General features: G+C 61.0%; 47 protein-coding genes and 1 tRNA gene. 23 read left to right on the top strand and 25 right to left on the bottom strand.

All coding sequences use genetic code 11. From position 1 onward, the window contains the following. The 5 genes from ACTIEN_RS17570 to fabI form a co-directional block, all read right to left on the bottom strand. Positions 1 to 1,544 (bottom strand): SurA N-terminal domain-containing protein (locus tag ACTIEN_RS17570; protein WP_439524452.1); only part of this gene is annotated, 1,544 nt, incomplete at its 3' end. Positions 1,545 to 1,586: 42 nt separating this feature from the next. After that, positions 1,587 to 2,783, bottom strand: a complete 1,197-nt coding sequence (locus ACTIEN_RS17565; protein WP_439524451.1) for an aminotransferase — start codon at positions 2,781 to 2,783, stop codon at positions 1,587 to 1,589. Positions 2,784 to 2,894: 111 nt separating this feature from the next. Then, a complete protein-coding gene (gpt, locus tag ACTIEN_RS17560) occupies positions 2,895 to 3,398 on the bottom strand; it encodes a xanthine phosphoribosyltransferase (protein WP_439524450.1) in 504 nt (167 codons plus the stop codon). Between the two features lie 19 nt (positions 3,399 to 3,417). After that, complete coding sequence (locus ACTIEN_RS17555) at positions 3,418 to 4,020, bottom strand: LysE family translocator (RefSeq protein ID WP_439524449.1); 603 nt, start codon at positions 4,018 to 4,020, stop codon at positions 3,418 to 3,420. Between the two features lie 4 nt (positions 4,021 to 4,024). After that, positions 4,025 to 4,831: an enoyl-ACP reductase FabI gene (gene fabI / locus ACTIEN_RS17550; RefSeq protein ID WP_439524448.1), complete on the bottom strand. Its 807-nt coding sequence runs from the start codon at positions 4,829 to 4,831 to the stop codon at positions 4,025 to 4,027. 167 nt (positions 4,832 to 4,998) lie between these two features. On the opposite strand from fabI, the gene pdxH reads away from it, so the two are divergent. The 5 genes from pdxH to ACTIEN_RS17525 all read left to right on the top strand — a co-directional run bounded on the left by pdxH (position 4,999) and on the right by ACTIEN_RS17525 (position 11,052). Next, positions 4,999 to 5,604: a pyridoxamine 5'-phosphate oxidase gene (pdxH, locus tag ACTIEN_RS17545; RefSeq protein ID WP_439524447.1), complete on the top strand. Its 606-nt coding sequence runs from the start codon at positions 4,999 to 5,001 to the stop codon at positions 5,602 to 5,604. A gap of 118 nt (positions 5,605 to 5,722) precedes the next feature. Further along, a complete protein-coding gene (locus ACTIEN_RS17540; protein ID WP_439524446.1) occupies positions 5,723 to 6,247 on the top strand; it encodes a cold-shock protein in 525 nt (174 codons plus the stop codon). Further along, on the top strand, positions 6,226 to 6,702 hold the full coding sequence (locus ACTIEN_RS17535; protein ID WP_439524445.1) for a DUF192 domain-containing protein: 477 nt from the start codon (positions 6,226 to 6,228) through the stop codon (positions 6,700 to 6,702). The genes ACTIEN_RS17540 and ACTIEN_RS17535 overlap by 22 nt, the downstream gene beginning before the upstream one ends. A gap of 60 nt (positions 6,703 to 6,762) precedes the next feature. After that, positions 6,763 to 6,839 (top strand) — tRNA-Pro (locus ACTIEN_RS17530). Between the two features lie 544 nt (positions 6,840 to 7,383). After that, positions 7,384 to 11,052: a vitamin B12-dependent ribonucleotide reductase gene (locus tag ACTIEN_RS17525; RefSeq protein WP_439524444.1), complete on the top strand. Its 3,669-nt coding sequence runs from the start codon at positions 7,384 to 7,386 to the stop codon at positions 11,050 to 11,052. A gap of 196 nt (positions 11,053 to 11,248) precedes the next feature. Here ACTIEN_RS17525 and ACTIEN_RS17520 read toward each other — a convergent pair whose 3' ends face one another. Further along, the gene (locus ACTIEN_RS17520; RefSeq protein ID WP_439524443.1) at positions 11,249 to 11,944 is read right to left on the bottom strand and encodes an RNA polymerase sigma factor; all 696 of its coding nucleotides are present in this window, start codon (positions 11,942 to 11,944) and stop codon (positions 11,249 to 11,251) included. On the opposite strand from ACTIEN_RS17520, the gene ACTIEN_RS17515 reads away from it, so the two are divergent. Continuing rightward, entirely contained in the window at positions 11,932 to 12,183 is a 252-nt protein-coding gene (locus ACTIEN_RS17515) for a hypothetical protein (protein ID WP_439524442.1), read from the top strand. The genes ACTIEN_RS17520 and ACTIEN_RS17515 overlap by 13 nt on opposite strands. Positions 12,184 to 12,269: 86 nt before the next feature. Here ACTIEN_RS17515 and ACTIEN_RS17510 read toward each other — a convergent pair whose 3' ends face one another. Then, positions 12,270 to 15,470: a reductive dehalogenase gene (locus ACTIEN_RS17510; RefSeq protein WP_439524441.1), complete on the bottom strand. Its 3,201-nt coding sequence runs from the start codon at positions 15,468 to 15,470 to the stop codon at positions 12,270 to 12,272. A gap of 56 nt (positions 15,471 to 15,526) precedes the next feature. Next, a complete protein-coding gene (locus tag ACTIEN_RS17505; RefSeq protein ID WP_439524440.1) occupies positions 15,527 to 16,192 on the bottom strand; it encodes a helix-turn-helix transcriptional regulator in 666 nt (221 codons plus the stop codon). Between the two features lie 186 nt (positions 16,193 to 16,378). On the opposite strand from ACTIEN_RS17505, the gene ACTIEN_RS17500 reads away from it, so the two are divergent. Genes ACTIEN_RS17500 through ACTIEN_RS17485 form a run of 4 tightly spaced genes read left to right on the top strand, consistent with a single transcriptional unit; the run spans position 16,379 to position 18,806 of the window. Next, the gene (locus tag ACTIEN_RS17500; protein WP_439524439.1) at positions 16,379 to 16,606 is read left to right on the top strand and encodes a twin-arginine translocase TatA/TatE family subunit; all 228 of its coding nucleotides are present in this window, start codon (positions 16,379 to 16,381) and stop codon (positions 16,604 to 16,606) included. Positions 16,607 to 16,612: 6 nt separating this feature from the next. Continuing rightward, positions 16,613 to 17,080 carry a Sec-independent protein translocase protein TatB gene (gene tatB, locus ACTIEN_RS17495; RefSeq protein WP_439524438.1) on the top strand — a complete coding sequence of 156 codons (468 nt, stop codon included), beginning with the start codon at positions 16,613 to 16,615 and terminating at the stop codon, positions 17,078 to 17,080. After that, complete coding sequence (gene tatC / locus ACTIEN_RS17490; RefSeq protein WP_439524437.1) at positions 17,077 to 17,973, top strand: twin-arginine translocase subunit TatC; 897 nt, start codon at positions 17,077 to 17,079, stop codon at positions 17,971 to 17,973. The genes tatB and tatC overlap by 4 nt, the downstream gene beginning before the upstream one ends. Before the next feature lie 8 nt (positions 17,974 to 17,981). Next, positions 17,982 to 18,806 carry an ATP-binding protein gene (locus tag ACTIEN_RS17485; protein ID WP_439524453.1) on the top strand — a complete coding sequence of 275 codons (825 nt, stop codon included), beginning with the start codon at positions 17,982 to 17,984 and terminating at the stop codon, positions 18,804 to 18,806. An 84-nt stretch (positions 18,807 to 18,890) separates the two neighbouring features. Here ACTIEN_RS17485 and ACTIEN_RS17480 read toward each other — a convergent pair whose 3' ends face one another. The 4 genes from ACTIEN_RS17480 to ACTIEN_RS17465 are packed head-to-tail and all read right to left on the bottom strand — an operon-like array spanning position 18,891 to position 21,893. Beyond that, on the bottom strand, positions 18,891 to 19,973 hold the full coding sequence (locus tag ACTIEN_RS17480) for a methyltetrahydrofolate cobalamin methyltransferase (RefSeq protein WP_439524436.1): 1,083 nt from the start codon (positions 19,971 to 19,973) through the stop codon (positions 18,891 to 18,893). Further along, complete coding sequence (locus ACTIEN_RS17475) at positions 19,970 to 20,629, bottom strand: HAD family hydrolase (protein ID WP_439524435.1); 660 nt, start codon at positions 20,627 to 20,629, stop codon at positions 19,970 to 19,972. Before ACTIEN_RS17475 ends, ACTIEN_RS17480 begins: the two co-directional genes overlap by 4 nt. Before the next feature lie 10 nt (positions 20,630 to 20,639). Beyond that, positions 20,640 to 21,569: a methylenetetrahydrofolate reductase gene (locus ACTIEN_RS17470; RefSeq protein ID WP_439524434.1), complete on the bottom strand. Its 930-nt coding sequence runs from the start codon at positions 21,567 to 21,569 to the stop codon at positions 20,640 to 20,642. A gap of 27 nt (positions 21,570 to 21,596) precedes the next feature. Beyond that, positions 21,597 to 21,893 carry a virulence factor gene (locus tag ACTIEN_RS17465; RefSeq protein WP_439524433.1) on the bottom strand — a complete coding sequence of 99 codons (297 nt, stop codon included), beginning with the start codon at positions 21,891 to 21,893 and terminating at the stop codon, positions 21,597 to 21,599. A 266-nt stretch (positions 21,894 to 22,159) separates the two neighbouring features. On the opposite strand from ACTIEN_RS17465, the gene ACTIEN_RS17460 reads away from it, so the two are divergent. Continuing rightward, the gene (locus ACTIEN_RS17460; protein WP_439524432.1) at positions 22,160 to 23,272 is read left to right on the top strand and encodes a Ppx/GppA phosphatase family protein; all 1,113 of its coding nucleotides are present in this window, start codon (positions 22,160 to 22,162) and stop codon (positions 23,270 to 23,272) included. A gap of 3 nt (positions 23,273 to 23,275) precedes the next feature. Here ACTIEN_RS17460 and aroQ read toward each other — a convergent pair whose 3' ends face one another. The 11 genes from aroQ to ACTIEN_RS17405 all read right to left on the bottom strand — a co-directional run bounded on the left by aroQ (position 23,276) and on the right by ACTIEN_RS17405 (position 33,856). Further along, positions 23,276 to 23,713, bottom strand: coding sequence for a type II 3-dehydroquinate dehydratase (gene aroQ, locus ACTIEN_RS17455; protein WP_439524431.1), 438 nt, complete (start codon positions 23,711 to 23,713; stop codon positions 23,276 to 23,278). A gap of 66 nt (positions 23,714 to 23,779) precedes the next feature. Beyond that, the gene (locus tag ACTIEN_RS17450; protein ID WP_439524430.1) at positions 23,780 to 25,888 is read right to left on the bottom strand and encodes a molybdopterin cofactor-binding domain-containing protein; all 2,109 of its coding nucleotides are present in this window, start codon (positions 25,886 to 25,888) and stop codon (positions 23,780 to 23,782) included. Next, positions 25,885 to 26,340: a (2Fe-2S)-binding protein gene (locus ACTIEN_RS17445; RefSeq protein WP_439524429.1), complete on the bottom strand. Its 456-nt coding sequence runs from the start codon at positions 26,338 to 26,340 to the stop codon at positions 25,885 to 25,887. The genes ACTIEN_RS17450 and ACTIEN_RS17445 overlap by 4 nt, the downstream gene beginning before the upstream one ends. Beyond that, positions 26,337 to 26,816: an OsmC family protein gene (locus tag ACTIEN_RS17440; RefSeq protein ID WP_439524428.1), complete on the bottom strand. Its 480-nt coding sequence runs from the start codon at positions 26,814 to 26,816 to the stop codon at positions 26,337 to 26,339. The genes ACTIEN_RS17445 and ACTIEN_RS17440 overlap by 4 nt, the downstream gene beginning before the upstream one ends. After that, the gene (locus ACTIEN_RS17435; protein ID WP_439524427.1) at positions 26,813 to 28,072 is read right to left on the bottom strand and encodes an LVIVD repeat-containing protein; all 1,260 of its coding nucleotides are present in this window, start codon (positions 28,070 to 28,072) and stop codon (positions 26,813 to 26,815) included. The genes ACTIEN_RS17440 and ACTIEN_RS17435 overlap by 4 nt, the downstream gene beginning before the upstream one ends. Then, positions 28,069 to 29,583, bottom strand: a complete 1,515-nt coding sequence (locus tag ACTIEN_RS17430; RefSeq protein ID WP_439524426.1) for a tripartite tricarboxylate transporter permease — start codon at positions 29,581 to 29,583, stop codon at positions 28,069 to 28,071. The genes ACTIEN_RS17435 and ACTIEN_RS17430 overlap by 4 nt, the downstream gene beginning before the upstream one ends. Next, positions 29,576 to 30,085, bottom strand: a complete 510-nt coding sequence (locus ACTIEN_RS17425) for a tripartite tricarboxylate transporter TctB family protein (protein WP_439524425.1) — start codon at positions 30,083 to 30,085, stop codon at positions 29,576 to 29,578. Before ACTIEN_RS17425 ends, ACTIEN_RS17430 begins: the two co-directional genes overlap by 8 nt. A 75-nt stretch (positions 30,086 to 30,160) precedes the next feature. Continuing rightward, a complete protein-coding gene (locus ACTIEN_RS17420) occupies positions 30,161 to 31,162 on the bottom strand; it encodes a tripartite tricarboxylate transporter substrate-binding protein (RefSeq protein WP_439524424.1) in 1,002 nt (333 codons plus the stop codon). Between the two features lie 77 nt (positions 31,163 to 31,239). Beyond that, positions 31,240 to 32,025, bottom strand: a complete 786-nt coding sequence (locus ACTIEN_RS17415; RefSeq protein WP_439524423.1) for a sulfite exporter TauE/SafE family protein — start codon at positions 32,023 to 32,025, stop codon at positions 31,240 to 31,242. A gap of 1 nt (position 32,026) precedes the next feature. Continuing rightward, a complete protein-coding gene (locus ACTIEN_RS17410) occupies positions 32,027 to 33,019 on the bottom strand; it encodes a 4,5-dihydroxyphthalate decarboxylase (RefSeq protein WP_439524422.1) in 993 nt (330 codons plus the stop codon). A gap of 147 nt (positions 33,020 to 33,166) precedes the next feature. Next, positions 33,167 to 33,856: a FadR/GntR family transcriptional regulator gene (locus ACTIEN_RS17405; protein ID WP_439524421.1), complete on the bottom strand. Its 690-nt coding sequence runs from the start codon at positions 33,854 to 33,856 to the stop codon at positions 33,167 to 33,169. A gap of 180 nt (positions 33,857 to 34,036) precedes the next feature. Here ACTIEN_RS17405 and ACTIEN_RS17400 point away from each other — a divergent pair, with 180 nt between their 5' ends. The 12 genes from ACTIEN_RS17400 (at position 34,037) to ACTIEN_RS17345 (ending at position 43,993) form a co-directional block, all read left to right on the top strand. Then, entirely contained in the window at positions 34,037 to 34,723 is a 687-nt protein-coding gene (locus ACTIEN_RS17400; protein ID WP_439524420.1) for a fumarylacetoacetate hydrolase family protein, read from the top strand. A gap of 246 nt (positions 34,724 to 34,969) precedes the next feature. Then, entirely contained in the window at positions 34,970 to 35,803 is an 834-nt protein-coding gene (locus ACTIEN_RS17395) for a transporter substrate-binding domain-containing protein (RefSeq protein WP_439524419.1), read from the top strand. 80 nt (positions 35,804 to 35,883) lie between these two features. Continuing rightward, positions 35,884 to 36,630, top strand: a complete 747-nt coding sequence (locus ACTIEN_RS17390; RefSeq protein ID WP_439524418.1) for an amino acid ABC transporter ATP-binding protein — start codon at positions 35,884 to 35,886, stop codon at positions 36,628 to 36,630. A gap of 1 nt (position 36,631) precedes the next feature. Beyond that, positions 36,632 to 37,315, top strand: a complete 684-nt coding sequence (locus tag ACTIEN_RS17385; RefSeq protein WP_439524417.1) for an amino acid ABC transporter permease — start codon at positions 36,632 to 36,634, stop codon at positions 37,313 to 37,315. Positions 37,316 to 37,318: 3 nt separating this feature from the next. Further along, complete coding sequence (locus ACTIEN_RS17380; RefSeq protein ID WP_439524416.1) at positions 37,319 to 37,984, top strand: amino acid ABC transporter permease; 666 nt, start codon at positions 37,319 to 37,321, stop codon at positions 37,982 to 37,984. 19 nt (positions 37,985 to 38,003) lie between these two features. Beyond that, positions 38,004 to 38,933, top strand: a complete 930-nt coding sequence (locus ACTIEN_RS17375) for an N-carbamoyl-D-amino-acid hydrolase (RefSeq protein WP_439524415.1) — start codon at positions 38,004 to 38,006, stop codon at positions 38,931 to 38,933. Next, on the top strand, positions 38,930 to 39,574 hold the full coding sequence (locus tag ACTIEN_RS17370) for a flavin reductase family protein (protein WP_439524414.1): 645 nt from the start codon (positions 38,930 to 38,932) through the stop codon (positions 39,572 to 39,574). The genes ACTIEN_RS17375 and ACTIEN_RS17370 overlap by 4 nt, the downstream gene beginning before the upstream one ends. Continuing rightward, entirely contained in the window at positions 39,571 to 40,506 is a 936-nt protein-coding gene (locus ACTIEN_RS17365; protein ID WP_439524413.1) for a dihydrodipicolinate synthase family protein, read from the top strand. The genes ACTIEN_RS17370 and ACTIEN_RS17365 overlap by 4 nt, the downstream gene beginning before the upstream one ends. Before the next feature lie 22 nt (positions 40,507 to 40,528). Then, entirely contained in the window at positions 40,529 to 41,977 is a 1,449-nt protein-coding gene (gene hydA / locus ACTIEN_RS17360) for a dihydropyrimidinase (RefSeq protein WP_439524412.1), read from the top strand. Continuing rightward, entirely contained in the window at positions 41,974 to 42,624 is a 651-nt protein-coding gene (locus ACTIEN_RS17355) for an aspartate/glutamate racemase family protein (RefSeq protein ID WP_439524411.1), read from the top strand. Before hydA ends, ACTIEN_RS17355 begins: the two co-directional genes overlap by 4 nt. Positions 42,625 to 42,628: 4 nt before the next feature. Then, on the top strand, positions 42,629 to 43,570 hold the full coding sequence (locus ACTIEN_RS17350; RefSeq protein WP_439524410.1) for a LysR substrate-binding domain-containing protein: 942 nt from the start codon (positions 42,629 to 42,631) through the stop codon (positions 43,568 to 43,570). An 81-nt stretch (positions 43,571 to 43,651) separates the two neighbouring features. Next, complete coding sequence (locus ACTIEN_RS17345) at positions 43,652 to 43,993, top strand: zinc ribbon domain-containing protein YjdM (RefSeq protein WP_439524409.1); 342 nt, start codon at positions 43,652 to 43,654, stop codon at positions 43,991 to 43,993. Between the two features lie 486 nt (positions 43,994 to 44,479). Here the strand turns inward: ACTIEN_RS17345 and ACTIEN_RS17340 are convergent, their stop codons facing one another. Together ACTIEN_RS17340 and ACTIEN_RS17335 are read right to left on the bottom strand one after the other, a co-directional pair. Next, positions 44,480 to 44,752 (bottom strand): hypothetical protein, encoded by a 273-nt coding sequence (locus ACTIEN_RS17340; protein ID WP_439524408.1) that lies wholly within the window; start codon positions 44,750 to 44,752, stop codon positions 44,480 to 44,482. Between the two features lie 75 nt (positions 44,753 to 44,827). Further along, a partial coding sequence (locus ACTIEN_RS17335) for a hypothetical protein (RefSeq protein WP_439524407.1) occupies positions 44,828 to 45,766 on the bottom strand: 939 nt, incomplete at its 5' end.

The raw sequence follows: 45,766 nt of genomic DNA, 5'->3' as shown, positions 1-45,766 counted from the left end.
CCAAGATCGGTTTCGGTTTGCGGTGCCAGTCCGAGGTCTTCGAAAGACGCGCCATTGGCAAGGGACGCCGCGATATCTTCGGCCTGCACCATCAATTGTGCGGTTTGTTCGCGGGTGTCCCAGCCCTGACGGACCTGGTCGATCACATCTTCGATCGGCTGTGGCGCGGGCGGTTGGATGCGGTTGAGGCGCATGGCAAAGACGCCGCCATCCCCCAATTGCAGGACTTCGGGAAAATCACCTTCGTTGAGGTTGCCTGCCGCTTCGCGGAAGGCGTCATAGGCGGCGATTGCGCCATCGGCACCAGAGAACCAGTCGATCTGACCAAGCTGTGCTTCGGTGGTGTCGGCGATTTCTTCAAGTGTTGCACCGGCGGCGAGTTCATCGTCGATGGATTGTGCCAGCGTGTCGATCACGCGCCGCGCGCGGTCGAGTGCCAGTTCGCTGCGCAGATCGGGGCGGGCGTCCTCGAACGTGGTGCTTTGCGCATCGAGCACCGCGTTGATGCGAAAAAGCGCCGGGCCGAGATTGGTTGGCAACGGACCGACCACGTCACCGGTTTCGGCGGCAAACACCCCTTCTGCGGCGTCGCCCAGCGTGTCGCGGGTGACATCGCCCATGTCGACATCCGCCATTGCCAGGCCGCGTTCCTCGACCAAAGACTCGAAGGTCAGGTCATCGTCCAAGCGGCTCAGCGCCTCGGTTGCGGCGTCTTGCGTGCTGAAGATGAGGCGCTCGACAAGGCGGCGTTCGGGCAGGTTGAACTGGTCGAAGCGTTCGTCATACGAGGCGCGCAGGGCGTCTTCATCGACCTCGACGGTGTCGACGATCATTTCCGGCGTGATCCACGCATAGGTGATGTCGCGCAGTTCGGGCAGGGTGTAATTGTCGATATTGTCGTCGTAATAGGCTTGCAGATCGGCCTCTGACGGTTCCGGCAGGCCGGTCTGTAGGTCTGATCCGCTGAGCCGGGCCCAGGTAAAATCGCGGGTTTCGCCGGTATAGGACAGCAGCGTGTCGATATAGGTGTCGGGCAATGTGTTGCCTGCGATCAGGGCGCTTTGCAGGATGCTGCGGGACGTGTCATCGCGCAGCTGTTCTTCGAACTGCGCTTCGGAGAGACCCTGATTGCGCAGGGCGAAGCTGTAGGCTTCGCGGTTGAAGCCGCCATCTGCCCCCTGGAAGGACGGCACTTGCAAAAGCTGGTCCGCCACCACCGCGTCACCGACCGACAGGCTGATGCGGGACGCTTCGTTGTCAAGGCCGCGGGCGGTGATCAACTGGGCGAGCACCTGGCGATCAAGGCCAATGGACTGGGCTTCGGACATCGGGACGGCGCGCCCGGCCTGTGCGGCGAACGCGTTTATCTCGGTGCGCAGGTTGCGCAGGTAGGCGTCGGTTGTGACCTCTTTCTCACCCACGGTCGCGACGCTGCGCGCATTGCCCGTCAGGCTGGTCGCGCCAAAGCCTGCAAGGCCGATGATAAGAAGCCCCATCAGGATCCAGATGAAGGTCTTTGACAGCTTGCCTTTGCCCATGGCCATGTGGGTGTGCCCCTTGCTTCGTTGCGTTTTCGTGCGATGTGTCTACGCGGCAGGGACAGGGGTCGCAAGGGGCCAGTCGAGACTGGCCAGCCGGGTGAACAAAGTGGTGATCCCGTCGCGATCCACGTTGGCAAAGGCGACGCGGAACTGGCGCGCGCCGGACGGGTCTGTGGCGGGGGTGAACATGGTGCCGGGCAGGGCCAGCACGCCGATCTCCTGAACCAGTTTCGGGGCCAGTGTGGCGCTGCTTTCGGCAAAGGGATGTTCGAGATAGGCGAAATAGGCGCCGCACCCCATGAGCCGCCATCCCTTGGCTGCGATCAGGGGTATGTTGTCGTGGATCGCCGCACGCCGGTCGAGGATCTCGTCGCGCTCTCCGGCCAGCCAGTCGCCGAGATGTTGCAAGCCCCAAAGGGCCGCGTGCTGGCCCAGTTGCGACGGGCAGATGGCGACGGTGTCGAGGAATTTCTCGATCTCGGCCAAGAGCGCCGGGTTGGCGATGATCGCGCCGACGCGGTGGCCGGTCAGGCGGTAGGCCTTGGAAAAGGAATAGAGCTGGATCAGCGTGTCGTCCCAGGTTGGGTCCGACAGCAGGCTATGTGGCGGGTTGGGGCGACTGTCGAAATCGCGGTAGGTCTCATCGACGATCAGCTTGATCCCGGTCTCGCGGGCAAGGGTGAAGAACGCCTCGAGGGTCTCGGCAGGGTATTCGACACCGCCGGGATTGTTCGGCGTGACCAGGGCGATGGCGCGGGTCCTGGGTGTGATGAGCGCGCGGGCCGCATTGGCGTCTGGGATCAGATCGGGGCCGGTGGGCAGGGCGACCGCCGTCACACCCGACATGTCGAGCCACATCTTGTGATTGAAATACCACGGCGTCGGGAGGATGACGTCATCACCTTCGGTACACAGCGCGGTGATGGTGGCGGCAAAGGCCTGGTTGCAGCCCGAGGTGATGGCGACCTGATCCGGTGTGGTGGTCCCGGCGTAATGCGCCGACCATTGCGCGGCGAGCTCCTGTCGCAGGGTGGGCAGACCCAGAACCGGGCCGTAAAGATGGGTCTCGGGCCGTTCGAGCGCGTCGGCCATGGCAGCGCGCAGGGGCGGGGGTGGTGGATCGACCGGGGCGGCCTGGCTGACATTGATCAGCGGCAAGTTGTCCGGAAAGGTCACACCGTCGAGCCAGCGACGGGCCTCCATCACCGGGGGTGCAAAGGTGGTCTGGGTCCGTGAGGTCATGGCGGTCTATCCACATTGTGCGCCTTCGGCGCGCTTTTTGTTTGGTTTCAGGGGCTCTGCCCCTCGGCCTTTGGCCTCACCCCGAGGTATTTGAGGCCCAAAGAAACCGGGTCAGTCCGTCCCGCGATAAGGTTCGACATATTGAAGGGCCATGTCCCATGGGAAGAAGATCCATGTATCCTGGCTGACTTCGGTGATGAAGGTGTTGACCTGCGGGCGGCCCATCGGTTTGGCGTAGACTGTGGCGATATGGGCATTTGGCATGTGTTTGCGCACCACTTCCAGCGTGCGGCCCGTGTCCACGAGATCGTCGACCACCAGCACTCCGGTGCCGTCTCCGACCACCTCCATGTCGGGCGATTTGATCACCTTGGGTTCGGCCTGGGTCTGGTGGTTGTAGCTTTTGACGCTGATGGTATCGACCATGCGGATATCGAGTTCGCGCGCGACGATCATCGCGGGGGCCATGCCGCCGCGGGTGATGGCGACCACGGCGCGCCAGCCGCCGTTGTCGGGGCCTTCACCCTGAAGCCGCCACGCAAGGGCGCGGGCGTCGCGGTGCAGTTGATCCCAGCTGACGTGGAATCCTTTTTCGTGGGGCAGGCGGTCGGTCATGGCAGGCTCCTTTGGGGTGTCAGCGTCCGAACAGCAGGCGCAGGCCAAGTGCGCCAAGGATGACCGATGCGGTGCGGTCGATGATCGGTTTCAGGCGCAGGTATCCGGCGCGGGCTGGGGCGCTGGACAGGCAGGCGGCGAAGAGGGTGTAGACGATGAGTTCGACAGTCAGGTGATTGAAAACGATCAGGCTTTTCTGAGAGAGGTTCAGGTCGGGTGGAAAGATCACCACCAGCACGGCGCCTGCAAACAGCACGGATTTCGGATTGGCGGCGTTCACCAGCACCCCGCCGAGAAACGCGCGTGCGCCGGGATGTGCGCTGTCCGAGACGGGTGCGTTTGCGTGACGCCAGAGCTGTACCGCGATCCAGATGAGGTAGGCCGCCCCAGCGGTCTTGAGCACAACATAGGCCCAGGGCACCAGCGCGAAGACCGCGTTGAGGCCAAGCAAGGCGGCCCCGGTCCAGGTGGCGGCCATCACCGCAAGTCCCGCTCCGGTCGCGACACCTGCGCTGAACCCGCCGGCAACTGATTGGCGCAGCGCATAGAGCAGGGCAGGGCCGGGCGCGGCCATTGCTGCCAGCAGGGTCAGGTTGAACGCGATGAACTGTGCCGTTGTCACGGGGTTATTCCTTGGACATGTCCGGGGCGTCGACCGCTTTCATGCCGACGACATGGTATCCTGCGTCCACATGATGGGTTTCGCCAGTCACACCCGAGCCGAGATCGGACAGCAGGTACAGCGCGGATTTTCCGACATCGTCGATTGTCACGTTGCGGCGCAGTGGCGAATTGTATTCGTTCCACTTCATGATGTAGCGGAAATCGCCGATGCCCGAGGCGGCGAGTGTCTTGATCGGGCCTGCGGAGATGGCGTTGACGCGGATGCCGTCCTTGCCAAGGTCTTCGGCCAGGTAGCGCACGGAGGATTCCAGCGCGGCCTTGGCAACGCCCATGACATTATAATGGGGCATGATCCGTTCGGCCCCGTAGTAGGTCATGGTGAGGGCGGCGCCGCCATTGGTCATCATCTTTTCGGCACGCTGCATGATGGAGGTGAAGGAATAGACCGAGATGTCCATTGTCATCATGAAATTGTCGCGCGAGGTGTCGACATATCGGCCCCGCAGTTCCGACTTGTCGGAAAAGCCGATGGCGTGGACGATGAAATCGAGACTGTCCCAGCGGGTTCTCAGGCTGTCGAAAAGAGAATCAATTGACGCTTCGTCACCCACGTCACAGGGCAGAACGATGTCCGATCCAAGCTGTGCGGCAAGCGGATCGACGCGTTTTTTCAGGGCGTCACCCTGGTAGGAAAAGGCAAGCTGCGCACCGGCCTCGCCAAGTGCGCGCGCGATCCCCCATGCGATGGATTTGTCATTGGCCAGGCCCATGATAAGCCCGCGCTTTCCGGCCATTATTTCGCTTTTCATGGTGTCTTGCCTTTTTCTTGTATGGGTTCCCTTCGTTTAGGCGATGGACGCCTGCCCGGCAAGGCTGTCAATTGGACGGCCTGCGGGCATTCCCCAACTGACACGATCTAGGTGTAGACAACCCCTGGGATTGTCCGCTAGGGCGCACGTTTCTGCAGGAGGGTCACATGAGCGATCGCACAGGAATATTTTCGGGTGAGAACCCGTTCGGGATTGCCCGCGCCTGGCTGAGTGAAGCCGAGGTGTCAGAGATCAATGATCCCAATGCCATTGCGTTGTCGACGGTGGATGGCGACGGTATGCCGAATGCCCGCATGGTTCTGCTGAAAGAGATCGAAGACGATGCCTTTGTCTTTTATACCAATTACGACAGCCGCAAGGGTCAGGAGATCCAATCGGCTGGCAAGGCGGCTTTTGTGATGCACTGGAAGTCTTTGCGTCGCCAAATCCGCGTCCGGGGCACAGTCACGCGCGAAGATGGAGAAAAGGCGGACGAGTACTATGCATCCCGATCCTTGAAGAGCCGTTTGGGTGCGTGGGCCTCAAAGCAGTCGCAGCCTTTGGGATCAAGAACGGAATTGATGGCCGAGGTTGCAAAACTCACACCCAAGCTGGGCACCAACCCTGCAAGACCGCCATTCTGGGGAGGATTTCGCATCCATCCGACAGAAATCGAGTTCTGGGCCGATGGGGCCTTTAGGTTACATGATCGGTTCCGGTGGGAAAGAAATGGTAACGAAAAAACGTGGAATATCAAGAGATTGAATCCCTGACGCTCACGTTACATGAAATGTGGGGTTAGATTTCTGCTTGTTTTTCATATAGTTTGACCTTGCAAACCTCGTTTGGGACGCCAAAATTGGTGACGGGAATTTGATGTTGGATAAAAACTTGGAACAGTCACAAAAACCTGACGCACGCGTCTCAGGTCATGTGAAGTGGTTTGACCCGGCCAAAGGGTTTGGCTTTCTGGTCTCGGATGAAGGTGGGCCTGACATCCTGCTTCATGCAAACGTGCTTCGAAACTATGGTCAGGGCTCAGTTGCGGATGGCGCAAAGATCGAGGTGATCGTGCAGACCACTGGCCGTGGTTTGCAGGCGGTTGAAGTTGTCGATATTGCGCCGCCGGACCTTCGGGATGTTGCGCCGCTTGAGGATTTCGGCGGGGTGTCGCCCGAAGAGATCGCGGCAGCCCCACTTGAGCCTGCCCGCGTGAAATGGTTCGACAAGGCCAAGGGTTTTGGATTTGCGAATGTCTATGGCCGATCCGAAGACGTGTTTATTCATGTCGAGGTCTTGCGTCGGTCGGGCCTTTCGGATTTGTTTCCTGGCGAAGCGCTGGCGCTGAGGTCGATCGACAGCAGTCGCGGGCGCATGGCTGTAGAGGTTCTCGCGTGGGAAAGTGGTTTGGCCTAAGTGTTCTTTTTGCAATCGCCGCCTCGCAGGCGGCTGCAACCGAGGCCTGTCGCGATGACACTGTCTTCCTGAGAGGGGATTGGGGCAGCGCACGGATTTCCGTTGATGTCGCCGACACACCCGAACTGCGCAGCCGCGGGTTGATGTTTGTCGACTATATGCCGACGATGGCGGGCATGCTGTTTGTCTATGAACGAGAACAGACCGTGTCGTTCTGGATGAAAAACACGCTTATTCCTCTGGACATGATCTTTGCCGATGACGCGGGCGTCGTGCAGCGTGTGCATGAAAACGCGGTGCCGGGTGATCTGACCGGGATTGCGGGTGGGCAGGGCATCCAGTTTGTGCTCGAAATCAATGGCGGACTGGCCGAAAGATTGGGAATTGATGTTGGCACCGAGATGCGCCACCCGGCCATTCCCGAGACGAGTGCAAGCTGGGCCTGCGCGTCTTGAAGGCTTCGCGGAAAAAACCGCTTTTCAAATCAGAGTCCGGTCGCTAAACGACGCGACAGTCGGGGCGTAGCGCAGCCTGGTAGCGCGACGGTTTTGGGTACCGTAGGTCGCAAGTTCGAATCTTGCCGTCCCGACCATTTCAGAAAACCTTCCAACAGTGACCAAGCGTGCGGGTGATGCGCCTGTTCGGGGAATTCTTCCCGACGCTGGTTGTCCGTGTGATCTCTGCCACAGGGCGGCACTGCGCGGGATTCGGGACACCGTGCGCAATCGCGCAACACATCGTGGCAATTTGGCTTTATGAACCCCTTGAAAGCCTGTGGATAACTCTCTGTCAGCGCTTGTCTTTTCATCGCGGCACTTATCCACAGATCTATACACGGGTCATCCACACATGAATCGCTAGCTCTTGTGTCTTCCATGCCGGTCAACCCAAAATGTATGGCAAAAATTCCAAAAAACGTGTTGACGACTCCCTCCCATTTCCGCCAATTTGTGCGGGTCGGATCGCTCAACCACAACATATAGTGCTTAGGCCGACATCAGGGACGGGATTATCCGGGACTAGCTTTTGAGGCGCTTATGCCTGCGCGCACTGACGCTGCGGGTCCGGAAAACCCGTGCCTATCGAGGTCCAGACATGGGCCATGGGGTAGACACACATAAAAAGAGACCGGTGCGATGAAAATCGAAAGAAAATTTACGAAATCTGGGCAGGATGCATATGCGGGAATCGAATTTGTCTCGACCAAGTCGGAAATTCGCAATCCCGACGGGACCGTGGTTTTCAAATTGGACGATGTCGAAGTCCCGGCCAGCTGGAGCCAGGTGGCAAGCGATGTCATCGCACAGAAATACTTTCGGAAAGCAGGCGTTCCGGTCTCTCTGAAGAAGATCAAGGAAAAAGACGTGCCCAGCTTCCTGTGGCGCTCTGCTCCTGAAGACGACGACACTCCGCGCACCGGCGAAGCGTCGTCCAAGCAGGTGTTTGATCGTCTTGCAGGCGCGTGGACCTATTGGGGCTGGAAAGGCGGCTACTTCACCACCGAAGAGGACGCGCAGGCCTATTTCGATGAAATGCGGTTCATGCTGGCCACGCAGAAGGCCGCGCCAAACAGCCCCCAGTGGTTCAACACCGGTCTTCACTGGGCCTACGGCATCGACGGCCCGAGCCAGGGCCACTTCTATGTCGACTACAAGACAGGCGAACTGACCAAGTCCTCTTCGGCCTATGAGCACCCACAGCCCCATGCGTGCTTCATCCAGTCCGTGGCAGATGATCTGGTCGGTGAGGGCGGCATCATGGACCTCTGGGTCCGCGAAGCTCGCCTGTTCAAGTATGGTTCCGGCACCGGCACCAACTTCAGCTCGCTCCGCGCAGCCAACGAGCCGCTGTCGGGCGGCGGCAAGTCGTCGGGCCTGATGGGCTTCCTCAAGATCGGTGACCGCGCGGCGGGCGCGATCAAGTCGGGTGGTACCACGCGCCGCGCGGCCAAGATGGTGATCTGCGATGCCGACCATCCCGATATCGAGGAATTCATCAACTGGAAGGTCAAGGAAGAGCAGAAGGTCGCGTCCATCGTCGCCGGGTCGAAGATGCACGAAAAGATGCTCAACGCGATCTTCGCTGCCATCGGCACTTGGGACGGGGCTGAAGATGACGCCTATGATCCCAAGAAAAACAATGCCTTGAAGGGCGCAATTCGCGCAGCCAAAGGTGTGATGATCCCCGAGACCTATATCAAGCGCGTGCTGGATTACGCACGGCAGGGCTATAGCAGCATCGAATTCCCGACCTATGACACCGATTGGGATAGCGAAGCCTATGCGTCTGTCTCGGGCCAGAACTCGAACAACTCCATCCGGGTCACCAACGCGTTCCTCAAGGCCGTCAAGGACGATGCCGATTGGGAACTGATCCGCCGCACCGATGGCAGCGTTGCCAAGACGATCAAGGCACGCGACCTGTGGGAAGACGTGGGCCACGCGGCCTGGGCCTGTGCCGATCCGGGTATCCAGTTCCACGACACCGTCAACGAATGGCACACCTGCCCGGCGGACGGCGAAATTCGCGGCTCGAACCCCTGTTCGGAATACATGTTCCTTGACGACACCGCGTGTAACCTCGCGTCGATGAACCTGCTGACCTTTCTCAAGGACGGCGAGTTTCAGTCGGAAGACTACATGCACGCCACACGCTTGTGGACGCTGACGCTCGAAATCTCGGTGATGATGGCGCAGTTCCCGTCCAAGGAAATCGCGCAGCGGTCCTATGATTTCCGCACGCTGGGTCTGGGCTATGCCAATATCGGCGGTCTGCTGATGAACCTCGGCTTCAGCTATGACAGCGACGAAGGCCGCGCGCTTTGTGGTGCGCTGACGGCTGTGATGACCGGCGTGTCCTACGCCACATCGGCCGAGATCGCCGGAGAGCTGGGCCCGTTTCCCGGCTACAAGAAGAACGCCGATCACATGCTGCGCGTGATCCGCAACCACCGCAACGCGGCCTATGGCGCGACGGACGGCTATGAAAGCCTGTCGGTCAAGCCGGTTGCGCTTGACCACGCCAACTGCCCGGACAGCCGTCTGGTCGATCTGGCGATGGCAAGCTGGGACGAGGCGCTGCGCCTTGGCGAAAAGCACGGCTACCGGAATGCCCAATCCACTGTGATCGCCCCCACGGGCACCATCGGTCTGGTCATGGATTGCGACACCACGGGCATCGAGCCGGACTTCGCGCTGGTGAAGTTCAAGAAACTGGCCGGTGGCGGTTACTTCAAGATCATCAACCAGTCGGTGCCGGCAGCACTTGAAAAGCTGGGCTACGGATCGGCGCAGATCGAAGAGATCGTGTCCTACGCCGTCGGCCACGGCACCATCGGCAACGCGCCGGGCATCAACCACACCTCGCTGGCGGGTCACGGCTTTGGTCCGGCACAGCTCGAAAAGGTCGACAAGGCGCTCGCCGCGGCCTTTGACATCCGCTTCGTGTTCAACCAGTGGACGCTGGGCGAAGAGTTCTGCCGCGAAGTGCTGGGCATCCCGGCGGACAAGCTGAACGATCCCACCTTCGACCTGCTGCGCCACCTTGGCTTTACCAAGGCGGATATCGACGCGGCCAATGACCATGTCTGCGGCACGATGACACTGGAAGGGGCGCCGCATCTCAAGGTCGAACATTACCCGGTCTTCGATTGCGCCAATGCCTGCGGCAAGAAGGGCAAGCGTTACCTGTCGGTCAACAGCCACATCACCATGATGGCCGCCGCGCAGTCCTTCATCTCGGGCGCGATCTCCAAGACGATCAACATGCCCAATGACGCCACCATCGAAGACTGCCAGAACGCCTACGAACTGAGCTGGTCGCTGGGCACCAAGGCCAACGCGCTTTACCGCGACGGCTCCAAGCTGTCGCAGCCCCTGGCGGCGGCGCTGGTCGAAGACGATGAAGAGGCCGCCGAGATCCTCGAATCCGGATCGGTACACGACAAGGCGGTCACTCTGGCCGAAAAGATCGTCGAGAAGGTGGTCATCAAGGAGATCATCAAGTCGCAGCGCACCAAGATGCCGGAGCGCCGCAAGGGCTACACCCAGAAAGCCATCGTTGGCGGGCACAAGGTCTACCTGCGCACCGGCGAATACGAAGACGGCAATCTGGGCGAGATCTTCATCGACATGCACAAGGAAGGCGCTGGCTTCCGCGCCATGATGAACAACTTCGCCATCGCGGTGTCGGTGGGTCTTCAATACGGTGTGCCGCTCGAGGAATTCGTCGATGCCTTCACCTTCACCAAGTTCGAACCGGCGGGCATGGTGCAGGGCAATGACAGCATCAAGAACGCGACCTCGATCCTTGACTACATCTTCCGCGAACTGGCGGTCAGCTATCTGGACCGCACCGATCTGGCCCATGTAAAGCCCGAAGGCGCGTCGTTCGACGATCTGGGCCGCGGCGAGGAAGAGGGCGTGTCCAACGTCAAGGAATTGTCGGAAACCGCAGCGTCCCGCTCGCTCGAAGTGCTCAAGCAGATCAGCTCCACCGGCTACCTGCGCAAGCGCCTGCCGCAGGAACTGATCGTGCTCCAGGGCGGTCAGGCGGGGGCCGTGGCCTTTGGCGGCGGTGTCGATGCAGTGACCGCGCTCAACACGCTGGTGCCTTCGACCGGGGGAATGGCGACAGCCACTGTGGCTGCAAGCAGCACCTCGGCTCCGGCAATGGCCGCCGTGACCCGCGCCAAGATGCAGGGCTACGAAGGTGAAGCCTGCGGCGATTGCGGCAACTACACGCTGGTGCGCAACGGCACCTGCATGAAGTGCAACACCTGTGGTGGCACGAGCGGGTGTAGCTAACCCATAACCAGTCACGAGGCGGGTGCGCCCGCCTCTGACGCGCGTCGGGCCGCAGGCAAGATTATTCCGAGCGGTGTACAACTTGAGAGCTTGACGAGCGAAACTTCAAAGGGAGCCCCCGAGGCTCCCTTTTTTTCGCGCTTCTTTGGGCCCCAAATACCTCGGGGGAGGCCGAAGGCCGGGGGCAGAGCCCCCCTCAAAACACCGATCTGATCCCCGCTGCGTCGCGCAGGCGCGCACGGGCACGGGCAAGGCGGGACATGATTGTGCCGACAGGCACGTCCAGTTCCTCGGCCAGTTCAGACGGGGTGACACCCTCGAACCCCACCCGCCGCAACAAGGCACGGTCCAGGGCGGGCAGGTCGTCCATGCGCGCCAGCACTTCGGAACACAGGCAGGCCAGTGTGGCATCCTCGACCTGCGGTTCGAACGCCGTCTCCATCGGCGTTTCGCGCGCCATCCTGCGGGACCGCGCGGCAGCGGCGTGGCGCAGGGCGGTCATCATGTAAGGCAGGGGCTGGGTGATCGTGGCCCCGGCGGCTTCGCGTTCCAGCATGGCAAGGCAGACCTCGTGACAGAGATCCTCGGCATCCTGGGGGCTGCGCGACAGGCGGCGGGCGCGGGCGCGCAGGCGGGAAAGGTGATGTGTATCCATGACCACAGGTATGACAGCGGGAAAATCCCCGGCCAGTCCGGGGGTTTCCGCCGATGGCGGATCGGGGCCGGTTTTTGGCAACGGATTGCGCATCGCGCAGGCGGGTTTGGGCGGCTCGGCGCCACTGCCGATCCGGGTCGGGATGCCGGAACGGGTTTCGCGCTCATACAGGGTGAAGGTCGCAAACGCGGCGCTTCGAACCAAGGACCACAATGGAGACCGATATGAAACTGACACTGACCCGCCTGATCGCTGCAAGCCTTGTGTCGCTGCCGATGGCTGCGATGGCCGCCGACTATATGGCCGCCGACAGCAACCAGGACGGAATGCTGTCTCTGGAAGAGGTGCAGGCCATCCTTCCCGAAGTGACGACCGACACGTTCATGCAAGTGGACACCGATGGCGATGGGCTCGTCAACGCGGATGAACTGGCCGTTGCGCAAAGCGAAGGCCTGATGCCCGAAGCGGACAGCTGATCCTGTCCGGCTGCGCGGCCCCATGTGGTCCGCGCAGCCAAACTCTTCAAAGAGTTTGATGAAATCCTTTAAAGGATTTCAGTCGCTTACAAGTCGATCGTGATCTCACCATCGGGATCGGCCGCCCGCGATTGGCACAGGATGATCTGATCTGCCCGCTGCGCTTTGGACAGCACGAAATCCCGGTGTTCCACCGCGCCACTGACGATCCGAGCCTTGCACACCCCGCAAATCCCGTCCGAGCATTTCACATCCACCGACACCCCGTTCTCGTTCAGCACATCCGTGGCGGTCTTGTCTGCCGGCACGAGAAAGCTGCGCCCATCGGTGAGGTTGAGGGTGAAGGGATGGTTTTCGTAGTCCGGCAATTCCGGGACCGCAAAATATTCCAGATGTCTTGAGGATTCTGGAAACCCCCTTTTATCAGCAGCTTCCATGACGGCGTTCATGTAAAGATCTGGCCCGCAGGTATAGATGTGCTGACCCTCCGCATAATCTGGCAGGGTGGCGTGAAGATCGGCACGGCTGCCCTCATCGGTCACATGGATGTACACGTTGTCTGCCCATGGCGCGTTGATGAGATCGTCCAGATACCCGGCCTCGGCGCGGGTTTTCAGCGAATAGTGCAGGGCGAAGGGACGCCCCAGCGCGTGCAGGCGATGCGCCATCGCGATCATCGGCGTGACGCCGATGCCACCGCCCATCAACCATGTGAAATTGGCGTCTTCGACCAGCGGGAAATGGTTGATGGGTTTGGACACAAACACCCGGCGTCCTTCGACAAAGATCCGATGCAAAAGCGCCGAACCGCCGCGTCCCTGATCTTCGCGCAGCACGCCGATCTGGTAGACCGACCGATCCGCCGGATCACCAGACATGGAATATTGCCGCAGGTATTCCGGCGCCACGACCAGATCGAGATGCCCGCCTGCCGTCCATTCCGGCAGGTCGTGCCCGTCGACATGGCGGAACTCGTATTTGGTAACCGAGGGCGACATTTTCTCGACCTTGCTGACCACAACCGGGACAACCGGGCTGTCGGCAGTGTCTTTTCGGCGGTGCAGGTGGGACGTGTCGCCTTTGGCCAGCCGCGCCTTGTGCTCCTCCGCGCTGACCATCTTGCTGTAGGCGTCGATGCCCGCTTCCCGGTCCATCGGATCCGGGTAGGGATAGGGATGCGGCGCCAGCGGCGCGGGGTAGACGGCCAGCGTCTGGTCCTCGTATTTCAGGTTCAGGTCTTTCTGCAGGTCGCGCGCATTGACCGGATGGTGGGTCGGCGCGTAGCTGCCGTTGTCCTGCAACTCCAGATCCCACCACCATTTCTTGACCGGGTTCAGCCCGCCACGGCCTGCGACATCGTCCAGCCTGGCCAGAATCGGCGCGGCTTGGGGCAGGGTCATCGCGACCTTGCGGAACGGTTTTTCGGCGAACAGCCCTTCGAGGTTCCACGGGCAGGTCTTCATGCAGCGCCCACACATCGCGCCGCCTTCGGTGGTGATGCGGTAAGTGGCGCATTTCTGGCTGTCGGATTTCCAGATCTCGTAGCCGTTGAACATCCTTTTCGGCCCGGCGGTGATGGCCCCGGACGGGCATTCGCGGGCGCATTTGTTGCAGCTTTCGCAGAAGGTTTGCAGACCGAAATCGATGGGCTTGTCATGCGCCAGCGGCATGTCTGTGGTGACGACGCCGGATTTCAGGCGCGGCCCAAGGAACGGGTTGAGGATCACCTCACCGATGCGGCTGACCTCGCCCAGACCCGAGAGCAGCAGAAGCGGCGGTTGAAGGACTTCGCCATCCAGCACCGTATGCGCCTTTGCACTGTAGCCCAGATTGCGGATTTGCTTGGCCAGCACGCCGCCCAACAACGAAAAGCGCAGGTAGGCGCGCATGGATTGCGCGACGCTGATCCAGTCGTCGCCCGACGCGCCGTCCATTGTTTCGTAGCCCTGGTCGATGATGATGCTGATGGCCTGATCGTGGGGTGGGTCAATCACGTCACCGCGCGCGTCGTGGCTGTACCAGGTCCAGTCCGGGCAGCGGCTGATTCCCAGCGCATCGACTCCCAGCCAATAGGCGGTGGCCTTGATCGCGTCGGCGTTGCTTTGCAAGTTTGCAGGCCGTGGGCCGTTTTCGGGCGGTCCGTCTTGCAATAACACAAAGGCTCCGAGCATGCGCCGCTGTGCCGAAGACGGGGCCGCCTTGCGGGCATAGTAGCCGCCTTTTGCCCCGTCCTGAAGTTTCTTGCCCATGTCCCCGAACTGCGCACGGGCGAACAGGTCGGCGCGTTTGGGCACGCGCGGGACATTGGGTTCGTCGATATAGGTGGTCGGCGTTTCAACGCGTTTCAGGGTTTCGAACGGATGCGGACCATCGACATAGCGGCGGCTGTCGAACGGGTTGGAGTTGAGTCCGGAGCGCGCCGAATTGGTGCCAAGTTTCCACGCCAGACCTTGGGTCAGCGATTTGGGCTGGTCGGGGGACAAGGGCGCGTCATGGGCGAGGTCGAAAGAGGTTGTTACAACCGCGACGCCAAAGCGGTCGCCCAGCCACGGATTGACCACCCGTCCGGTTGAACCGTACGCCAGACCGGCCGCAACCGAACAGGTGTTGAGATCCACATCGGTGCTGGTGGCGGAGTGCGCCTTGGCGTCCCAACCCAGCAGGCGGATGTAATTGGCGATCACCACAGCGGTTTCGGTCGCCCGCAGGCACGCGCGGTGGGCTTGCGCGTCCGAGATCCATTCGATTCCGCACTCACCAGGTTTCGGGTCGCGGGGGATTTCGTAGAGGAACACCAGCGCGGTGTGATGGCCGTCGATGGAGCTGGGGGGCGCGTCCATCGATTCTTTGAGATCGGCCATGATCATGTCGATGCCTGACGCGAGCGTCTTGGTCTGTCGGGTCTTCAGATCACTGGACAAACGGTCGATATCGGGGTTCTGACGCGGTTCGGACAGACGCGCTGCGGGAAGCAAGGGGCCGATGCCGACCATCGTTGCGTCTGAAAAATATCCAAACGCTTTCAGATGGTTGGCGCGTTCTGTTGCATCATCTGGGCAGGCGGATCGGGCCTTGTTCACGAATCCGTCGCGGATCGCGTCCATCATGGCCTGATAATCGGCCATGGCGTTGATGATGGAGGCGGGATCGTCGGGGCGATGAAAGCTCAGACCGGGATGGGGCGGGATCGTCGCAGGGTCGGGCATCGGACCGCGCACGGCGCGTTCCAGCGGGAACGGACCCAGATGCACCGGCCGGTTTTTGTCAGAAAAGAACCGAAGCCCCATGATGTCCTCCCCAATGGCGCATGCTGGCGCGCATGGCGGAGTGCATCATTCTGCGCTCAAGACTGCAAGGCATGAAAATCCCTGAGTGTTTTCCCGGCCTCATCCACAAACAGCCCCGGCAGCGGCGTCAGGTCGGCCACCCGGTCCATTCGGAAGGTTGCGAACGCCTCGTCGGTTTCATCCCAGACGACGCAGGTCCAGATGCGCCCCCAGTAATCAAGATGGAGCGGCCGCACGGTGTGCATGGTTGTTTCATCCTCAAGCTGTAGACGAAGTTTCTGGCGCGCGCGGATGGCCTTGCGGAAGGCGGGCATGTGACGAAAGCCCTGCGCCGCTTCGGCAAACGGGTATGTGGCAAACCCAAACCGCGCAGAAGGGGCACCCGCATCTTCGGGCAGCACGGCATCGATCTTGTCCGCCAGGGCGCGGGCGGCCTGGGCCAGATCATCGGTGTCCGCCTCACCCACAGCGGCCAGGCCGATATGCAGCGCCTCCAGTTCCTTATGTGTCAGGTTCAGAGGCGGCAGGGTGATCATGGCGCGCGCGGTATAGCCGGACCCGCGCGCGCCCTCGACCGGCACGCCAGAGGTGGCAAGCGTATCCATGTCGCGATAGATCGTGCGGATCGACACGCCCAAGTCCTGCGCCATCGCTTCGGCCGTGTGCAGATGCCCGTCCTTGAGACGTCGCATCAAGGCATAGAGTCGATCGCTGCGTTTCATCTGATTCCCTTGCTCTGAGATGCGGTGATACTGACAAAAACCTGTCAACTGACAAGCTCTTGACAAAAATCACTTCCAAAACCCGAAATTCAACCCTGTTTGGCGCTTTTCCGCAGGGTCCAAACGCATTAGAACGGCGCAGTCAACACGCGCCGCATTGCGGCGTCACATAGTTAGGAGAGAGCCATGCTCAACAATATCGGCCTTCCCGGCCTTCTGCTGATTGCCGTTGTGGTGCTGGTGCTGTTCGGCCGCGGCAAGATTTCGTCCCTGATGGGCGAAGTGGGCAAGGGGATCACCGCCTTCAAGAAAGGCGTGAAAGACGGCAGCGAAGAAATCGAACAGGCCAACGCGGACGAGGCGAAAGACGTCACGCCGCAGACAGAGTCTGAGTCCAGCAAGGACAAGGTGTAAGCCGACATGTTCGATCTTGGCTGGACCGAGCTCTTGGTGATCGGCGTTGTTGCGCTGATCGTCGTGGGGCCAAAAGACCTGCCTGTGCTGTTTCGCAGTCTGGGCAAGTTCATGGGCAAGGCCCGTGGCATGGCGCGCGAGTTCAGCCGGGCAATGAATGATGCCGCTGATGATGCGGGAATGTCGGACATGGCCAAATCCTTCAAATCGGCGTCGAACCCGTTTTCTTCGGCGATGGATGGTGTGAAAGACGCGGCCAAGTCGATGACGGATATCAAACCCGACAGCCAGACCGGCAAGTTGTCTGCAGAGCGTCAGGAGGCGAAGAAGAAGATCGAACTTTCCGCAGCCAAGGCATCCGCAGAACGCAAGGCGCGTGAGGCGGCCGAGGCCGCTGCCAAGGTGGAAGAAATGGAAGCCGCGACCAAAGCGGACACGTCCGAGACAGACACGGCGACGAAAGACACGCAATGAACACCACCCCCGACGAGATCGAGGACAGCTCGGCCCCGCTGATCGAGCATCTGGCCGAACTGCGCAACCGTCTGATCCATTCGGTTGTCGCGTTCCTGTTCGGGATGATCATCTGTTTCACGGTTGCGACACCGCTGTTCAATTTCCTGACCAATCCGCTGTGCCAGGTTCTGGCCGAACGCGGACAGGATTGCGACCTGATCTTCATCAGCCCGCAGGAGGGCTTTTTCGTCGCCATCAAGATCTCGCTTCTGGGCGGGTTCATGTTGGCGTTTCCCTATATCAGCCTGCAGATGTGGCGCTTTGTGGCGCCCGGACTTTACAAGTCCGAAAAGGGCGCTTTCCTGCCATTCCTTGTGGCCTCTCCCTTCATGTTCATCCTGGGCGCGTCGTTTGCGTTCTATGTGGTCACGCCGCTGGCCTATGACTTCTTTCTTGGCTTCCAGCAATTCGGTGCCGAGGGCGAGGCTGTGGTTGGCGAAGAGGTGACACAGGGCCTGTCCGTGGTCTTCCAGGGGTCGGCGCAGGAATACCTCAACCTGACCGTGAAATTCATCGTGGCCTTTGGGATGTGCTTTCAGCTTCCGGTGTTGCTGACGCTGATGGGCAAGGCCGGATTGGTTAGTTCAGAGGGGCTGGGCAACGTGCGCAAATACGCCGTTGTCGCCATTCTGGTGCTGGCCGCGCTGGTCACGCCGCCGGACGTGATCACCCAGGTGATCCTGTTTGTCGTGGTCTACGGGCTATACGAGGTGTCGATCTTCCTTGTGCGCCGGGTCGAGCGCAAGCGCGAGGCAGAGCTCAGGGCGCAAGGTCTCTGGACAGAAGATGACGATCTCGAAGACGATCCGCTGATGAAAGAGTTTGACGAAGACGAGGACGAGAAACGGTGAGCGATTCGATGGAACGGATTGTCGCGGCGCTGGAACGGCTGGCACCAGCGCCGCAGCCAGCACCCGATTTCGACGCGGCGGATGCGTTTGTCTGGCATGTCGATCCGGATCATCTTCAGCCCGTTCACCGGGTCAGCCGGGTGGCAGTGGACCTTCTGATCGGGGTGGACCGAAGCCGGGACACGCTTCTGGCCAACACCCGCCAGTTTGCGCGCGGTCTGCCTGCGAACAATGCGCTGCTCTGGGGCGCGCGGGGCATGGGCAAATCGAGCCTGATCAAGGCTGTGCATGCGGCGATCCTTGCCGAAGGCCTGCGTGTCAAGCTGGTGGAATTGCAGCGCGAGGATTTGCCCAGCGTGGCGCGTCTGCTCAACCTGCTGCGCGCCTCAGATCACCGGTTCCTGCTGTTCTGCGACGACCTCAGCTTCAGCCATGACGACCAGCATTACAAATCGCTGAAAGCGGTGCTGGATGGCGGGGTCGAGGGCCGGCCAGACAACGTGGTGTTCTATGCCACGTCGAACCGCCGCCACCTGATGCCGCGCGACATGATCGAGAACGAACGCTCGTCCGGCATCAACCCGTCCGAGGCGGTCGAGGAAAAGGTGTCATTGTCGGACCGGTTCGGGCTCTGGTTGGGCTTTCATCCCTGCAACCAGGACGATTACCTTGCCATGATCCGCGGCTATTGCGATGCCCACGGGGTCAAGATCGACGATGCAACGCTGCGCGCCGAGGCCATCGAGTGGCAGGCCACGCGCGGGGCGCGGTCGGGCCGTGTGGCGTGGCAGTATTTCACCGATCTTGCAGGACGGCGCGGCGTTTCTCTCTAGACCCTGTATCGGACCGCTTTGCGGTCCGATCGGTTGGGGGGCCAGCCCCCCAAACCCCCCGGCATATTTCAAAAAAGAAGAAGATCAGGCGCGGCGGCGGCGGCCCCCGACACGACCGGCGCGGCCACGGCCCTCGTGTCCGGCTTTCGGCGGCTGCTTGTTGAATTCGATCCAGGCTCCGCCACCATCGTCATTGTTGGTCAGGAAGTTGGCGGCGCGGATGGCCTCCATTTCCTTGCCGGGCTTGGGTTTGGTCGAACCGAGGCCGAACAGGATGCAGAAGGTTTCGTCGTCGATATCTTCCGGTAGAACGATGCCCGCCGCTTCGACCTCGGCTTTCTTTTCGGCCAGTTTCAAAGGCCCAACGGGCAGGGCGACCGGGTTCATGATCGCGCTTGTCATGCCAGCGCCCATCGCCATCGGCAGGAAGGCATTGTTGATGCCGTGCCGGTTCGGCAGGCCGAAGCTGATGTTGGACGCCCCGCAGGTGGTGTTCACACCCAGTTCCTCGCGCAGGCGGCGGACAAGGGTAAACACCTGAAGGCCTGCCGTGCCCATCGCGCCGATCGGCATGACCAGCGGATCAACCACGATGTCATGCGCCGGGATGCCGAAATCGGCGGCACGTTCGACGATTTTCTTGGCGACGGCAAAGCGCACGTCCGGGTCTTCGCTGATGCCGGTGTCGTCGTTGGAGATCGCCACAACCGGTACGTTGTATTTCTTGACCAGCGGCAGGACCAGTTCCATCCGCTCTTCTTCCCCTGTGACCGAGTTGAGGAGCGGACGACCTTCCGCTGCCGCCAGACCGTTTTCCAACGCGCCGGGTACGGAGCTGTCGATACAAAGCGGGCAATCAGTGACAGCCTGCACCCGTTCGACCAGTTCGCGCATCAGCGTCGGTTCGACAAAGTTGTTGTCGGCGTAGCGCGAATCTTCGGCCATCTTGTTCGAGAACACGGCGCCCGAGTTGATGTCGAGGATCGTGGCACCGGCGGCGACCTGCGCCAGCGCGTCGGCTTCGACACGGCTGAAATCGCCGCGTTCCAGTTCCTCGTTCAGGATCTTGCGTCCCGTCGGGTTGATCCGTTCGCCGATAACGCAGAACGGCTGATCGAATCCGATGATGGCGGTTTTGGTCTTGGACTCGACAATCGTGCGGGTCATGCGGCTACTCCTTCAATGCGGGCCAGAATGCCTGGCAGCGCGGGGTCTGTGAAATCCTGAACGGTCATGTCCGCGCCGGCTGCGCGCAGTTTGGCGTCGTCCAGCGCGGATCGTATTCCGATGCTATACGCACCCGAGGCAGCGGCGGCGCGCATGCCAGAGGGGCTGTCTTCGAAGGCGATGCAGTTCCTGGGGGATTCCCCCAAGGCGTCCATTGCGGTCAGATACGGCATCGGGTGCGGTTTCCCGTGGGCGCATTCCTCGCCGATCACGATCACCTCGAAGCGATCGCGCAGCCCGATGGCAGCCAGCATCGCTTCGGCGTTGAGGCGCATGGCGTTGGTGACAATCGCCATTTTCCAGCCTTGCGCCTGTGCGCGGTCGATGAAGGCGGCAAGCCCCGAAGTGGCCGGGTAAGGCGCGGGCAAGCGGGCGCGAAACTGCGCCTCTTTCCATTCACTCAGACCCTGCGGGTCGCCTTCATCCGGCAGGTAGTCTGCAAAGACGTCGACATTCAGGCGGCCATGCACCTGATCCATGTAGAAGCCTTCGGGCAAGGGCAGGCCGCGCGCCGTCCACAATTCCGTGAAGACGGCTTCGTGGATGGGGTCCGAATTCAGCAGGGTGCCGTCGAGATCAAAAAGCAGGGCTGGCATGTTTTTACGTTCAGCGCGCGGCTGAGGCGGGCGCGGTTCCGGCACCACCGTTTTCAATCGCCCAGGTTGCATTGGTCTTGATGCCGCCGAGCGGGAAGAAATGCACCTGTTCGATGTTGAAACCAGGGTTCTTCGCCTTGTGCGCGGCCAGCTTGGTCAGCACCTCTGTCGGCTCGTATGGCAACAACAGCTTGGTCACATCCATCGCGCGTTTCTGAAGCACCTTGAGCGACGGGCCGACGCCACAGGCGATGGCGAACTTGATCAGGGTTTGCAGTTTTGCAGGTCCGGCTATGCCGATATGCACGGGAAGGGTGATGCCTGCGGCGGCAAGGTCGTCCACCCATTTGATGATGGGATCGGCGTCGAAGGCGAATTGCGTGGCCAGCGCCATCCTGGCATCGGTGCGTTCCGAAAACGCCTGCTTCCAGCGCAGCGCGTCTTCGACGTTCTTGCGGCCGCCATTCGGATCAATGTCCTTGTTGCCTTCGGGGTGACCGGCGACATGCAGGCGCTTGAAGCCCGCCTTGTCGAACAATCCGGTCTCCATCATCTGCATGGAGCTGTCGAAATCGCCAAGCGGTTCTGCCACGCCACCGGCCAGAAGCAGGGCCTGATCGACACCGGCTTCGCCCTGGTATCGCGCGATCCAGTCGGCCAGTGTGGCCTGATCCTTGATGATGCGGGCCGGGAAATGCGGCATGACCGGATAACCGTCATCGGCCAGACGCTTGGCTGTCGCGACCATGTCTTCGATGGGCGTGCCTTCGATATGGGCGATATAGACGCGGGTGCCGGGGGCCAGCAGATCGCGGAAATTCTCGACCTTTTCGGCGGTGCGCGGCATCACCTCGATGGAATAGCCTTTCAGGAAGGCGGCCATTTCGGGCGTGGCGCCGGTTTCGATCGTGTCGCGTTTGCGGAAATTCAGCAATGCCATGATGGCCTCCGTCAGGGTCATTGGGGCTTAAGCCCAACCGTCGTTATCTATCAGCGTTTTCAGGCGCTCTTTATCATACTCGGCGTCGAGGCGGGCCGCCTCAGCCGCGCAGACGTCCTGCGCATCGCCATCCACCGGGTAGGGAGCCGCCTTGCGCCACTCCGCAAGATAGCTGTCAGTCTCGGCAGCGCCAGTTTTCATCGCGGCGCGGTCGATGGCTTGCTCGAACCGTTCCGGCAATTGTGCCTTGGCCCCGCGGCGCCCCTTGCCCACGATCACTTGCGCGGGGATATCGCGCCAGTAGACAATTGTGACATCGGCCATTCGTTGATTCCCTTGTTCGCTAGGCGTCTTCGTAGTTGAGGTCGCATCCGGCGCGTGTGCGGTTTTCGACTTAACCGCTTCTGTCTGCGACCCACGGTCACAATAGGGCATCGCGCAGAAGAAGGCGATTCACCGGGAGAGCCATAATTTTCAGGCTCTGCATGAGGTCGCTTCATATATGTGCCGCCGATCCATAACGAAACTTGCGATCATCGAGAAGCCCGCATAGGGTCGGGATAACTTACATATTCGGAAGGCGCAAAGTCATGGCGCCAAAGCGTCCCAAAGGTGCGGGCGCATTCCCGAAACCGGTAGAGAGCCCCGCGCCGTCACGGCCCGACCCATCCGAGCTTTATGCCGCGCTGGATCTGGGCACTAACAGTTGTCGTATGTTGATTGCCCAGCCCAAGGGCAACCAATTCCATGTGGTCGACAGCTTTTCCAAATCCGTTCAACTGGGTGCCGGTCTTGAAAAGTCCGGTCGCCTCAGCCGCGCGTCGATGAACCGGACGATTTCGGCCCTGCGGGTGTGCCAGCAGAAGATCCGCCGTCACGAGGTGACGCGCATGCGGCTGATCGCGACCGAGGCGTGCCGCCGGGCGCACAATGCGCGTGACTTTATCCGTCAGGTGAAACGCGAGACCGGGCTAAACCTCGAAATCATCCAACCCGAGGAAGAAGCGCGTCTTGCAGTGATATCCTGCGCGCCACTGGTCAGCACCAAGACCGAGCAATTGCTGGTGGTGGATATCGGTGGCGGTTCTACCGAGCTTGTCTGGATCGACCTGAGCCAGGTGCCCGCTATCGAACGCCCGCGCGCGATCATGCGTTTGCATGCCGGGTTTCACACCAAGGACAGCCCGTTTCCGGCCGCCAAGGTCGTGGACTGGATCAGCGTTCCCTTGGGTGTGGCGACATTGCGCGACCAGTTTTCGGACGTGGAAAGCGACAGCGCGCGTTATGCGCTGATGAGTTGGTATTTCGAGGAAAACCTTGCCGAGTTCGCGCCCTACAAGGACGAACAGGCGCGCGAGGGCTTTCAGATCGTCGGCACGAGCGGCACGGTCACAACCGTGGCCGCCAGCCATCTGGGCCTCAAGCGCTATGACCGGACCAAGGTGGACGGGTTGCGTATGACCTCGGACCAGATCGAAAAGGTGATTTCGGGTTATTTGCGCCTTGGCCCGGAAGGCCGCCGCGCGGATCCCCGGATCGGGCTGGATCGTCAGGCGCTGATCATGTCCGGCGCGGCCATCCTTCAGGCACTCTTGCGCTGCTGGCCGACGGATCGTCTGTCGGTTGCGGATCGCGGTCTGCGCGAAGGGCTGCTTTATGCGCAGATGTCTGCGGATGGTGTGCTTGAAGACGGGCCGTTCTGAGGATCATCCCAGCAGGTTGATCACCCGACGCAGGGCCAGTTCGTAGCCTTCGATCCCGAATCCGGCGATCACGCCTTCGGCGCGCGCCGACACATAGGAATGATGGCGAAACGCCTCGCGCTTGTGGATGTTCGTGATGTGGACTTCGAAAACCAGCCCGTCATAGGCTTGCAACGCGTCGAAGATCGCAACCGAGGTGTGTGTGAATGCACCCGGATTGAGGATGATGGCATCAGCCGAAACACGCGCTTCGTGGATCCAGTCGATGATCTGGCCCTCGTGGTTCGACTGCATGGATTTCAACGTGAGTTTGGCCGGTTTTGCCAAGACGTCGCAGCGCGCGGTGACATCGTCCAGCGTGTCGGCCCCGTAGATCGCAGGCTCTCGCTTGCCCAGCAGGTTGAGATTGGGTCCGTTGATCAGGAAGACGGTCTTTGACATGAGGCGCTCCGCTTTTGCTGGCCTAGCAGTGCCAGCTTGCCGCTGCCGGTGCAACCGGTCACTGCATCACAGGGCCAGCGCAGCCTGCGTAAGCGCATCCGCAGTAAACGGCATGCGATGCAGGCGCAGACCCGTGCAGTCGTGGATCGCGTTGGCAATCGCTGCAACCGTGGGTCCGGGTGACGCTTCGCCCGCGCCGACCGATGGTCTTTCGGGGTTGTCCAGCAGCACCACGTCGATTTGCGGGACATTGTCAAAGCGGATCACCGTGTAGCTGTCCCAATCACGCGATGTGATGCCGTCGCGGTCCCATGTCACCTGTTCGCACAAGGCCCAGCTTGCCGCCTGCATGAAGCCGCCCTCCAACTGCGCTGTCAGGCCATCGGGGTCGATCACACGTCCTGCGTCGGCGACGATGGTTGCATGCTCGAGTGTGACCTCGGCTGTGTCTGTCACGGACACTTCGACGGCAATGCCGACCCGTGTCATGATGTTCTTGTACTGGGCATAGGCAAGGCCGCGCCCGACACCTTCCGAAAGAGCCGGTCGCGCCTGCACACGGCGTTCGAGTTCCGCCAGCACGGCAGAGGCCCGAGGGTCGTTGAGGTGCGTCTGGCGCAAGGCGATCGGGTCTTTGTCGGCTTGGCGCGCCAGGTCGTCCATGACGCATTCGATCGCAAAGATGTTGGCAACCGCCCCAAGACAGCGCATCGCGGATGTGCGGTGCGGCAGGCCGCGCACAAGGTTCTTGACCAGACGGGTTTCCGGAAAGTCATAGATCGGATCAAGGTTGCGGTGCATGCCCGCATGGGTGCCCATGTTGGCGGGAGAGATGTAAGGCGTCATCGGATCGGCGCGAAAGCGGTTGGCCAGGAGTTTCGCGGGACCGGCACGGTTGGGACCGGGGCGCGGGCGGCCGCGATGGGTGTCGCTGAACGCCTCGGCCGAGAACGCCGTGATCCGACCATCGGACATCTTTGCGTCAACCTGAACCGCCATCGCCGGGGCAAAGGGCTCCCACGCATGTTCGTCCTCGCGCGTCCATTTCAAAAGGATCGGCGTGCCGGGCAAAGCCATCGCAATTAGTGCGGCCTCGAACGCGGCATCATCCGCACCATTGTGGCCATAGCAGCCCGAGCCGGGAACATGGGTGATCTCGACCTGATCGGGGTCCAGCCCCAGGCTGTCGGCAATCGCCGTGCGCAGGGGGTAGATGCCCTGGCTGTGACTGCGCAGGACAAGACGTTCGCCGGTCCATTCCGCCAATGCGGCAGACGGCGCCAACGCCCCGTGCATCTGGTAGGGGCGTTCGAACCGTGCGCTGAGGTCAGGCGCGGGCAGTGGCTCGGGCACCGGTGTGTCTTGTGGCGTGCCGTTCACCACAGGAAAGCGTTGGGCCGTGTCGGCTGTCAGCTGCGCCAGCACGTCCGCTTCGGGCAGGCCGGCGTTCAGATCCCATGTGCAGGCCAGCCCTAGGGCGGTTGCCGCTTTGACCACGTCCCATTCGCGTGGACCCGCCACGGCAACGAAACTGCCATCGCGCAGGATGTGCAGGCCCTTGGTTTCGATCTTGTCGATTGCGGACTGGTCGATGTCACGCAGGGTGGCCCGCGCGTGGGGCGGGCTGACGCGGCGGGCGTGCCACATGCCGGGCAGGTCGAGGTCGTGCAGGAAGGTGAACTTTCCCTGCACCATGTCGGTGATCCCGCGCATGTCGGGGGGTAGCGGGCGCTGGGGACTGTGGCGAGACAGGTCGGGATCAATCGGCAAATCCGTCGGCAATTCATCGGCGAGGTCGATCAGGCTGATGCGGATGTTGGTGCCGGGACGCAGGACAAAACCGTCTTCCAGCGTCCAGTCAGCGCGCGTGCCACCATGTTGGCTGGCCGCCAGTTCCAGAACACCCGAACGCAACGTCGCGGCGGCCAAAGCCACGGCGCGGCCTGATTGTTCGATGGAATTGCTGCCTGATGTGATCCCTTCGTCAGGTGCGTGACCGGTCTGGACCGGGGCAATGTCCAGCTGGGTTGCGGGCAAAGACAGTTCTTCCTGCACGATCCGCACAAGTGCTGTCGAGATGCGCTGGCCGATATCGACCTTGCCGGTGTGGATCAGCAGGTGGTCGCCCTCTGTGGTCAGCCAGTCGGCAACGCGCGGATAGTCCTTGACGCTCATGTCATGCTGGCCCTTTCGATGGCCTTGAGAACGCGAGGATGGGATCCGCAGCGGCACAGATGTGGGGTCAACGCCGCCTTGGTGGTGGCGCGGTCCGGTGTCGGATTGTCGTCCAGCAACGCGGTTGCCGCCACCACGAGGCCCGATGTGCAATAGCCACATTGTGCGGCGGTCTCTTGGACAAAGGCCTGTTGCACGCGCTGGCCGATCTCGGTGTCGGCGATGCCTTCGATGGTCGTGACATTTTTGCCGTCGAACGCTTCGACCGGGGTGACGCAGGACAGCACCAGTTTGCCGTCCACCATGACCGCACAGGCGCCACACTGTTCGAGCCCACAACCCAGCTTGGTGCCTTTCAGCTTCAGTTCGTCGCGCAGGACATAGACCAGCGGTGTGTCCGGGTCGGACGTGATGTCATGTGCGGTTCCGTTGATCGTCAGTCTCAGGGTCACGGGGCGACGCGCTCCCATGTGATCTGGACGTCGACATCTGCCGATTTGAACAGGTTCATCACAGGGCAGCGGTATTCCACGTTGCGGGTCAGCCGGTCAAAGCGGTCCTGCGTTTCCTCGGTATGGACACGGATGCGCAGCTTGACCCAGTTGAAATAGGGGCGCACGCCCTGCACGCCGCGGCTGCCGCGCTGGTCGACCTCGCCATCGGCTTCCATGTCGACGGCGGTGTAGGTGAATTGCATCGCCTCGGCGCAGCGGTTGATGATGACACCTTCGCAGCCCAGAAGCGAGGACAGCGTCATTTCCAGCGGCGTCGGCCCGGTGTTGTTTTCCTTCTCATCGGTGATGACGATGTGATCGCGCACCATCATCACCGACCGGGTCGAGGACTCGTTGCGGGCGCTCACACGACGGATGCCCAGCGCCTTTGTGTTGGGATCGACGCTGGGGGGCAGGAGGTCAGGATCGCTCACAATGTCATCTCCAGAATATCAAGGCCGTGGTTGCGGTCGAGGACATAAATCAGGCCGTTGGCGTCTACATCCACATCGTTGGATTGCGGCGCGGCACCAGTGGGTCCGGGTTCCATGAAATGGGCCACTTCGACCGGCAAATGCGGATCGGCCACGTCGAGCACCCGCAGACCGCCCGCGAACCACGTCGCGTAGATCAGCGTGCTGTCCAGCTTCTCGCGGAACTGGTGCCCGCCGAACCGCACGCCCTCTTCGCCGACCCATGGGCAGAACCGTTCCGACAGATCCCATGCCGCGACGGGTTCCATGTTGTTCAGGTCGGTTACGTCCATGATCCAGATGAAGCCATGAAGGCGACCGGGCTTGTGATCGTGCTCCTCGTCGATGACGACGGCATAGCGTTTGCCGTTGATCGTCTGTTCGAGCGGCATGACGGTGTGGGTCGGTTCGGGAATGGCCTTGGGAAAGCGGTAGCTGCCCTTGACCGTCGGATTGGTGATGTCGCTGGCATCCAGCACCCGGAACCCGGCATGCCAGACCGCCGCCCAAAGTTCGTCGCCGCAGCGCATCGCGTGATGCAGGCGGTGGCTGTAGCCAACGCCGGTGGGGGTTTCACCCTTGGCGACGTGCTGCCCCGGCATGTGCCAGCGCGACACCTCGGTCGGGTTGGTGGGATCGGAGAGGTCGTAGATGACAAGGATGTTGCCGACATAGCCCTCCATCTCGGTCGAGATATAAGCGTAGTTGGCGTCCATGTCGAAACGGTGCACGCCAAAGCCATGCGTCTTGACGTAGGAGAGCAGTTTGGGCGCGGTCTTGTCCGAGATGTCCCAGACGCGGAAGCCGCCGCTGTGGTAGCCGCGCGCCAGCGCCTCTTCGAGAACGGCGATGTCGGATGGTTTGACCGACAGCCGTTCGGCGATCTGGTCGTCTGACAGCCCTTCGGCGCGCAGGCCCGCGATCTTGTCGCCTTTGCGCAGGAAATGCCGCTTGTCCATTTCGACATTGGTGATCATCAGATCACCCGCCACCTTGACCTTGTGGGTGTGCGACCACTCGTCCGGCGGGGCCACATGCGACACGACCTTCGGATTGGCGGGGTCGGACACGTCGATGATCGACGTGCCCATCGGCGGTTTCATGTGGCCGACATAAGCAAAGCTGCCCTGAAGGGTCACTTCGCCGCCGCCTTCGATATCCAGATGGCCCAGTCGGCGGATGTTGCGCGCCAGTTCGTATTCGACTGTCTTTTTCATTCGGCAGGTACCTCGAGTTTACGTTTGCGCCGCATGCCAAAGACGATGGGCAGGATGATGGACATTGCAAAGGCCACCCAGAGGATGTTGCCCAGTGTCGACGAGAACAGAACCATGATGTCTCCATCCGATTTCTTGAGCGACCAGAGGAAATACTTTTCCAGGAGTGGTCCGAGGATGACCCCGATCAGGATCGCGGCGACATGGTAGCCGGTGCGCCGTGCGATATAGCCCAGAACACCGAAGGCCAGAGCGAGATACATGTCGAACATATATTCGCGAGGAACAAATCCGCCGACCAGCGTGAAGGCGATAATCATGGGCGCGAGGTAGATTGTCGGGATCGTGGTGACATGGCTCATGTAGCGGGAAAGCGGCAGGATGGTCAGGAACATGATGACATAGCTGACGGCCATCGCCATGAACATGCCGTAGCCGACCTTGGGCTGATCCTCGAACAGCGACGGGCCAAAGCTGACGCCGTGGAACTGCATCACCACCAGCATGATCGCCGCCGTGGCCCCGCCGGGAATGCCCAGCACCAGAAGCGGCACCAGCGTGCCGGAGGTGACACCGTTGTTGGCGGATTCGGGCGCGATGAGGCCTTCGGGATGGCCGGTGCCATAAAGCTCGGGCGTCTTGGAAAAGCTGCGCGACTGCTGATAGGCGACGAAGCTTGCAATCGACGCACCTGCGCCGGGAATCACGCCGATCACCAGACCGATGATCGAGGTCCAGACGATATGGACCCAGCGTTTCAGCGCGATGTTGACGCCTTCGAACGTGTCACTCCAATTGGGGGCTTTGGGTTCGCCGTCGTGGGTCACGATCACGCGTTTCTCGATGATGACGAACGCCTCGGACACCGCGAACAGGCCGACAAGCGCGGGGATCAAAGGCACCCCGTCATAAAGTTCAAGAAACCCCAGGGTGCCGCGCGGCGTGGCATAGACCACATCGGTGCCGATGGAGCCGATCATCAGGCCCAGGAAACCCGCGATCAGACCCTTTATCATGTCCTGTGCGGCAATCGACGCAATCAGCGAGATGCCGAACAGCATGACCACGATCATCTCGACCGAATGCATGTAGAAGCCGACCCGCGCGAGGATCGGCATCGTGGCAAGGGCGATCATCGTCGTCAGCAAACCACCGATACAGGAGGCGACAAAGGAAATCGCCAGCGCCTGCTGGCCCTTGCCCTGTTTCGCCATCGGGTAACCGTCCAGCGGTGTGGCCGCGGCACCCGCAGTGCCGGGGATGTTGACCAGAATGGCCGGGATTCCCGCGCCCATCCGGGCGGAACAATAGAGCGAAATCATGAACACAAGTCCCGATTGCAAATCGAGCGCCAGTGTCAGAGGCATCAGGATGATGATCGTGTTGGCTGCCGAGAAGCCCGGAATGCCGCCAACGATCAGGCCTAGAAAGATCGTCGGGATGATGATGTACCAATACCCGATGGTGTCAAAAAAGACCTCGGTGAGGATTGAGGCTGTGCTGCTATCCATTGATTATGGCCTGCATTGTGGTTTCGAACCATCCCCGCGGGAAGCGTGTGTCAAAGGCCCAGATGAACACGGCCCATCCGGTCAGGGCCATGGTGGCTGAAACCATCGTGATGAACCCCGGGTTCTTGCCCTTGGCGAGGATCAACATGCTGATGGCCAGGAAGAGAAAGGTCATCAGCGTAAAACCCAGCGTGTCGATGAACGCCACATAGGCAATGGTTGTGACCAAAAGCCCGATGCGTCCGGTTCGGATGTCGTCGATGGTGAACAGGTTGCTGAATCCCAGTGATCCCTCACCCCGGCTGAGCCAGAACGCGCAGCGGATGAAGAACAGCGAACAGACAAACAACAATATGCCGCCAATGAGGAATGCGCTGACCTGTGCGGTCCATGGCGAGTTCCAGATCGTCGAGAAGAAATAAAGCGTGAAGCCCACCGCGAGGATGGGGATAACAAGCTCTCCGCCAATCTGGCGTGGCGGTTTGTGAGGGTCCGAGGGCATGGAAAAGCCGTCCTGTCTGCGATTTGAGTGGGGGTTGACCGGCAGCTTTCTGTGCGCTGCCGGTCGTGTTTGCGGTTAGGCGCCGCTCAGGAGCGCCTTGTACTGGGCCCCGAGGTCCAGCATCGCCTGCTTTTCGGCTTCGCATTCCTCGATCCCGGCATAGACGAGGTATTCGGGTTGACCCTTGGACGCGATATAGGCCTCCATCAGGGCGGGATCTTCGTGGGTATCCTTGAAGGTCCGGGTCAGCATTTCGAACCGGTCGGGGAAATCGTCCACCGCCTTCTTGTGGATGCCGAACGCCCGCGTGGACAGCATTTCCGGCAGGTCCATGTCATATGCGTCGTTGACGCTGGGCGCATTGTCGAGCGCCTCTCCGGCGATGTTGTTGCCGAAGACCAGCAGCGTTTTCACGCTGTCACCTGCCGCAATCACCGAACCCGAGGTCAGGACCGAGAAATCGACCTCGCCGGTCACGGCACCCGCAACGGTGCCCTTGCCGCCCTGAAGCGGGATCAGGTTGAATTCGACACCCAGCTTGTCACCCAGGGCCAGCAACCCGATCGACGCGGGGTGCGCCATGCGGCTGGTGCCGACATTGAGCTTGCGCGTCTTGGACGCGGCGATGATGTCATCCATCGTCTTGAGCGGGCTTTCCGCACCGACGAACAGGCAGCAGGGGTCTTTGTCGACCTGACCGAAATAGATGTAGTCGTTGATGTCGAACGTGGGCGCCTGAATCGCCCAGTTCAGGACTTCTGGTCCGATATTGCCGAACAGCAGGTTGTAGCAATCGGGTTCCGCCTTGCCCATGTAGATCTCGTAGCCCACGCGGCCCGATGCGCCGGGATAGAAGCTGGGTTCGAAATCGACGCCAAGCCGGGTTTTCCAGACGCCGGAAAAGGCGCGGAAGTTACGGTCGGCCCCGCCACCTTCTGCGGTGGGAATGTAGACGCTGAAATTGCGGTCGGGGAACGTGTTGGCGCGAACGAGTCCCGGTGTGGCAAGGGTCATCGCTGCGGCGGCGGCCCCTGTTCCCAGCAGCGTGCGGCGGGTGAAGATATGTTTCATGGTCATGGTTTCCTCCCAGTTTCATCTTGAAATTCACATGCGCTGTTGGTGGTTCTCCGCAGGGATCGCGCATTTCCGGCGGGTTAGTTCCCTCCTCCTGTGGGCGCTGGTGCAGCGCTGGCGAAATAGATGTCGCTTGCCCCGGCATAGATAAGCCGGAGGGCCAGAAGTATCAGAATGACATTCAGCACGATCCGAAACCGTCGTTCGTCGATGCGGGCCAGCATGACCCGGCCCGCAAGGGTTCCAAGGATTCCGGCCACGATCAGCAGCACGATCAGTCCGGCCCAAAAGGTAAATGCGAAGCCGAGGATGCCGAAGGCCACGGTTTTTAGAAGGTGTTGCAACGTCATGAACATCGCATGGGTTGCGACATGAGCATGCCGTTCCAAATCCTGCGCCCGGACATAGGTGGCCACAAACGGTCCGGTGCCGCCGAAGAACATCGTCAGAAAGCTTGAGAACACCCCGGTGATCACGCCAGAGCGGCGCAGAAAGGCAGGCGGTTTTGAGGCGACGGACCAAAGGATGAACAGGCCAACCCCCATCTGTATCCAGCCCGCTTCAAGCTGCACCACCAGTGACCCGCCAAGCATGATGCCGATCAAGGCTCCAATGGCGAAGGGCCCAAGCAGGTCAAAACGCATGTAGCGCGTCATGATCGCGGCGCGTCCGGCGTTCGAGCCAAGCTGCACCAACCCGTGTACCGGGATGATCGCCGCAGCGGGCAGAAGGGTTGCCAGCACCGCCAGCATCACCGCGCCGCCGCCTATGCCGAAGGCGATGGTGATAAAGGAACTGGCAAAACTGAACGCCAGCAGCGTTGTCGCTGTAGGCCATCCCAATCCTGCGTGCCACATCTCCATCATCTCAGGTGTCCAGAACCGAAGGGTGGAACAGCGATTTCTGATCGACCGGACCGGCTGACAGGTGTTGATCCAGCGAATAGCGGCAGATCGCGTCGATCTCGGCCATGTTGGCAGTGCAGCCATAGCTCCAGTAATCCGGCCCCATGCTGTCCAGCGTCCGCTCCATTGCGGCATTGAGCCAGGGCAGGGTCATGCGGTTGGCATTTCCCAGCCAGACCGCGCGCAGCCGGGCCATCGCGATATCGCGGGATTGCACAAAGGCGTCGTATAGCGCGCGAGGCAGGTCGGGGTATTGCTCGGCCACGCTCTTGCGAATGCCGATCAGGTGCATGATCGGAAAGAACCCGGTGGAGCGGTGATAGGCCTGTTCGGCGGCTTCGAAATCAGGAATCAGACGCACGAGGTCGGGATTGCCGTCCAGAAACGCCTGGGGAGGTTTCGGGGCCAGCAGCCCGTCGATCTCGCCGCGCAGGAGCATGCCCTGAAGCGTGTCACCTTCGGTGATCGGCTCGACCATCATGCCTTCGGGCAGTGCCAGTTCCAGCCGTTCGCGGCGCACACCTTCGTCCAGCGCACCCGTGCGCCAGTGGATGTCGTCGCAGGCCACGCCGTATTCATCCGCCAGAATACCGCGCATCCAGAGCGCCGCTGTCATCTGGTATTCCGGCACGCCGATCCGACGGCCCGCGAAATCGGCGGGGCTTTTGATGCCCGACCCGGCGCGCGCAAAGAATCCGCTGTGCCGGAACGCCCGGCTGACAAAGGCCGGGATCGCGGTATAATCCGACCCGCCGCGCGACAATTGCAGGACATAGCTGGAGACCGACATCTCGGTGATGTCGAACTTTGCCTCCTGCACTGCCCACGGGAACAGTTTCGACGTGGGGTGGATTTGGCTGTCCAGCGTCACGCCGGGAACGGTGACGCGCCCGTCATGCAGCGCCATCACGCGGTCATGGTCCCAGGTGGCCAGTGTCAGGGTCAGATGGCTCACCTTAACGAGGCCTCCCGGCCGGGGGCGCGGCCTGCGATGCGCATAGCGGATGGTGCGATCTGAAACATTTGTCTCCTCCCCGAGAACATGTTCTTCGTATCTTGTGCGGGTTTTATTATTTGTGTTCCGCAGGTTATGGCGCTGCTGTCATGTCTCCCCGAACAGACGTGCAGAGACCGAACCCAGATGCGCGCGCATGGCCTCCTGTGCCGCCTTGGGATCGCGTGCTTCGATGGCGGCGACGATGGCGTCGTGTTCCGCAAAACTGGAATGTGTGCGGGCAGGGCGCACGGAACTGCGCACAACCGTGTTCCAGGCAACGGCGCGGCGCACCGCGTTCAGGTGGTCAAACAGCGAGAGCAGCAAGACGTTGTCCGTCGCCTCGGCCAGCATGCGGTGAAAATTGTCGTCCTGCGCCTCGTATTCGTCCCAGGTCGGTGCTTCCGTGGCGCGGTCGCGGCTTTCCTTGAGGCGGCGCACGTCGTCTTCGGATGCATGCAGTGCGGCCTCGCGCGCAATCGCGGGTTCCAGCGAATAGCGCGCCCGCATGAGCTGCACAGGGGTGACCTGTTGGCTGAGCATGGCAAGATTGCTGGGTCCGGACGCGACATTCGGAGAGGCGATGAACGTGCCTTTGCCGACATGCCGCCAGATCGCGCCTTCATGTTCCAGCGTATCCAGCGCCTTGCGCAATTTTGCCCGTGTCACATCAAGACGCACGATCAGTTCGCGTTCGGATTCAAGGCGGTCGCCGGGCTTGTAGCCGCCGTCCGCGACATAAGAGCGAAGCTTGGCGACAACATCATCCGCCTCGACCGAAACTGCATTCATCAACATGAATTGGACCCTATATTGGTATACCAATTTGCGCCAACTGGGCGATTTATGCGCTATACTAGCGCCATATTGGGCGATCAATCAATGATTTTTCTTGCAAATGGTTTGTTGGTCTAGATTGATTTAGCCGTGATGCTGGGCTACAGCACAGTCATGCCAAAGAACAATCCGGAGTAACGCATGACCCAATACGCAATCGAAACGCCGCCTGTCGTGGCTCTTCCAGTGGCCGGACAGGACACGGTTTTTCCGGTGCGCCGCATTTACTGCATCGGCAGAAATTATGCCGCACATGCCATCGAGATGGGTCACGATCCGGATCGAGAAGACCCGTTCTTCTTTCAGAAGAATCCCGACAATCTGGACACGTCCGGTACGTTTCCCTATCCGCCGCACACCTCGGACGTTCATCACGAGGCGGAAATGCTGGTGGCGCTGAAAACCGGCGGAAGAAATATCCCGGTGGACAAGGCCCTGGACCATGTCTTTGGCTATGGTCTGGCGTTGGACATGACCCGCCGCGATCTTCAGGGAATCGCGAAAAAAGCCGGGCGCCCGTGGGAAATCGGCAAGGCGTTCGAGAAATCGGCACCCTGTGGCCCTGTTCATCCCGTGTCAGAGGTCGGCCATCCCGATCAGGGGCATCTTGAACTGAAGGTCAACGGAGAGGTGCGTCAGGAAGGCGATCTGAACCAGATGATCTGGAAGGTGCCTGAAATGATCTCGTACCTGTCCGAATATTTCGAACTCGCCCCCGGAGATGTGATTTTGTCCGGCACGCCGTCAGGCGTCGGACCGGTGTCCGTTGGGGACACGATGGAGCTGTCGATTGCTTGTCTTGGGACATTGACGGTGAGTGTCGCGTAGGGCTTGCAGTACCTCTTTTTACCTCCTGCAAGTTCAATCCGATCCCGATCCAACGGGGCCGGATTTTTCGTTTCCGGACCAACTGTCAAACTGTGCTGAATTCATGGGCGCTTTGTGGACAGTTTATAAATTAGACTTATCTTACTATGTCATCTTTAATCAATAACTCATAATTGAGCCTTGCTTCGGGATCGGCGCTGCACAAGACTTTTGTGCAGTTGCAAACGCTGAAGGGGATTTCGATCAATGAAGTATTTTACCACCGCAGCCACGCTTGCTGCCACACTCTTGCTGTCAGGCGCGGCCATCGCGCAGGACAAGTACACTGTCGCGCTTGACGGAACATTTGCGCCTCATGCCATGCCCAAACTGGGCGGCGGGATCGAAGGCTTCAACGTCGATCTTTCCAATCTGATTGGCGAACGTCTTGGCGTCGAAATGGACATCGTCGCGACGCAGTTCTCGGGTATTCTTCCGGGGTTGCAGGCGGGGACCTATGACTTTGTCGTGGCCCCCACGACGATCACCGAGGAACGCGCACAAAGCCTGCTGTTCTCCGAAGGCTACCTGAACACCGACTTCCTGTTCCTTGTCGCCAATGACGCGCCCGAGATCACGGATATGAAAGAGTTCGAAGGCAAGGTGATCGCGGTCAACAAAGGCTCGGCCTATGACAGCTGGGCGCGCGATCTGGCCGACGAGATCGGCTGGACCGTCGAAAGTTATGGCACCAACACCGACGCGGTGCAGGCCGTGGTGTCGGGCCGGGCCTTCGCCAACGTGGCCGGAAACACCGTCGCGGCATGGGCGGCGCAGAAGAACCCGGCCGTCAAGCCAAGCTATCTGCACTCCACCGGGCTGGTCTGGGGGATGCCGTTCCGCAAGGGTGATGAAGAATTGCGCGCCAAGGTCGAAACGGTGATCGAATGTCTCAAGATCGACGGCAGCATCGCGGAGCTGCACGAAAAGTGGTTTGGCATGGCCCCGCCTGCCGGTTCGGCTGCGGTAACCCCTCGTGCCGGGTTCGGAGAACCGGGTTACGACGGCTATGTCGATGACGGACACACACCGGCTTGCTGAGCCTGAATTGAACGGACAATGGCGCGGGGACGGCTGTCCTTGCGCCATGACTTCTGCCTGATCGACGTGAACGGACTTCCATGACCAACCCCATTCCATCGCTGGACGTGCGCAGCCTGCGCAAATCCTTTGGCACATTCGAGGCGTTGAAAGGCATCGACCTGAGCGTGTCGCACAGCGAGTTGGTGTTTGTTCTTGGGCCATCGGGGTCCGGCAAGTCGACCATGCTGCGCTGTTGCAACCGGCTCGAAGAACCGGATTCCGGGGACATCCTGCTGGAAGGTGATCCGGTGACAGGGCGGGGCGTGAACCTCAACGAGATCCGTCAGCGGATCGGCATGGTGTTTCAATCCTTCAACCTTTATCCGCATCTGAGCGCGCTGAAGAACGTCACGCTGGCCCTGCGCAAGGTGCGGGGCATGTCGCGGTCCGACGCGGACGCCCACGGGATGGAGGCGCTGTCCCAGGTCGGGCTTGCCGACAAGGCGGACAATTTTCCGGCGGAACTGTCGGGTGGGCAACAGCAGCGCGTCGCCATCGCCCGCGCCCTCGCGCTTGAACCCAAGGTGATGCTGTTTGACGAGCCAACATCGGCGCTGGACCCCGAACTTGTGGGCGATGTTCTTGAGGTGATGCGCGAATTGCGCGCGTCGGGCATGACGATGCTTGTGGTCAGCCACGAAATGAAATTCGCCCGCGACGCGGCGGATCGCGTGATCTTCATGGATCAGGGCCAGATCGTAGAGCAGGGACCGCCCGAACAGATCTTCGGCGCGCCCGAGCACGAACGAACCAAGGCGTTCCTGTCACGGGTATCGGATACCTGACATGACCCAATGGGAACGGTTTCTCGAAACGTTTTTCAACGCCGAAGTGCTGACGCGCTATGCGCCGGATATCCTCGCCGGTGTCTGGGTGACGGTGCAGCTTTCGATACTGATCGTGGTTGTGGGGATCGCGCTTGGCACCGCTTTGGCAATGCTGCGGACGTACCGCATTCGTCTCTTGTCGCTTGGCATCGTGGTGTTTGCCGACGTGTTCCGCGCCATCCCACCGCTTGTCCTGATCCTGATCGCGTTCTTCGGCCTGCCGAACGCGGGGCTCTTCCTGTCCAGCTTTGTCGTGCTGTTCCTGGTGTTGACGCTGACGCTTGCGGCCTTTGCCGAAGAGATCATCTGGGCCGGGATCACCTCGGTGGATCGCGGCCAGTGGGAGGCGGCGCGCTCGACCGGGATCGGCTTTACCGGAACGCTGGTCTGGGTGGTTCTGCCACAAGCCTTGCGTGTCGCGATCCCGCCGATGACCAACCGCGCCATCGCCATCACCAAGATGACCGCGCTTGGCACGGTGATCGGCGTGCCGGACATCCTCAATCAGGCGACGACGGCGCAAAGCTTTTCCGGCAACGCGTCGCCGCTGATGCTGGCCGCAATTGCCTATGTGCTGTTGTTCCTGCCGTTGGTGATCCTTGCACGCTGGCTGGAAAGCCGCTTTTCCTGGCGAAAGGCGTAAGGCATGGACAAGTTGATCGAACAGTTCTTCAACCTCGAGATCATGGTCGCCGCCTGGCCGATGATCCTGCAAGGGCTGGGCATGACTTTGCTCATCTGCCTGGCGGTGATCCCGATGGGGCTTGCGGGCGGGCTGCTGGCGGCACTGGGATCGGCTGCGAAATCGCGCTGGATCAGGTGGCCGGTGATTGCGCTGGTGGATTTCTTCCGCGCCATACCGCCGCTGGTGTTGTTGATCTTCGTTTATGCCGGGTTGCCCTTTTCGGGACTGCAACTGTCGCCATTCATGGCCGTGGTGATCGCGTTCTTCCTCAACAACTCGGCCTATTACGGCGAGATCTTCCGCGCCGGCATTCAATCGGTCGGCTATGGCCAAAACGAGGCCGCGCGGTCCACCGGCCTCAGCGCGCCGCAGACACTGACCTATGTCGTGCTGCCGCAGGCCGTGCGCAACGTGTTGCCGGACCTGCTGTCCAACACCATCGAAGTGATCAAGCTCACATCCCTTGCCTCGGTCGTGTCGCTGGGCGAAATGCTGCACGCCGCCGACATGGCGCGGTCGATCACCTACAACGCGTCGCCCATTGTCATGGCGGCACTGGTCTATCTTGTGCTGCTCTGGCCGCTGGTGCGGGTCGTCAGCCGTTTTGGCAGAAATCTGAACGCATGATCAATCGAGGAGAGTCACTATGCGGGAAATCGTGATCGGAGGCGCGCAACTTGGCGCGATCCAGAAGGCCGAACCACGCGAGGCAGTGGTGGAGCGCATGATCGACCTGCTGCATCAGGCCAAAGGGGCAGGGTGCGATCTGGTCGTCTATCCCGAACTGGCGCTGACCACGTTCTTTCCGCGCTGGTACATGGAGGATCAAGCCGAGGTCGATCAGTGGTTCGAGAGCGAGATGCCCAACGATGCCACGAAGCCCTTGTTCGACGCGGCGAAGGCGGCAAACATGGCGATCAGTTTCGGCTATGCGGAGCGCACCCCGGACGGGCATCACTTCAACACTTCGATCCTGACCGACCGCGCCGCCAACATCATCGGCAAGTACCGCAAGGTGCATCTGCCCGGCCATTCGGAATACGACACGGAACGGGCGTTTCAGCATCTGGAAAAACGCTATTTCGAACCCGGCGATCTGGGATTTCCAGTCTGGCGCAACATGGACGCGCTGATGGGCATGTGCATCTGCAACGACCGCCGCTGGCCAGAGGTCTACCGCGAGATGGGGTTGCAAGGCGTCGAACTGGTCCTGCTGGGGTACAACACGCCGTCGGTGAACAGCCAGATGTCGGACGAAGGTCTGGAACAGCGGATTTACCATTCCGACCTGTCGATGACCGCCGGCGCCTATCAGAACGCCACATGGGTGGTCGGTGTCGCCAAGGCGGGCGACGAGGACGGTCATCCGCTGATGGGCGGGTCGATCATCGTCGATCCAAACGGCTATGTCGTGGCGCGTGCCGAGAGCGAAGACGACGAGTTGATCGTACATCCCTGCGACATGGACGCCTGCAATTTTGGCAAGACGACGATCTTTGACTTTGGCCGCCACCGTCGGATCGAGCATTATCAGCGGATCGGCACACAGACCGGCGTCGTGCTGCCCGACGCATGACCGACCTTCTGGATCTGGACAGCATCAGCGCGCAGGAGCGCTACAAGCTTTTGTCGGCGCTGGTGATCCCGCGCCCGGTGGCGTGGGTGACGACGATGGACGCGCAGGGCGTGGTCAATGCTGCCCCTTATTCGTTCTTCAATGTCTTCGGACAGGATCCGGCACTGATCATTCTTGGCCTGCAAAATAAACCCGATGGCAGCGCCAAGGACACCACCCGCAATATCGACGCGACGGGCGAATTTGTCGTGAACCTTGCAACGCCCGCGTTGGTGGCGGACATGGTGGGTACAGCGGCATCTTATGATCCGGGCGAAAGCGAACCAACCGCGTTGGGGCTGAAACTGGCATCGTCCGGTCGGGTCAAGCCGCCCCGGCTGGCCGACGCGCCGGTTGCCATCGAATGCGAACGCATGATGGCGCTTTCGCTGAGCGCCGAACGGTCGATCCTGCTGGGCCGGGCGGTTGGATTGGCGACGCGGGCCGGGCTGGTGGACACCGCCACGATGTATGTCGACTGGGCCGGTGATTATCCGGTCGCACGGCTTTTCGCGGACCGGTATGCTCGGCTGGAAGAGATCGAACGGTTCGGGATTCCAGAACCGTATCGACCGGAAAAGAATGGGGAGGACAGGGAATGACACAGAAGATCGACAGGCAGTCAGAGGGCGTTTTCATCATCGCCGCGACACCCTTTGCCAGCGATGGCGCGCTCGATTTGGACAGCACGGACCGGATGGTGGATTTCTACCTCGACTGCGGTGTGTCCGGCATGACGATCCTTGGCATCATGGGCGAAGCTCCGAAACTGTCGGGCGAGGAATCGACGCGCTTTGCCCAGCACGTTTTGGACCGCGTGGCGAGCCGGGTGCCGGTGGTGGTCGGCGTGTCGGGTGCGGGGCTCGACAACATGGCGCAGCTGTCGCACAGCGTGATGGATGCGGGGGCTGCCGGTGTCATGGTGGCGCCGATGCCGGGGCTGGCGACCGAGGTAAAGCTCAAGAGCTATTTCGCGCAGGTCTGTGCCGCGCTTGGCCCCGATGTGCCTGTCTGTCTTCAGGATTACCCGCAGACCACCGGTGTGCAGTTCAGCGTCGAGACCATCCTGCAACTGACCCGCGACCATGACCAGATCGTCATGCTCAAACACGAGGACTGGCCCGGCCTGAACAAGCTGTCCCGCGTGCGCGACGAAACCGGAACAGCCGATACGCCGCGCCTGTCGATCCTGACGGGCAACGCGGCGCTGTTCCTGCCGCAGGAACTGGCGCGCGGTGCCGATGGCGCGATGACCGGCTTTGCCTATCCCGAAATGCTGGTGCAGGTTGTGGCCCGTCACAAGGCGGGCGATGTGGACGGCGCCGAAGACCTGTTCGACGCCTACCTGCCGATGGTCCGCTATGAGCAGCAGCTTGGCCTTGGCCTCGCCATTCGCAAGGAAATCCTGCATCGTCGCGGCGTGCTGGCCAGTCCCAAGGTTCGTGCACCCGGACCGTCGATGACCAAGGCCGACCACGCAGAACTGATGCGCCTGATGGACCGTCTGGACCGAAAACTGGCCGATCTTGGGTAAGAATGGAGAGGGGGAAGACAGCATGAAACATGATCTGGTGATCAAGGGCGGCACGCTGGCCACCGCGTCCGAGACCTTTCGCGCGGATATCGGCATTCGGGATGGCAGGATTGCCACGCTGGGCCACGACCTGACGGGCGATGACGTGATCGACGCCACAGGCAAGCTGGTCCTGCCCGGCGGGATCGAGGCGCATTGCCATATCGCGCAGGAAAGCGGCATGGGGTTGATGACGACGGATGATTACGAATCCGGTTCGATCTCGGCGGCGTTCGGCGGCAATTCCTGCTTCGTGCCCTTTGCCGCGCAGAAGATGGGGCAGAGCGTGGCAGACACGCTTGCCACTTATGACGGGCGTGCCGCGCCGAAATCGGTGATCGACTATTCCTACCACCTGATCCTGACAGACCCGAACGCGGATGTTCTGGCCGAACTGCCAGCGGTTTTTGACCGCGGCATCACGTCGTTCAAGGTCTTTATGACCTACGCCACGCGCGTCAGCGATGCGCAATTCCTCGACATCCTGACCGTTGCGCGCCGTCACGGCGGGCTGACGATGGTGCATGCGGAAAACCACGACATGCTGACATGGATGGCGACCGCTTTGGCCGAGAATGGATATACCGAGCCGAAATACCACGCCCCCGCGCGCCCCGCGCTGGCCGAGGAAGAGGCGATCAACCGCGCGATCAGCCTGTCCAAGCTGACCAACGCGCCGCTGATGATCGTGCATGTCTCGACCCCCAAAGGTGCCGCGCTGGTGGCAGAGGCGCGGGCGGACGGGGCGTATGTCTTTGGCGAAACCTGCCCGCAATACCTGTTCCTGACCCGCGACGATCTGGACCGGCCGGGCAAGGAGGGCGCGAAATACATTTGCTCGCCACCCCTGCGCGACAATCACACGCAGGACGTGCTGTGGCGGCATATCGCGGGCGGCACCTTCAGCGTCGTGTCCTCGGACCACGCGCCCTACCGGTTCGACGACACGGGCAAGTTCGCAAACGGCCGCGACGTGGATTTCCGCAAGTTCGCCAATGGCATGCCGGGGATCGAGATGCGCCTGCCGATGCTGTTCTCCGAAGGTGTGGTCAAGGGGCGGATCAACCTCAACCAGTTTGTCGCTCTGTCCTCGACCAACGCGGCGCGCCTGTACGGCATGCACCCGACCAAGGGCACGCTGGCGATTGGGGCGGATGCCGACATCGCCATCTGGGATCCCACCGCAACCCGCATCGCGGGCGAGATGCACGACGCGATGGATTACAACCCGTTCGAGGGCATGGAGGTCACAGGCTGGCCTGTTACGGTTCTGACGCGCGGGCGGCGGATCGTGGAAAACGGCGAACTGATCGCCAAGCCCGGCGACGGGGTCTTCGTCAAACGGGGTCGCAGCGACCTGTCGGGCCTCACCGGAACGCGCCTGCCCGAGACCGATACGGCGACGAATTTCGGTGCGGAGATCCTGACATGAGCGGCCCCATCGTGGTCATCAATCCGAACTCCAACCAGGCGGTGACAGATGGCCTCAAGGATGCGCTGGCCGCGTTCGATCTGCCGGGTGGTCCGGACATCGAGTGTCTGACGCTTGCCGAGGGCCCGTTCGGGATCGAAAGCCAGCTCGACTCCGACAGTGTCGTGCTGCCACTGGCCAAACTGGTGCAATCGCGCCCCGATGCGGGGGCGTTTGTGATTGCCTGCTATTCCGACCCCGGCCTTGACGCCTGCCGCTCCGTTGCGCCGCAGCCCGTGTTTGGCATTCAGGAAAGTGGCGTGCTGACCGCGATGGCGCGGGCGGATCGGTTCGGCGTGATCGCGATTGCCGAAGCCTCTGTTCAGCGTCACCGCCGCACGATGGCGCGGATGCAGGTGCTGGACCGACTGGCCTGTGAAATCCCGCTGAACATGAGCGTCGATGAAACCGCGCGCGGAACCGGCACCTTCGACCGCCTGGTCGCGGTCGGCACCGCGCTGAAAGAGCAGGGCGCAGGCGCGGTCATTCTGGGATGTGCCGGAATGGCGCGTCATCGGCCCGGACTTGAGGCAAAACTGAATATCCCGGTGATCGACCCGACACAGGCCGCCGTCGCCATGGCGCTTGGTGCGCTCCTGGCGGGCTGAGGGGATGCGCGTCACCCGCAAGAACGACCTGTCGCTGCGATTGCTCGAAGTCTTCGGCGCGGTGATGCTGCATCGCACCACTGTGGATGCGGCCGAGGATCTGGGCGTCAGCCAGCCGGCCGTTTCGCTGTCCATCAAGCAACTGGAAAAGCAACTGGGATTCACCCTGTTCGAACGGCGCAGCCAGCGCCTGCAACCCACCGAAGAGGCGCGCAGCCTGTTTGGCCGGGTCGAGCCAATCCTGCTGCAACTTCGGTCCGTGGAAACCCATGTGCAGGACTTGCGCAACGGCACTGCCGGAAACCTTCGGATCATGGCGACCCCGCCACTGGGGCATTCGGTCATTCCAAAGGTCTTGCGCAGCTATCTTGCCGACCGTCCGGGTGTGACCGTCGAATATGATGTGCGCCGCATGGAGCATGTGATCGAGGAAGTCGAAGTCGGATCCGCCGATCTGGGTTTGGTGCTGGGGCTTGAAAATCATCAGGCCGTCGATGTCCGCGTGTTGCGATCCGAACGTATGGTTGCGCTGGTGCCCGAGGACCATCCATTGGCACATGCCGACATCATCACGCCGTCAGACTGTGTGTCGCATGGCCATATCGGGCTGGATCAGGTGTCGCGCCTTGGCGTTTTGCTGCGCTACGCGTTTCAGGCGCATGGTGTGCCGTATCAGCCAAGGGTTGTCGTGCGGTATTGTCACACCTCGGCAGTGCTGGGCAGTGTCGGCATGGGGGTCTCCATCGTGGATCATTTCACCGCGATGTCGATGGCCGACCACGGGCTGGTGATCCGCCCCTTCCTGCCGGAAATCCGCGTCGGTGCCTGCCTGCTGACCCGCCCGAACACACCTTTGTCACGGCTGGCGTCGGGCATGGTGGATGCGCTCGACGCTGCGCTGGTCGGGGACAGGGGCGCAGCGGACGCGCGCCGGTCTGCCCGCTGATCCTCTGCACTTTCAACAAGTTTGACGTGGCACCGCTGATTGCGCTGGTGATGGGGTAGACATGGCGCTATCAGCCGAAAGATGACCGATACCCTGCCCAGTTGCCCCGAATGTTCGTCCCCCTATACGTACCAGGTGGATTCCCTGCTGAACTGTCCCGAATGCGGGCATGAGTGGTCTGCCACCGCAATGACCAACAGCGATGACGCCGTCCGCGACAGCGTGGGGAATATCCTGTCGGATGGCGACACGGTGACGGTGATCAAGGATTTGAAGCTCAAGGGAACGTCATCCGTGGTCAAGGTCGGCACCAAAGTCGGCAATATCCGACTGGTTGACGGCGACCACGACATCGACTGCAAGATACCCGGAGTCGGCCAGATCGGCTTGAAGTCGAAGTTCGTCAAGAAGGTAACCGCGTGATCGCCTGACAGGCCCGCCGTTGTTTTTCGGCAATAGGCGGCCTTGGTGAGTTCGAAACCCAAACTGGTCAGCAGGCGCAAAGAGTGGCTGGATTAGAGACAGAAACTGTCCAACCAATGAGGCGTCACTCACCTCACCAAACAAAATATCGTGGAAGTCGTCTTGCACCGTTTGGGGCCAACACGACACAACATGACAATGCGCCTGCTCTTTGCCTATCAACGCCAAACACCCCCAGAACACACCAGTAAGATGTGCTGTAAATCAATGACCTACATGGGATTTTTGGCTCCGGCGGTAGGGGCTAGGGACCAAATTAATAATGTTAAAAACTAATTAAAATCAAATACTTAATGAAATATTGGACGAATTTGAAAGGTCTAAAGTGTGTCGTGACAGCCACGCCCTGTGTGTCGTGGAGTTTTCAGATTGACCGGCTTTCTCGGAAAAAACCCCCGCCAAGCCGAAGCTCAAAGGGGGCAGTGGTTATCCGAAGATGTCCTTGTGGGAGAGGTTCCGACGACGAAGCTGTTTCTGTAAACGCTCATCTTCGTGGCGCTGCATCTCACGCTCCTTCATTGCCTGTAAGGTGGCAGCGTTCTGTTCCCTGTAGGCATTGTATTTCGCCATCCCCTCGGCTGCCCTTTCGGCTGCACTTGGGCCTGCCCCGTCGGAGGTCGCGGCGGGCTGGGTCTTGTTCACTTTCGAGGTGTCCGTGTTTGGGTCACCGTCGGTCACGGTGAAGCTGTAGATAGTCATTTTATTGACGGTCCCTTGGTTGTTGGAAGGGGTGCCCCTCCCGGTCACAGGAAGGGGCGTTTTCTGGGGTTATTTTCAGCCCTGCGAAAAGGTGATGATGCGCTGCTGCACTGCCACATCCCAACCCACGGAGGCACCGTCGATGTTCACTCGGACGCGGCCTTTGCCGTCTGTCGTGTGGTCGTAGCCAGCATCAGTCAGCATCGCACGGACACGGTCTCCCTCGTAACGGTCCATCTGAGGGAGGTAGGCGTCTGCCATGGTCTGCAGACCCTCTGTTTTGTGGTGAACGAAGAAGTTGCGTGCGCTTTCCATCAAGTTCGCCTGCAGCTTCGGGTTGTCGTTGAGGAAAGCAGTGAACGCGCCTTCGTCTTCGATGCCTACGTCGGCCATGAAGTCTGTGGCGGCGTCATATGCACCCTGCCAGACAGTGGTCACCTGAGCCATCATCTCCTCTGGCTCAACGCCTGCCATGGACGCCATGCGCTCGATAGTGCCCTTGTCCAAGTTGCCGGTGTGAATGACGCTATCAATGCTCTTGAAAAGGTCGCCGGGGTTCTGTGCGGACATCAGTTCCTTCATCACGGTATCACCGGCCTCCCCGAAAGAGACCCCCGAGGCTGCACTCTCGGTTTTCCCTTGGGCATTATCAGCCTTGGTCTGGGCCTGCGCCTGAGACGCTGGGTCTTTCAGGGCTGCTGATGCTTCCTTGTCGGAGTAGGTGCCGTCTGGGTTGCGCTGCACGAGGCCCATGTTGGCTGCCACGTTGAGCGAGAACTCCATGCCGCCATACTTGACCAAGTCGTTCCCGTTCGGGATGCGGTTCATGATAGGTGCGCCCGAGGTCGTCCGTGCGGTTGCCATCAGCCCGCCGCTTGCGTCGTCGTTCGCAGTCATATGGACTTCGGTCGGACGGTTGGCCTTTACGGGACCACTCTGTGAATCCCGGAGACAAAATGCCCACAGAAACGGTCTGATGATCTGACCGTCGCGGAGTAAAATTCCGCAATCTGA

This window comes from Marivita sp. (assembly GCF_051859345.1).
Taxonomy (GTDB): domain Bacteria; phylum Pseudomonadota; class Alphaproteobacteria; order Rhodobacterales; family Rhodobacteraceae; genus Marivita.
Note: the sequence above shows the minus strand (reverse complement) of the source record. Positions and strands in the feature narration are given on the sequence as shown.

Bases quoted from the DNA above. Each gene is read 5' to 3' on its own strand.
- ACTIEN_RS17390 (WP_439524418.1), top strand. From the start codon at position 35,884: ATGACCAACCCCATTCCATCGCTGGACGTGCGCAGCCTGCGCAAATCC.
- tatC (WP_439524437.1), top strand. From the start codon at position 17,077: ATGAACACCACCCCCGACGAGATCGAGGACAGCTCGGCCCCGCTGATC.
- hydA (WP_439524412.1), top strand. From the start codon at position 40,529: ATGAAACATGATCTGGTGATCAAGGGCGGCACGCTGGCCACCGCGTCC.
- ACTIEN_RS17470 (WP_439524434.1), bottom strand. From the start codon at position 21,569: ATGGCATTGCTGAATTTCCGCAAACGCGACACGATCGAAACCGGCGCC.
- ACTIEN_RS17345 (WP_439524409.1), top strand. From the start codon at position 43,652: ATGACCGATACCCTGCCCAGTTGCCCCGAATGTTCGTCCCCCTATACG.
- ACTIEN_RS17425 (WP_439524425.1), bottom strand. From the start codon at position 30,085: ATGCCCTCGGACCCTCACAAACCGCCACGCCAGATTGGCGGAGAGCTT.
- ACTIEN_RS17400 (WP_439524420.1), top strand. From the start codon at position 34,037: ATGACCCAATACGCAATCGAAACGCCGCCTGTCGTGGCTCTTCCAGTG.
- ACTIEN_RS17510 (WP_439524441.1), bottom strand. From the start codon at position 15,470: ATGGGGCTTCGGTTCTTTTCTGACAAAAACCGGCCGGTGCATCTGGGT.
- ACTIEN_RS17350 (WP_439524410.1), top strand. From the start codon at position 42,629: ATGCGCGTCACCCGCAAGAACGACCTGTCGCTGCGATTGCTCGAAGTC.
- ACTIEN_RS17380 (WP_439524416.1), top strand. From the start codon at position 37,319: ATGGACAAGTTGATCGAACAGTTCTTCAACCTCGAGATCATGGTCGCC.
- ACTIEN_RS17370 (WP_439524414.1), top strand. From the start codon at position 38,930: ATGACCGACCTTCTGGATCTGGACAGCATCAGCGCGCAGGAGCGCTAC.
- ACTIEN_RS17415 (WP_439524423.1), bottom strand. From the start codon at position 32,025: ATGATGGAGATGTGGCACGCAGGATTGGGATGGCCTACAGCGACAACG.
- ACTIEN_RS17405 (WP_439524421.1), bottom strand. From the start codon at position 33,856: ATGTTGATGAATGCAGTTTCGGTCGAGGCGGATGATGTTGTCGCCAAG.
- ACTIEN_RS17500 (WP_439524439.1), top strand. From the start codon at position 16,379: ATGCTCAACAATATCGGCCTTCCCGGCCTTCTGCTGATTGCCGTTGTG.
- ACTIEN_RS17420 (WP_439524424.1), bottom strand. From the start codon at position 31,162: ATGACCATGAAACATATCTTCACCCGCCGCACGCTGCTGGGAACAGGG.
- aroQ (WP_439524431.1), bottom strand. From the start codon at position 23,713: ATGTCAAAGACCGTCTTCCTGATCAACGGACCCAATCTCAACCTGCTG.
- pdxH (WP_439524447.1), top strand. From the start codon at position 4,999: ATGAGCGATCGCACAGGAATATTTTCGGGTGAGAACCCGTTCGGGATT.
- ACTIEN_RS17505 (WP_439524440.1), bottom strand. From the start codon at position 16,192: ATGAAACGCAGCGATCGACTCTATGCCTTGATGCGACGTCTCAAGGAC.
- ACTIEN_RS17430 (WP_439524426.1), bottom strand. From the start codon at position 29,583: ATGGATAGCAGCACAGCCTCAATCCTCACCGAGGTCTTTTTTGACACC.
- gpt (WP_439524450.1), bottom strand. From the start codon at position 3,398: ATGACCGACCGCCTGCCCCACGAAAAAGGATTCCACGTCAGCTGGGAT.
- ACTIEN_RS17485 (WP_439524453.1), top strand. From the start codon at position 17,982: ATGGAACGGATTGTCGCGGCGCTGGAACGGCTGGCACCAGCGCCGCAG.
- ACTIEN_RS17515 (WP_439524442.1), top strand. From the start codon at position 11,932: ATGAAACTGACACTGACCCGCCTGATCGCTGCAAGCCTTGTGTCGCTG.
- ACTIEN_RS17340 (WP_439524408.1), bottom strand. From the start codon at position 44,752: ATGACTATCTACAGCTTCACCGTGACCGACGGTGACCCAAACACGGAC.
- ACTIEN_RS17385 (WP_439524417.1), top strand. From the start codon at position 36,632: ATGACCCAATGGGAACGGTTTCTCGAAACGTTTTTCAACGCCGAAGTG.
- ACTIEN_RS17460 (WP_439524432.1), top strand. From the start codon at position 22,160: ATGGCGCCAAAGCGTCCCAAAGGTGCGGGCGCATTCCCGAAACCGGTA.
- ACTIEN_RS17395 (WP_439524419.1), top strand. From the start codon at position 34,970: ATGAAGTATTTTACCACCGCAGCCACGCTTGCTGCCACACTCTTGCTG.
- ACTIEN_RS17450 (WP_439524430.1), bottom strand. From the start codon at position 25,888: ATGAGCGTCAAGGACTATCCGCGCGTTGCCGACTGGCTGACCACAGAG.
- ACTIEN_RS17475 (WP_439524435.1), bottom strand. From the start codon at position 20,629: ATGCCAGCCCTGCTTTTTGATCTCGACGGCACCCTGCTGAATTCGGAC.
- tatB (WP_439524438.1), top strand. From the start codon at position 16,613: ATGTTCGATCTTGGCTGGACCGAGCTCTTGGTGATCGGCGTTGTTGCG.
- fabI (WP_439524448.1), bottom strand. From the start codon at position 4,831: ATGAAAAGCGAAATAATGGCCGGAAAGCGCGGGCTTATCATGGGCCTG.
- ACTIEN_RS17565 (WP_439524451.1), bottom strand. From the start codon at position 2,783: ATGACCTCACGGACCCAGACCACCTTTGCACCCCCGGTGATGGAGGCC.
- ACTIEN_RS17465 (WP_439524433.1), bottom strand. From the start codon at position 21,893: ATGGCCGATGTCACAATTGTCTACTGGCGCGATATCCCCGCGCAAGTG.
- ACTIEN_RS17435 (WP_439524427.1), bottom strand. From the start codon at position 28,072: ATGAAAAAGACAGTCGAATACGAACTGGCGCGCAACATCCGCCGACTG.
- ACTIEN_RS17355 (WP_439524411.1), top strand. From the start codon at position 41,974: ATGAGCGGCCCCATCGTGGTCATCAATCCGAACTCCAACCAGGCGGTG.
- ACTIEN_RS17525 (WP_439524444.1), top strand. From the start codon at position 7,384: ATGAAAATCGAAAGAAAATTTACGAAATCTGGGCAGGATGCATATGCG.
- ACTIEN_RS17480 (WP_439524436.1), bottom strand. From the start codon at position 19,973: ATGACCCGCACGATTGTCGAGTCCAAGACCAAAACCGCCATCATCGGA.
- ACTIEN_RS17375 (WP_439524415.1), top strand. From the start codon at position 38,004: ATGCGGGAAATCGTGATCGGAGGCGCGCAACTTGGCGCGATCCAGAAG.
- ACTIEN_RS17365 (WP_439524413.1), top strand. From the start codon at position 39,571: ATGACACAGAAGATCGACAGGCAGTCAGAGGGCGTTTTCATCATCGCC.